This window comes from Fusobacterium sp. FSA-380-WT-3A (genome assembly GCF_012843705.1).
Lineage (GTDB): Bacteria > Fusobacteriota > Fusobacteriia > Fusobacteriales > Fusobacteriaceae > Fusobacterium_B.
On record NZ_JABAFQ010000001.1, the window covers coordinates 115,343 to 173,013 of the forward strand.

The following is a 57,671-nucleotide window of genomic DNA, read 5'->3' on the forward strand; positions in this document are numbered from 1 at the left end:
TAATTTAATTCATAGTTTTGAAGATATGCTTAGAATGTTTCCAACATTTCAAGAAAAATTTATGTATTATTTAGGAGAGGGATTTGATTTCTTAAGAGAAAGAGATTTACTTGTAATGGATGGAACTGATATACAAAAAGCCATAGAGGATTTTATTGTATCAAATATTCAAAATATAAAAAATCTTTTATTTTCAATAAGTATAAATGTTGTTTATTGGGTTGTAGAAATTTTTATATTTTTCTTAGGATTATTTTTAGCCATTTATTTTATATTATATAAGAATTATTTTATAAAATTTTTTAAGAATTTAGTATTTTTATTTTATGATAAAGAGAAGTCTGAAGAAGCTTTAAAGTTTTTAATAGAAGCAAAAGATATATTTTTAAATTATATGTTAGGAAGAATACTTATATCTACTATTGTAGGAATAGTAGCTTATGTTGTTATGCTTTTTGGAAAAGTTCCTTATGCACTTATTATTTCTGTAATGATAGGTGTAGGAAATATGATTCCTTATTTTGGTTCTATTGTAGCTGGAATTATAGCTTTTTTACTTGTAGTTTTGATAGAACCATTTAAAGTTTTATATATATTCTTGGCTATGGGAATTGCTCAAACAGTAGATGGATATGTTGTAGGACCTCTTATATTAAGTAAAAGTGTTGGACTTGGCTCGTTTTGGGTAATTGCTTCTGTAATTATCATGGGAAATATAATGGGAACAACAGGAATGTTTTTAGGAGTTCCTATATTTGCTGTTTTAAAATTAATATACACTAGATTATTACAGAAAAAAGAAAAAAATATAGAATTAAAAGCTATTGAAGAAAAAGAAAATAATAATTTTGAGGAGTTTTAATGGATAAATTAGAAAAAAAATATACTATAGTGGCTTCAACTACTATGGGATTAGAAAGTATTGTAAGAGATGAATGTGTTGAGCTTGGGTTTGAAAGTGTACAAGCTTTTAATGGAAAAGTTGAATTTTTAGGTACTTTAAGAGATATAGCTGTTGCTAATATTCATTTAAGATGTGCAGATAGAGTATTTATAAAAATGGGAGAGTTTAAAGCCTTTTCTTTTGAAGAACTTTTCCAAAATGTCAAAAAACTTAATTGGAGTGAGTTTGTAGAAAAAGATGGTAACTTTATTATAAGTTGGGTAAGTGCTGTTAAATGTAAACTTTTCTCAAAGTCTGATATCCAAAGTATATCAGAAAAAGCAATAATTGAAAATTTAAAAAAAATCTATAAAATTGAAAGATTTTCTAAAACTGGAGCAAAATTTGCTGTAAAAATTCAAGGGAATAAAGATATATTTAGCATTATGTTAGATACAAGTGGAATTGGACTTCATAAAAGAGGATATAGAAATTTAATAAATGAAGCACCATTAAAAGAAACTTTAGCAGCAGCTCTTGTAAAATTAACAAGATGGACTGGAGGAGAAAAACCTTTTATTGACCCAATGTGTGGTACAGGAACTATTCCTATTGAGGCAGCTATGATAGCCCGTAATATTGCTCCAGGAGTCAATAGAAACTTTGCTTCTGAAGATTGGAAAATATTTCCAAAAGATTTATGGATAGATGTAAGAGATGAGGCTTTCTCTCAAGAAGATTATGATAAAGAAGTTAGAGTTTATGGTTCAGATATAGATGGAGAAGCAATAAAAGTTGCCCTTGAAAACGCCACAAAAGCTGGAGTAGAAGAAGATATATTATTTGAAAATAAAAACTTTTTAGAGTTAGAAACTCCAGCAGAAAAAGGTTATTTAGTATCAAATCCACCTTATGGAGAAAGACTTTTAGATGATGAAAAAGTTGAAAGATTATATAGATTATTAGGAGATGTTTTGTTAAAAAGATTCCCCAAATGGTCTTATTATATAATAACTTCTTATAAAGATTTTGAAAAGGCATTTGGCAAAAAATCTACTAAGAATAGAAAATTATTTAATGGTGGAATTGAATGTCATTATTATCAATATTATGGAGAAAAATAGGAGTTGATATGAATAAAAAGAAATTTGTTGATTATTCTTTAGAAATTATACTACAAGTTTTAAAGAAATTAAATTTAGAATTACAAGATGCTCAAAATAAAAAAGATGATGAAAAAATAAACTTCTTAATAACTGAAGCTATTCCTAAATATGAAAAATTATATTTAGCTTTTAAAGATGAAGAAATTTCTAAGAGAACTCCAGAAGAATTAGAAGGAATATTAAAAATAGTAGAGGATATATTGGAAAAAAATAATTTTTCAAAAGAATTTATAGACGAGTGTCAAAGTAAAAGAGAAGAATATAAAGGTAATTCTGGAGCAGAAGTTGTAAAAAGATTATTTGAATACTCTATTAAAAATTTAAAAAAATCTAAAGATAAAATTTATGAGAAATTAAATCCTATTTTAAAAAATGAAGAAAAATTAGAAGCTGATTTAAAAGAAGCTATCCAATATGATGAAGAGATGAGAATTTCAGCAGAGATAGTTGATTTAAGAGAGAAAAAAAGAGAACTTGTTGGAAAGTTAGAAGTTTTAAATCAAAAAATATCTGAAATAGAAGATGATATTCAAAAAGAATGGAAGTACAAAATATATGGAACTGTTACCCAAAAAGAACTTGAACAATATATAAATTACAAAAATTAGGAGGAAAATATGTTAAATAAATTTTTTATACTATTAGGAGTACTTACATTAGCACTACTTGCTACTAGATTAGTAGGAAATATGAAAATAAAAAAATTAAAAAATACGGAGGTTAAATTAATGGAAGTTAAAGATTTAAGAGCAAAAATTATTACTAATAAAGGAAGTATCAATATTAAATTAATGCCAGAAGTTGCTCCTTTCACAGTTCTTAACTTTGTTCATTTATCAAGAATAGGATATTACAACAACTTAAAATTCCACAGAGTAATCGAAGAGTTTATGATTCAAGGTGGAGACCCAGAAGGAAATGGAACAGGTGGACCTGGATACCAATTCCATGATGAGTTCAAAAAAGAAGTGGTATTTGATAGACCAGGATTACTTGCAATGGCTAACGCTGGATCAAGTACAAATGGGTCTCAATTCTTTATTACACATGTTGAGACTCCATGGTTAAACTATAAACACACTATCTTTGGAGAAGTTGTTTCACCTAACGACCAAGATATAGTTAATAGAATTGCTCAAGAAGATGTAATAAAAACTATTGAAATTACAGGAGATGTAAAAGCTCTTTATGCTGATGAAAAATCAAGAGAAGTTGTTGCTCAAATAAATGAAATTTTAATGTCTCAATCTAAATTTAAAAATTTAAAATATGAAATAGAAATGTAATAAAAAATAATTTAATAAAAAGAGAGTGTTGTAATTTTTTCTTATAAAATACAACAATCTCTTTTTTATTTAAAAATTTATAAAATAATATTAATATTTTTTAGTTTTTTACATAGAAATTATTTTATTAAGGGTCTCTAAAGCTTTTATAGCAATTTTTGTATCTTCACTATTATGAGCTCCTCCAACTCCTATACCCCCTACAACAGTTCCATTTATTTTAATAGGGATACCACCTTCCATAACACTGAAATTATCATCTAAATATCTTATATCTTCAGGTATCTTTCCCTCTTTTATTCCATTTAGTATTTCAATAGTTGTTCTTTTTTGAGAGGCAGCTGTATAAGCCTTTTTATAACTTGCAGAAATTGTATGAACTCCAGCATCTTCACTTCTTAACATTCCTAATTTTTGTCCTGATTTATCAACAATGGTTATAGTCACATTAAAATTTTTAGACTTAGCCTCTTCAAAGGCACTTGTTAACATAGCAAGAACTTGCTCTCCAGTAAGAACTTCTTGAGTTTTTATTTTTTTATTTTCTTTGATGATATTTTTTTTCATAGTTCCTCCTAATAAAAATTATCTACTTGCATAAAAAATAAAAAGGCCATTACAGTAGAATTTGTAATAGCCACTTTTTTCATTCTATTTAAATTTTTTAGAGAAATATCTAGTATGTAATAACTCATGAGCTTTACGACTTAATGGATAATCTAAATAATCCTCATATAATTTTTTAACAGATTCATTTTCATGAGATCTTCTTATAGGAAGAGATTTATCTATATTATTTAATCCCTCGGCTCTTTTCTTTAATACTTCTAATTTCTTTAATGCTTTTGGCTGTCCTCCACCACCAACACATCCACCTTTACATGCCATTATTTCAATAGCGTGGAAGAACTCTTCACCAGCTCTTATTTTGTCAAGCATTTTTCCAGTTTCTTCAAGCCCATGAGAAATTCCAATTCTAAGTTCAATATGTCCTACTTTTATTTCGGCAATTCTGAATCCTTCCCAACCTCTTAACTCATGGAATTCAATATCGTCTAATCTTTCACCAGTAATAGATTCTACAGTAGTTCTTGTAGCAGCTTCAATAACTCCACCAGTTCTTCCAAAGATTATTCCAGCTCCAGAGTATTCTCCTAATGGATTATCAAATTCTTCATCTTCAAGAGATTTTAAATCTATATTTAATTGTTTAAATAGTTTTATAAGTTCTCTAGTAGTAATAACTAAATCTGTATCATAGTTATCTCCTCTTGAAAATTCTTCTCTAGAAGCTTCATATTTTTTAGCAAGACATGGCATAATGGCAACAACAGAAACATGTTCTCTAGTGACACCCATATTTTTTGCCCAAATATCTTTTGCAACAGTAGAGAATATTTCCATTGGTGATTTTACAGTTGAAGGAACATCTAACATATCTGGATAGTTTTGTTCAAAGAATTTAATCCATGCTGGACAACAAGAAGTCAATATAGGAAGTTTTACATTAGGGTCTCCCTCATAATATTTTTCTAATCTTTCTTGGAATTCTTTAGCTTCTTCCATTATAGTTAAGTCAGCAGCCCAACTTGTATCAAATACATAGTCAATTCCAATGGCTTTTAAAGCAGCTACTAATTTTTTCTCAACATTTTCTCCAGCTTCATACCCGAAAGCTTCTCCAATAGCTACTCTTACAGCTGGGGCTATTTGAGCTACTACTATTTTGTTAGGAGTTGCAATATCTCTTAATAATTGAGTTGTGTGGTCTCCTTCAAATATAGCTCCTACAGGACAAGCTATAACACATTGACCACAGTGAGTACATTTATCGTTATCTATAGTATGTTTTTGTTTTATACTTCCAGAAATACATCCTACAGGACATGCTCTAGCACAAGCAGTACATCCTATACATTTATCAGTAATTTTAAATTGTAATAGTTGAATACATTGACCAGCTGGGCAATTTTTATTTTCAACATGTTCTTCAAATTCATGATAAAATTTTTCTAATGATTCTATTACAAGATTTCTTTTTCTTCCTAAAGTGTCTTTAATAGTTCCACAAAGTTGTCTTAATAAGAATAAATCTCTTGTGTTTCCTTTTCCCTTAGAGATTCTATCTAAAGTTCTCCAAGAACGTTCCATTTCTTTTTCAACCTTTGAATATTCTAAGAATCCTCTTCTTTGTTTATTAGCTAAAAGATATTCTAAATAGAATTTTGAGAAAGAAACCATACAATCTTCTTCAGATAAAATTATAATATTTCTTGTAGAACCATCTTCAAATAAACCTAAATCAATAGGTTTATCTAAGTATTCTTCTAAAACTAAATTTCTAAATGGAAGTCCAAATTGAGCAGCTTTAAATTTTTTATGCCCAGTTATTCCTCCAGCCATTTCTATTAATTCAGAAAGTGTTGTTGTTTCTAAAATTTCATATACTCCTGGTTTTACTACCATTCCTGAAATAGCTACAACATTTTTACCTTGGCTTAAAGCATTCTTTAATTCTGGTCCTGCTATGTTAGAAAATATAGATCCTATTGATGAGAAGTTAATTAATTCTTTCCCATGACTTTGTTCAATCATCTGTCCTCCTAAAAATCTAAAAAATCATAATATTTAACTTACTATTTATTTTATATATATCCATTATAATATTTAGATATTTCTTTAGAAAAGAAATATAAGATTATGGATAATTTTTTATTATCGTTTTAATATTATACATAAAAAAATATATTTTTGCAACAAGAAAAAATAATTTTGTAAAGAGTAACTTAATTTTTTTTATAAATACTATTCATTTTTGAGCATTTTTTTTAATTATTAAAGCATATTACTTGTTATTTTTATTATAAAATTGTAAAATATAAGTATATCTTAAATAAGGAGAAATAAATGAAGAAAGAAATTTTTATTAATAAATTATGTGAAAGAGCAAAAATTAAAGGGATAGAGGAATATGAAGTATTTTTTCTTTCTAATCTTAGTTTAGGTGTAAAAGTTTATGAAGAAAAAATAGAAAATTTAACAAATAACCAAAATCAAGGAGTATCTTTTAGATGTAAAGTCAATGGAAAAATGGGTTATTCTTATTCAGAATCTTTAAATGAAGAGGATATAGACTTTCTTATTGATGAAGCAGTCTCTAATGGAAATTGCATAGAGAGTGATGATGAACAATTTATATATGGGGAAAAACATCAATATAAAAGTTTGAATACTTATTCAAAAAAACTAGACAATTTAGAAACAAAGGACATTGAGAAATTTTTAATTACAATGGAGCAATATGCTAAAAGTTTAGATTTAAGAATAGAAAAAGTTTCTTATTGCTATTTTGGACTTGGTAGTGGTGAGGTAATAATAAAAAATTCTAAAGGTCTAAATTTAAGTAATCAAGGAAATGTTGCTTATACTTTTATCTCTGTTATAGCGAAAGAAAATGATGTGATAAAAACTGATTCAGAATTTATGGTATCAAGAGATTTTTCAGAATTTGATTATAAAAAAATAGCAGAAGGAGCTGTAAAAAAAGTTTTAGCTAAATTGGATATAAAGAAAACTAATATTGTCACAGAAAAAGTTATTATAGAAAACTTAGCCTTTTCATCATTATTAGGTGCTATGTCTAATATTTTTTCAGCTGATGCTGTACAAAAAGGAATATCTTTATTAAAAGATAAATTAAACCAAAAAGTTGCTTCATCTAAGTTTACTTTAGTTGATGACCCACATTTAGAAAATGGTTTTGGTTCAGCTGCTTTTGATTCAGAGGGAGTTCCAACTGAATATACAGAAATTATAAAAGAGGGAGTTTTAAATACTTATCTTTATAATTTAAAAACTGCCAATAAAGATAAGGTAAAATCTACGGGACATGCTAGTAAAGGTGGTTATAAAGGAACTATTGGAATTTCTACATATAATTTATATGTAAAAAATGGTGAAAAAACTTTTGAAGAATTAGTAAAAGAGATTGAAGAGGGAATCTTAATAACAGATTTTGCTGGACTTCATTCAGGTCTTAATAGTATATCTGGAGATTTTTCTTTAGCAGGTGAAGGATTTTTAATTAAAAATGGAAAAATTCAAAATGCTCTTAATCAAATTACTGTAGCTGGAAACTTTTTCCAATTATTAAAAGATATAGAAGAGATTGGAAATGACTTAAGATTTTCTTTATCAGATATAGGTTCTCCGTCTATAATAGTAAAAGGTTTAAAAATTGCTATAGATTAAAGATGTAATTAAAAAATATAATTGCTTATAAAAATAATTTCATAAAGTTAATAATAAATAAAATTTTCGGAAATTAAAAATATTTTTGTAATTTATGAAATGAGCTGAACGCTAAAAAATGACACTGTTTGAGCGTAGCGAGTTTGTCATTTTTAGTGAAGCGAGTAAAATAAATAGAAAATATTTTTATAGAGATAAATTTTATTTTTATAACAACTATAAAGAATATACAAAAAAAGATGTTACAAATTAATTATGTAACATCTTTTTTTACTTGGTATTATTAATTATGAATTAAAAACAGCACTGTCATTAATTTTTCCTTTTACAGTTTGGAATTTTTCTAAAAGAGCTTTTGGAGTAAGTTTTTGTTTTTCTTCTCCACTTACATTTAATATTATTTCTCCTTCATGAAGCATTATTATTCTATCTCCATAAGTTATAGCATCTTCTAAGTTATGAGTTATCATTAAAGTTGTTATTTGATTTTTTCTAACTATTTCGTTAGTTTTATCTAGTATTATTTTAGAAGTTTTTGGGTCAAGGGCTGCTGTATGTTCATCTAATAAAAGTAATTTTGGCTTGTTTAAAGTTACCATTAGTAATGCTAGACATTGCCTTTGTCCTCCTGATAACATTCCAACTTCTGTATCCATTTGTTTTTCTATTCCTAAACCTAATTCACTTAAAAGTTGTTCATAGTAAGCTTTTCTTTTTTGATTTAATCCAAATGAGAAATTGAATTTTTTACCTTTGTTGTCTGCCATTGAAAGATTTTCAAATACTGTCATTGAAGGAGCAGTTCCCATTGAAGGGTCTTGGTAAACTTTAGAAATATATGTATTTTTAACATGTAATTCATCTCTTGTTATATCTTTGTCATCAAGAGAAACTGTACCAGCATCAGGTTCTATACTTCCCATTATTAAATTTAAAAGAGTAGATTTTCCAGCTCCATTACTTCCTATAACTGTTATAAATTCTCCTTTGTTTATATCAAGATTTAAACCTTTGAATACTTTTTTTTCTGTTCCTAATTCTGTTAAAAATGTTTTTTCTATTGACCTTAAACTAAGCATGTTTCTTCACTCCTTTTCTATCTTTCAATAATCCATTATTTTTTATTGCTAATATTCCTACAACTATTATTGCTGTAATAAGTTTCAAATCACTTGCATTAAATCCTATTTTTAAAGCTACTGTTATAATCATTCTGTATAATATTGTTCCTACGATAACTATTGTTGTCATTGAGAAAGTTCTTTTATTTCTTATAATACTTTCTCCAATTATTATTGAAGCAAGTCCTGTAACAATTGTTCCTGTTCCCATTCCTACATCTGCAAATCCTTGATATTGAGCATATAGCCCACCAGATAAAGATACAATTGCATTTGATAAGATAAGTCCATAAATTTTTAATTTATTTTTATCAACTCCTAAAGTAACTACTAAATTTTCATTATCTCCTAGAGCTCTTAATACAAATCCAAATTTCGTTTTTAATAAAAAATCTAAAAATATTTTACAAATTCCAACTGCTATAATGATTATTATTAAACTATTCATTTCACCAGAGAAAAGATGTTTAACAGTAAATAGTGATAAGTTTGACCTTCCCATTATTTTTATATTTATACTGTAAAGTCCTGTCATAACTATTATTCCAGCCAAAAGTCCAGCAATTTTAAATTTTACACTTATAAATCCTGTAATAAATCCAGCTATACAACCACCTAATATAGCTAAAAGTAAAGCGATTAATGGGTCAACACCTTTTACTAAACAACTAGCCACAATAGCGGCACCCATAGGAAAACTTCCATCAACAGTCATATCTGGAAAATCTAGTATCCTAAATGTTATGTAAACTCCCATTACCATAATGGCAAATATTAGACTCTGTTCAATAGTTCCTATAAGCATCTCAATCCTCTCCGTTCTTTAAATCTAGTTTTATTTTATGTACTAATAATATCATTATTTTTTTTAATTTTCTAGATAACAATTAAATTTATTATTTGTTCCTTTTTAAAAAAAGATAAATTATCTAATTTTAATTTTTATCTAGATTAAGGGTAAATACTTCTTTTTGTAATTTGTTCGCTTCTCTCTTCAAAATTATAATAAAAAAATTTAGTAAAATAGGTTGTTACAAATTTTATTAAACTTTTACTTATATAAAAGATGTAACAACCTTATATTTTATTATAATCTATCTATTAATTCTTGTGGAATATTTACATTTAATTTTTTAGCAATCTCTTGATTAATCATTAATTTTGTTTCTTTTGGTCCTTGAATAGGCATATTTTCTATTTTTTCACCTTTTAATATTTCAATAGCCATAAGGCCTGTTTGATATCCTAATGATTTAAAATCAATAGATTCTGTAGCAAGTCCACCAGCATTAAATTGTACATCATCTGAAGTTATCATTGGTATATTTTTATTTTTTGCTTTTTCGGAGATTAAACTAATTGATGAAGTAACTGTATTATCACTTGGAGTATATAATAAATCTACATTTTCTAATAAAATATCTAATGCTTGCCCTACTTCATTTACATTTGTAACACCTTTTTCAACTATCTCTAATCCATTAGCATCAGTTATACTTCTAAATTTTTGTAAAAAAACTCTTGAGTTTTCTTCACTAGTATTGTATAAAAATCCTATTTTTTTAGCATTAGGTAATAATAATTTTATTAATTCAACTTGTTTTTCTAATGGAGGCATATCAGTTGTTCCTGATATATTTTTTCCTGTAAGTCCAACAGCTTTAGGGTCAGTAACTGCTGTTATTAAAATAGGAATATCCTTTGAAGAATTATACATTGCTTGAGCTGATGGGGTAGAAACAGCCAAGACTAAATCTTTTTTACTTTGTGTAAATGATTGAGCAATTGTTTGAGCTGTTCCAAAATCACCTTGAGCATTTTGAAATTCAAAATTTACTTTTGATTCATCAAAACCATTATCTTTTAGGGCTTCTACAAATCCAGTTACAGCTGAATCAAGAGCAGCATGTTCTACTATCTGTGTAATTCCAATTTCTATTTTTTCTTCTTTTTTTCCACAACCAAAACTCAACAATATCAAACTTCCTATAAATAAATTTCTAACTATTTTTTTTAAACACATATTCATTTCCTCCCCTTATTATTTATTTTATAACTTATAATATCACTATTGATAAAAAAAATAAAGTGAACAATTTATTTTATTTTATATTCGTATTTAAAAATATAAATATAATTATTAAGTTATTTTAAAAATATTAATATTAAAAAAATTGTTCGTATTATACATTCAAATATTATAGATTTGTAAAATTTATGTGATTTTTAATATTTAAACAATATTATTTCAACAAAAATTCAAACAATGATACAAAAAATAAAAAAGAGTTGTTGAAACTTTTTTGTTATAAAATAAAATTTATTTCTATAAAATATTTTTAACTGAGAAAATTTTATTTATTATAACAATTTTTAAAATTCAACAACTCTATTATAATTAAAATAATTTTATTTATTTTCTACTAATGCTCTAAGAGCTAATGTATAACTATTAAATCCAAAACCAGATATTTGACCTATACATCCTTCAGAAGTTACAGATTTTTTTCTAAACTCATCTCTTGCATGAATATTACTTATATGAACTTCTACAGTAGGAATGTCTACACTTTTTAAGGCATCAAGAATGGCTATACTATAGTGAGTATAGGCTGCTGGATTTATTATAATTCCATTATAAATTCCATAGGCTTTTTGGATAAATTCTACAATTTCTCCCTCGTAATTACTTTGTTTAAAGTCAACTTGACAATTAAGAAGAGAGGCTTCTTTTTCAATTTTCTTTATAAGGTCCTCATAAGTTTTATCTCCGTATATATTTTTTTCTCTAATACCCAACATATTTATATTAGGTCCATTTATTACAAGAATTTTCATATATCCTCCTTATTTAAAGTTTATTATTATTTTTTTAATTATATCTCTAGATATAACTGTGTTGTGCCATATTTCTTCAGAGGCTACCCCTTGAGCAACTAACATATACATACCATTTAAAGAGTTTTTATTATTTTCTCTAGCGAATTTTAAAAATTTTGTTTCCAATGGATTGTAAATTAAATCTACAGAGTTTTCAAAATTTTTAGAAGTATTTTTTGTAATAGGCGAAACATCTACATTAGGATACATTCCAACAGGAGTACAATTTACAATAATATATCCTTTGTAATTTCCTTTTTCTAAAGTATCAAAATCTATAAAATTTATATTTTTTCTATCTTTTATAAGAGAATTTAACTGAGTTTTAGCCTTTTGAATATTTCTGACAACTATTGTTATAGATTTTACATTTTTATCTAAGAAATATTTTATAACTGCTCTAGCTCCACCACCAGCACCTAAAATAAAAGTATCTTGTTCCTGTATAAAAATATTATTTTCTTCTAGCATTCTTTTAAATCCAAAATAATCTGTGTTATAACCAAATAATTTATTATCTTTTACAAATATTGTATTTATAGCTCCTATCTCTTGAGCTTCTTTTGAAACTTCTACAAATTTCATGGATTTTAATTTATATGGAATAGTTATATTTACACCTAAATAATTATATATATCTTTTTTTAAAAATTCTTCCAACTGATTTTCTTTTAATTCAATAAGAGAATAATCATATTGAAGATTTAAATTTTTTAAAATTTCTTTGTGAAGTTGAGGAGAAAGGCTATGTCCTAATTTTTCTCCAATCAATCCTAATTTTTTTTTCATAAAACTCCTTTATCAATTAGAAAGAATCATATCTAAAATTATCCAAGCAGTAATTCCTTCTATAACAGGAACCACTCTTGGAACTATACAAGGGTCGTGTCTGCCATGAATTTCTAAAATTTCATTTTCTTTTGTTGTTATATTTATTGTATTTTGTGGCAAAGATATAGAGGGAGTTGGCTTTATGGCAACTCTAAAAATTATAGGCATACCAGTTGTAAGTCCTCCTAATATTCCCCCATTATTATTTGTTTTAGTTTTAACTTTTTGATTTTTATCAAAATAAAATTCATCATTAGCTTCATTTCCATAAAGTTTTGAAATATTGAAACCCTCTCCAAATTCAATGGCCTTTATACTTGGAATTGAGAAAATTCCATGAGAAATTTTACTTTCTACTGAATCGAAAAAAGGAGAACCAAGACCAACAGGAATATTATTTACAATACATTCAACAATTCCACCAATAGAATTTTTTTCCTCTTTAGCTTTTAAAATTTCATCTTTCATAAGAGAAATTTTATTATCATCAATTACAGGGAAATCTTTTTCCAAAAGTTTTTCTAAAAACTCTCTATCTTCACCTAATGGATTAAACTTTTTATCTTCAATATCCTTTATACTTAAAATATGAGCTCCTATATATATTCCATAATTTTTTAGTATAAGTTTTGAAATTGCACCTACAAAAACTAATGGAGCTGTAATTCTTCCAGAAAAACTCCCTCCACCTCTATAATCATTAAATCCTTTATATTTTATATTTCCTGGATAATCTCCATGTGATGGACGCATTAGACTTTTTAAAATGCTATAATCTTTTGATTGAGTATCATTATTTTCTATTCTTACACAAAGGGGAGTACCAGTAGTTCTGTCATTAAAATAACCACTTTCTATAATAAAATTATCTTTTTCTTTCCTTTGAGTGGAAAATTTATTTTTTCCAGGGGCTCTTCTTTCTAATTCTTTATTTATAAAATTAAAATCTAATTGAATACCAGCAGGAAGCCCATCTATAATACAACCTATAGATTTTCCATGAGATTCTCCATAAATTGTAACTTTAATTTTTTCTCCAAAACAATTGCTCATACTTTCTCCTAATTATAAGTTTAAATTGTATAAAAATCTTAAGAATATTTTTTACTATTCTAAATTGTAATTATCTTAAATATAGTATTATTATACAGTATAAAATCAAAAAATAGAATTATTTTTTAATTGCTAGATAAGAGTGAAATTTTATATAATAACAAAAAGATAAAAGAATTTTAAAAGTAAAAAACTTTTAAACTGATAATTAGTCTAAAAGATATAAATTTAATATTATAATTAATGATTTTAATAAATATATAATAAAATATTTAGGGGAGGAAAAATGATATTAGGAGCAATAGAAGCTGGTGGAACAAAATTTGTTTGTGGAATTGGAAATGAAAATGGGGAAATTTTAGAAAGAGCAAGTTTTCCTACTGAAACACCTGAAATTACTTTAGGAAAGGTAGTGGAATTTTTTAAAGGAAAAAATATAGAAAGATTAGGTATAGGTTCTTTTGGACCAATTGATGTTAATCCAAATTCTAAAACTTATGGATACATTACTAAAACTCCAAAATTAGCTTGGACTGATTGTGATGTATTGGGATATTTAAAAAAATATTTAGATGTGCCAATGTATTTTGATACAGATGTAAATGGTGCAGCCTTGGGAGAGGCAACTTGGGGGGCAGCTCAAGGTTTAGAAAATTGTCTTTATTTAACTATTGGAACAGGAATTGGTGGAGGAGCTTTAGTTTCTGGAAAATTAGTTCACGGAATGTTGCATCCAGAGATGGGACATATAATGGTTAAAAGACATGAAAAAGATAATTATCAAGGAAAATGTCCTTTCCATAAAGATTGTTTAGAGGGAATGGCAGCTGGACCAGCTATAGAAGAGAGATGGGGGAAAAAAGCTTACGATTTACCTGTTGACCACGAAGCTTGGGATATGGAAGCCTATTATATTGCCCAAGGTGTTGTAAATTTCATATTAATATTATCACCAGAAAAAATAATTTTAGGTGGTGGAGTAATGAAACAACAACAATTATTCCCAAAAATTAGAGAAAAAGTAGTAGAAATGTTAAAAGGTTATGTACAAACTAAAGAGATATTGGAAAATATTGACGACTATATAGTTTATCCAAAACTTGGAGATAATGCTGGACTTTTAGGAGCTATGGCCTTAACATTACAAAAATAAATTTGTGATAAAATTAAAAAAATATAAAATTCTTTATAAAAAAGGGTATTGAAATTTTCAATACCCTCTTTAATATTATAAAATAAATTTTTATACAAACATATACCATTTTTCTTTATCGATTATTCTATCAATACTTCCACAAGCAGAAATAGGAGTATATAATCCTGTTACTCCACCAGTAGAAAAACTACTTATTTCTAGAGTAAATTCAATTCCCTCTCCCTCAATATGAATTCTATGAGAGTTAGTTGAAACTTCTGGGTCAGATATTATTTTAGAATAAGTTTTATCAAAACCAATTCCAGCTAAAGCAACAGTAGCGTGGACATTTACATTTCTAGGGTAAAGTTTACAAGCTTCTCTAGTAGTTCCCTCATAAACAATAGTTCTTTCTACATCAGTTCTATTTAAACTTTTAGGATTTTTAATAGTTTCAATAGTAACTTTATTTACTATTGAGTGAGCATCAAAAAGTCCGTCCATTCCTAAAATAGCTCCATGTGGGAAATATACATGTCTATTATATTTTTTACATAATTCTTTTACTTTTTCTGTAAATTCTTCATCAGAGAAAGCAGTTACAGATAAAGTTAATAAATCAGAATATTTTAAAATATTTTCTATATTTTCTTTTAGTACATCAGCAGTAGCAGCTTCTACTATTAAATCAGTTTCTTTGTATAAATCTTCATTATATTCTTTTATAAGAATTTCTTTATACTCTTCATTAGGAGTAAAGAAAGGGTCTTGTATGAAACTTAATTTATGATTTTCTTTTCTATTTATATGTTTTCCTATAGTTTGTCCGATTTTTCCAAAACCTATAATACCTATTTTAGACATTTTCATCACCTTTTTGAATAATAATATTTTTTTAAAAAAATTTAAGAATATTTTTATTTAATTTTATTATATCAATTTTTGGAAAAATGTCAATAGGATTAAAACATTTTACTTTTAGAAATATATTCTTCTAATTTTTCCAATCTTTTTTTACCTTTTTCTCCAGCAAGTTTATTTATTAAACTAATAAGAATTTCCATAGTTAGACTAATACCTACAACAGAATTTGCAAAACTTAATGAATTGATATTATGAGTTAAAACATAGTTTGCTCCTTCTGTAACAGGTGAAATTAATTGATTGGTAATAACAACTATTGGGCATTTACATTCTTTTGCTATTTTAGTTATTTGTAAAGCATTTTGAGAATATCTTGGTAGAGAAAAAAGTACCAATAAATCCTTTTCGTTCATATCAATGGCTAAATCTTCAAAGCCGATATTGTTAAATTGAATTACTCCAGGAATTATATGAGATAAAATAGTTGAAAAATAATTTGCGAAACCATAAGTGTTACGGAAACCAGCCACATAAACTTTATTGGAATTGACTATTTTTTTTGCTACTTCAATATAATTATTTGGAGTATTTCTGTTATAATCATTTAAAAGATTGTACTGTATATTTTGATAAACCAATTCAGGAATTTTTTCTAATTCAATAGAATCTGTAACTTTTATTTTTTCAAAAGGAAGATTAGGATTTATTTTTGTAGAAGTTTTTTCTAACATTTCTACTGTTAATCTTTTTTTAAATTCTCCATATCCTAAAAATCCTAAAGATTTTGCCATTCTTATAACAGAAGTATCTCCTAAATTTAATTCTTTTGCAATTTCGCTAGATGTCATATAACAAGCTCTGTCTATATTTTGAAGTATAAACTCTAAAACTTTTTTTTCATTTTTAGTAAGTTTAGCTCCTTTTATTCTTTCTTCAATTGTCATAAATTTACTCCTTTGTATTTATATTATATTTATTATAGCATAAATATATTTTTTCTAAAACTGTTGACAAAAGAATAAAATGAAGTATAATTATACTAAGAATATTTTTATTTATTTTATTTTATTTTTTGAATTATTTTATTTGAAAAAGGAGAAAAATATATGGTAAACTTAGAAGAAATAAAAAAGGCTAAAGAAAGAATTGAGAAATATACTATAAAAACTCCAGTTATAAGAATGGAAAATTTAGATGAAATAGTAGGATGTAAAGTATATATAAAGGCTGAGTGTATGCAAAAAACTAACTCTTTTAAAATAAGAGGAGCTTTAAACAAAATGCTTACTATGTCTGAAGAAGAATTAAAATGTGGAGTTGTAGCTGCTTCTTCTGGAAATCATGGAAAAGGAGTGGCTTTTGTAGCTCAATTATTGGGAATAAAGGCAACTATAGTAGTGCCAGATAATGCTCCATCAATAAAAGTTAATGGAATAAAATCTTATGGAGCTGAAGTTGTTCAATGTCCTTATGATGAAAGACATAATGTTGCAAATAAATTAAGCAAGGAACAAGGATATTCGATAGTTCATCCTTATGACGATTATAATATTATAGCAGGACAAGGAACAATTGGATTAGAGATTTTAGAACAACTTCCAGATGTAGATTATGTAGTGGTTCCAATTGGTGGTGGAGGACTTATTGGAGGAATAGCTACTGCTATAAAAGAAAGTAATCCAAATGTTAAAGTTATAGGTATTGAGCCTGAATGTATGTGTAGATATACAAAAAGTTTTGCTAAGGGAGAACCAGTTTTATTACCATCAACTCACTCTATAGCTGATGCTATATTAACTCTTACACCAGGTAAGAAAAATTATCCAATTGTCAAAAAATATGTTGATAATATAGTAACAGTAGAGGAAGATAAAATTGCTCAAGGAACTATTCAATTACTTACTAAGGGAAAAGTTTTGGCAGAATTTTCATCAGCCATTGGAATAGCTGCAGGTTTACTAGGAAAACTTCCTGTTAATAAAGATTCTAAAGTTTGTTTTGTAATTTCTGGCGGAAATATAGATATAGATACTGTTTTAAATCAAATGTAAAAATATTATGACTATAGAAAATATTATAGCTAAGGAGGGAAAATATGACTAGTGCAATGTTAACAGATTTTTTAAAGAGTTTAGGACTTCTTGGAGCTTTTTTACTTTTAGGTGTATTTATAAGAGCTAATGTAAAAATTTTCCAAAAAACATTTATACCTGCAGGGGTAATAGGTGGATTTTTACTTTTAATATTAGGACCTCAATGTATAAATATTTTACCTGTTCCAGGTGAATGGTTTAAAATTTATTCTTTACTTCCAGGAGTATTAATAGTACCAGTAGTTGCTGCAGTTCCTTTAGGATTAAATATAGGAAGTGGAAAAAGTACAGATTCTGATGTTTTAAAAAATGTAATTCCATTAATAGGAATAGGTGTTGGAGTTTCTATGCTTCAATTTGCTGTAGGATATGGAACTCATGTATTATTTTCTGGTCAAGATTTATATGATGTATTTGGAATAGAATTAGCAATAGGATTTGTTGGAGGACATGGAGCAGCAGGAACATTAGGTAATATTCTTTCTGAATTAAATTTACCATATTGGCAAACTTCACAAGGTGTGGGAATAACAACAGCTACATTTGGAATTGTTGGAGGAATATTAATAGGAATAGGATTAATAAACTGGGCAGCTCGTCATGGACATACAGCTTTATTAAAGAAACCAGCTGATATTCCAGAGCCTCTTCGTATTGGATATCAAAAAGATATGGCAAAACAAAATTCAATAGGACGTGAAACAACATTATCATCTTCAATAGATACCGTGGCTTTTCATGCTGCTATAATATTTTTAGATTGTGGGTTAGCATATATGGTTTTATCATTTATGAAAAAAACTAAAATACCAGTATTAAGTAGTATTTCAGTATGGGCTTACGCGATGATATTAATGTTTATTATTTGGGGAATAATAAGAAAATTAAATTTAAATTATTTAATAGATGATAAAGTAAAAAGTAAAATTTCAGGTTCTTTTACAGAGTATGCTGTAATAGCTGCAATAGCAAGTTTACCTATAAAAGCAGTAGCTGCTTATATAGTTCCAATTCTTGTTATGGTAATTGTTGGTTATATAGTAACAACAGGTATTTTATTTATATTCTGTAAAAAATATTTAAAAGGATATTGGTTTGAACAAATGATTGGTACTTTTGGAATGAGTACAGGAGTATTTTTAACAGGAGTATTATTACTTCGTGTATGTGACCCTAACTTAGAAAGTCCAGCACTAGCTAACTATTCATTATCTTATACAGTAACAAGTATAATTTATTTTGCTATGCTAAACTTATTTATTATGTTACCAATGTCTTCTGGAGCAGGAGTAACAGCATTAGTTGCTACAGGTATAGGAGTTGTAATTCTTTTACTTACTGTTGTAAGTAGTAAAATTCTATTTGGAAAAGAATTTAAAGGAAATTAAGAGAGGAGAAAAAAATGACAATTATAGACTCAGCAAAAGAAATTCAAGAATACTTACAAAATGTAAGAAGAAAATTACATGAGAATCCAGACATATCTAATGAAGAAGAAAGAACAGCAGCTATTATAATAGAAGAATTAAAAAAACTAAAAAATTTTAAAATTCACCAGAATATTGGTGGATATGGAATAATAGCAGATTTAGAAGGGGAAAATCCAGGTAAAACGATAGCTCTTAGGGCTGATATGGATGCTTTGCAAATAGAAGAAGAAACAGGACTTTCTTTTGAATCTAAAAATAAAGGAATTATGCATGCTTGTGGTCATGATAATCACATGACAATGGTTTTAGGAGCGGCTTATCTTTTATCTAAAAGAAGAGAGGAACTTTCTGGTAAAGTAAGATTTATATTTCAACCTGCAGAAGAGTTACCTCCAAATGGTGGGGCAAAAAGGATGATAAAAGAAGGAGTTTTGGAAGGAGTAGATGCAATATTTGGAATGCATGTATGGCCTGACCTACCTTTAGGAAAAATTGGAATAAAAGAGGGACCGTTAATGGCTGCGTCAGACCGTTTTTGGATTAAAATAAAAGGAAAATCAAGTCATGCAGCGAAACCTAATGAGGGAATAGATGCTCTGGTAGCAGGGGCTCAGTTTGTAACAGCTGTTCAAACTATTGTAAGTAGAAATGCTGACCCTATGAAATCAATTGTAATAACTCTTGGAAAAATGCAATCTGGAACAAGATATAATATAGTTCCTGGAGAATGTACTTTAGAAGGGACTTGTAGGACATTTTCTTCTGAATTAAGTGAATTAACTAAAAAAAGAATGAATGAAATTCTTAATGGAATATGTCTACTTTCAGGATGTACAGGAGAAATAAGATATGAAAAAGGAAATATGGCTGTTATAAACAAAAAGGAAATGACAGAATATATGTCAGATAAAATAAAAGAACTTTATGGGGAAGAAGCTCTAGTAGAAGTAGAACCAGCTATGACAGCTGAAGATTTTTCTTTTTATTTAAATGAAATTCCAGGAGCTTTTGTTTGGATAGGAACAACAGGAGAGGGTGAAAAAGTATGGCCTTTACATAATAGTCATTACAGTCCAAACGAAGGAGTGTTATGGAGAGGAGCAGCTTTATTTGCAAAATTAGCTTTGGATTTTAATAGAAGATAATAAAAGAAAGAGAGTTATTATTTTTGATAACTCTCTTTTTAATTGGATGAAATATTATTTAAAATTAAAACTACACCTTCGAATAAGAGGGTGTAGTTTATTTTTAATATTTTGTGTTATTAAAGTTATGCAATTTTTTTAATTCTTCCAAGTCCTATACTTTTTCTTTTTCCAAGACTTATACTATCAGGAAGATTTACATTAGTTACAAATTCTCCGTAAAAACAATTTATTTGAGTATCTTTTTGGATAAGAGGTTCAGAATTAAATTCCCCCTCTACAATTATTTGTTTATCAGCCCAAATACCACACATTTTGAAAAATTCAATTATATTATTCGCAAGTTGTCTTTCTAAGGAAAGTTCTCCATTTAAAAATCTCATATAATTTTCACTATTAAGAGCAAACCATAAAGAATCAAATTTATATCTATATATTGGTCTATCAGCAATTTCTAAATTACTGAAAGAAACTTTTGTTTCTGGAATTACAGAAATTTTTTCCCCACCAATTTCCAATTCGTTAATATTTTGACAATGTTCTAACAATAAATCTGCTCCTTTTTCTACTCCTAAAATAGATAATTCTCCATTAATAACTCTATATTGAATGATAGATGATTTGTAATTAAAAGATAATTCATCTTTATGGTTATGAAATTCAATAATATCACTAAAATGATGAGCCATAAATCCTCTTAATTTCTCTGCATCTCTTCCTTTAAATTTTTTGTTAGATTTAAAAAAAATTTCTACTATTTTCATTTATTTTGTTTCTCCTTATTACTATATTTTCCCTTTAAATAAATATATCTCAAAAAATGATTTTTGTCAATAGAATTCGTTTAAAAAAAATACAAAAAATATCAATAAAAAACATAATAAAATAAAAATAAACAATGAAAATAAACAAAAAACTTAAAATAAAATAACAGTAAAAATAATTTTACAAAAATTAAAAAAAAATTAAATTTTGTAAAAAATGTCAAATAGAGTATAATAAAAGAAAAAGGGAGAGGTGGGAAAAATGAGAAAAATATTAATAGCATCACTTGGGGTAGGAAATGAAAAAAGAGAATACAGGGAAGCTTCTTATGGAATAAATGGAAATATTTATACAGAAAAATATATTGCTTTAGCATTAGATAAAGAGTTTAAAATGGATAAAATTTTTTATATAGGAACTTTAGGTTCTATGTGGGAAAATGTTTATGAAGATTATTGTAAAGAAAATTCTTTAGGAATTAATTTAGAGTATAAAGAAGAAATTGAAACTAAAATGCTTGAATTTTTGGATATGCCTTTGAATAAGAAAAGAATATTTTCAAATTTAATCTAAAGAAATATTTTATTTTTTAATAAATTATAATAGCTTCTTTATAACATCAGGAGATAATTATAATTTGTAGTTTTGTTGTAAACTTTAAGCCTTTAGAATTTGGAAATAAAATAAAAAAATATTGTATGGATAAAGATATAGAATATTTTTTATTAAATAATGGAATAGATAAAAGATAATTAAAATATATAACTATATCAAATTTTATTACTAAAGACAAAGAGATAGAAGAAGAGAAAAATTATTCAATAAGATTTTCTTCTATTGACTCTAAAACTACTTTAGAGATTTTAAAAATATTTTTCTATAAAAGATTGACTAATGAAACATTAAAAATATCAAATACAACATTTTTAGTGTCTAATATATATCATAATAATAGGTATTCAAAGCAATTAAATTTAGAAAGTTTTTTAGAAGCTCCTTTAAAAGATGAGATAACTATAAAATTTTTAACTCCTACATTTTATAAAGTAGGAAGCATTTTTATAGGAACAGATGATGCACGATATTTTTTTAAAAATATTTTAACTAAATTTAAAAGAAGTTCTATAGGAAATCAATTTAAAATAGAGAATTTAGATTTTTCTAAAATAATAATAAAAGAAAAGAATATAAAAAAAATATATATAAATACTTTCAAAGTAGAAGCAATACAAGGGGAGATTACATATAAATTTTTAGATGAGGAAAATATAAATTTAAAAGAAATATTTAATTTCTTAGGATATTTTTCAGAATTTTCAGGAGCTGGGTATGGTTGTAACAAGGGATATGGGCAAGTAATAACAAATATTTAAAAAATTATATATCTATAAATATTCAATAATTAATTTTTTAATAAAAATATTATAAAAAATTTTAGAGGTAACAATTCGTTACCTCTATTTTTTTAATTATTATTTTTTACCACCATTTTTTCTTTTTAAAGAATAAAATACTTCCAGCAAAAATAATAAATATAATAATAAGAATTATAAAATAACCATATTTCCAAGTAAGTTCAGGCATAAATTGAAAATTCATTCCATAAACTCCTGCTAAAAAACTAAGAGGAATAAAGATTGTAGAAATCATTGCAAGAACTTTCATAACTTCATTCATATTGTTACTCAAAGTAGAATGATAAAGTTGAATTAAATCATTTTCTCTATTAAATAGAAAATCAATACTTTCATTTATAATGATAATATGGTCTTGTAAGTCAATAAGGTATATACTTATATCATTTTGAATAAAATCTCTTACTTTGACATCAGAAAATTTTGAAACGAGCTCTCTTAAAGGAAATATAGATTTTTTAACTTTTAATAACTCTTTTTTCTGTATTAAAATATCTTCAAAAGCTTCTTTAGTAGGATTAGTACTAATTTGTATTTCTAAATTTTGTATTTTTTCTTCCAAATCCTCTATTATTAAAAAATAATTATCAACAATTCTATCAATAAGAGCATATAGAAGATAATCCTCGTCTTTACTAGAAAGAACGCCAATATTATTTTCTATTCTTAATTTTATATTATCAAAAATATTGTTAGGTTTTTCTTGAAACGAAAGTAGCAAATTTTTAAATAAAATAAAGGAAACTTGTTCATATTCGTATTTATTAAGTGCTTTATTATGAGTTATCATTTTTAAAGTTATAAAAATAAAATTTTCTCTAACTTCTAATTTTGGTCTTTGGGAATTATTTAATAAATCTTCTAGTATTAAAGAATCTATTTTAAACTTTTCCCCAATCTTTTTTATTAAATCAATATTATGGATGCCATCTATATCTATCCAAGTTTTAAAATTTTCCTTTAAATTTGCAGAAAAATTATCTTTATATAAAAAATGAGTTTTATTAAAAGATTTATTATTATAAGAGTATTGTGTGATTGGTATTTCAGTATTTTTATCTATAGAACCAGTATAAATTAAACTACCAGGTTGAAGACCGACTTTTTTATTCATATAACCCTCCAAAAAATTAATTGTATATATAATTATATCATAAATTTCGTTGAAGTAAATATAGATAATAGTTTTTTGTCCTTATATTTTATATAAATTAATAACTATAAAAAATAATAATTAATTAAATAATTTTTTATAAAAAAAGGCCTATAAAATTATAAAAATATTATATTTTTGTTTAAATAAGATTATAAAAAAAAGTTTATTTTTCAAAAAAATCAATGTATAATAATATTAAATAAATAAGTTTGAGGAGTATAAATTATGAATAAAAAAGAGACACTTAATTTTTTAAAAAAATTAGCAGAAGGAATATCAGTTACTTTTGGTCCTGATTGTGAAACTGTTATTCATGATTTGAGATCCAAAGATGAAGTAATAGTTGCTATTTATAATGGACATGTAACAGGAAGAAATGTGGGAGATAAATTAAATCTTTTAGGAGTATATGAACTAGAAGAAATGGAAAATGGAAAAGATTTTTATAACTGTCTTTGCAAAACAAATGATGGAAGACTTATAAAATCAACAACTGTTCATTTTAAATCAAATGAATTTCATTATGCTTTTGGAATAAATTTTGATTACACTAAATTTTTTGATGTAAGTAAAGTATTATCTGCTTTTATGAAAACAGGAGTAGATGTGACAAAAGTTGTAAATGAAAATCCAAATGAAAAAATGTTTGAGGAAATTTATAAAGAAGCAATAAAATATTTTTCAAAAGACCCAAAAACTATGAATAAAAAAGAAAAATTAGATTTTATCATTTATATAAAAGACCATGGAGGTTTCTCTTTAAAGAAAAGTGTTGTAAACTTAGCTAAAAATATGGAAGTTACAAGATTTACAATATATAATTATCTGAAAGAATTAGGAATAAATCCAAAAGATTGTAAATAGAATGAAATTTTAAATCATAATTAATAATTATTTTGAAAAAATAATGCAAATATGATATAATATAAGTATAAAATAATAAGGAGGATAAAGATGGAAAGTTTAGTATTAAAAAATGGTAAAATTCTTTTGGAAGATAGAGTTATTGATGGAAGTCTTTTAGTAGTTGATGGAATAATAAAAAAAATAGTAGAAGATAAATATAAGGAAGAATTAATAGGAGATAAAGTAGTTGATTTAGATAAAAAATTAGTTATTCCAGGATTTGTAGATGTACATATTCATGGATGTGATGGAGCAGATACAATGGATTTATCTGTAGAATCTCTTAAAAAAATGTCTAAATTTGTTGCAACAAAAGGAGTTACAAATTTTTTACCTACAACACTTACAAGTCCTAAAGACGAATTGAAAGAAGCTTTAAGATGTATAGGAGAACTACAAAATAAAGATATTGATGGAGCAAATATTTTTGGGGCACATATGGAAGGACCTTATTTTGATGTTGCCTTCAAAGGAGCTCAAGATGATAGATTTATGTTAAAGGCTACCATTGAAGAATTACAAGAATATTTAGATGTTAAAGAAGGGGTTTTAAAATTAATGTCACTTTCAGCAAGTGATGATTCATATTTAGAACCAATTAAATTTTTAAGAAAAAATGGTGTAATTTCTTCTATAGGACATTCAAATGGAGATTATGATAATGTAGTAAAAGCTGTAAAAGCTGGTCTTTCTCATTCAACTCATACATTTAATGGTATGAAGGGATTTACTCATAGAGAGTTAGGAATAGCTGGTGGAGTATTAGTAACTGATGAAATAAACGCAGAAGTTATATTTGATGGAATACATGTTCATCCAAAAGCTGTAGATTTACTTATAAGAGCAAAAGGAACAGATAAAGTTGTATTAATAACTGATGCTATGTCAGCTACAGGACTTAAAGATGGAGATTACAAACTTGGAAAATTAGATGTATATGTAAAAGATAGTCAAGCAAGATTAAAAAGTAATAATGCTTTAGCAGGAAGTGTTCTTACAATGGATAAAGCATTTAAAAATGTATTATCTTTAGGATATACAATATTTGATGCTGTAAAAATGTCAAGTACAAATGCTTGTAAAGAATTTGGAATAAATGCTGGAAAAATCGAAATCGGAAAAAGAGGAGATTTTGCAATATTAGATTCTGATAAAAATGTAGTTATGACAATTGTTGGTGGAAAAATAAAATTTCAAATTTAAAATAGAAATGTAGAGATAAAAGTTATGTTATATTCAATAAAAAATATGACATAGCTTTTATTTTATATAAAAAAGTTAAAAAAACTCTTAAAAAATAAATAGAAATATGTTAAAATCTAGATATAAAGTGGAATAAAATAAAATTGGGGGAAGAATTGAAAAATTTAAGTATAAAAGTCAAAGAAAATGATGAATTAATGAAATTTTTGATAGAAAATTTACCTGGAAAAAATAGAAATAATATAAAATCTTTATTGAAAAATGGACAAATTTTAGTAAATGGAGTGAGAACTTCTCAGTTTAACCACTTATTGAAAGATGGAGATGAAGTCATAATATCGGCTTCAAGAATGACTGAGAATCATTTACAAGGAATAAAAATAATTTTTGAAGATGAAGATATCATAGTTATAGAAAAGCCTGAAGGAATGTTATCTATTGCTACAGATAAAGAAAGAGAAAGAACAGCTTATAATATAGTTAAAGAATATATAAAATCAAAAAATCCACAAGAAAAATTATTTATTGTTCATAGATTAGATAAAGGAACTTCAGGGGTAATGATATTTGCAAAAACTGAAGGGATGCAACAAGTACTTCAAACTAACTGGCAAAATTTTGTAAAAGAAAGAAAATATGTGGCAGTTGTAGAGGGAAAAGTTGAAAAAGATAGAGATACAATAATATCTTATTTAAAAGAAAATAATGCAATGGTAACTTTCTCGAGTCCTGTGGAAATAGAAGGTTCTAAAAAAGCAATAACACATTATGAAGTTTTAAAAAGAAGTAGAGCTTATTCATTAGTAGAAGCTAATATAGAAACTGGTAGAAAAAATCAAATTAGAGTGCATATGCAGGGATTAGGACATAGTATTATAGGGGATAAGAAGTATGGAGCTAAAACAAATCCTCTTAGAAGATTAGGATTACATGCTAGAACTATCGTATTTAAACATCCTAGAACAAATAAAATACTTTCTTTTGAAACAAAAATACCAGTAAGATTTTCAGCAATGTTCAAAATAAAATAAGGAGTAGAAAATGATAGGGATTAGTAGTTGCCTTTGTGGAATAAATTGTAAATATAGTGGAAAAAATAACTTAAATCCAATATTTTTAGAAATATTAAATAAAGGGGAAGCTATTCCAATATGTCCAGAGCAATTAGGAGGACTTCCAACTCCAAGAATTCCAGCTGAGATTCAAAAAGATAAAAAAGGAAAAATTAAAGTAATTACGAAAAATAACACAGATGTAACTAAAGAATATTTTTTAGGAGCAGAGAGAGCTTTAAAGATTTTAAAAGCTTTAGAAATAGATACAGTAATTTTAAAAAGTAAAAGCCCTTCATGTGGATATGGAAAAATCTATGATGGGACTTTTTCTAAAAATTTAATAGAGGGAAATGGGATTACTGTTGATTTACTTTTAAAAAATAATATAAAAGTTATAAATGATGAGGATTACATAAAAAATAAGTAGGAAATAGAGGTGGGCTATGATATCAAAGGAGATTAAAGAATTTGGCGAAGAAATGAGACTATTTCATTCAGCAATAAATCACAGGCTTTATTATAGCTTAGGTTGTCACTTAAAAACAGAAAATGGGAAAAAAGGGGTAGAGTTTAAAGTATGGGCTCCAAATGCAAAAGATGTAAAGGTTGTAGGAACTTTTAATAAATGGGATGGTTCTAAACATAGAATGTTTTATAATGGTTATCATGGAGTATGGAGTATATTTATTCCTGAGATAAAAGAGGGGGATATATATAAATATGAGATTACTTCAAAAGATGGAAAAACATTTTTAAAATCAGACCCTTTTGCTTTTTATTCAGAACTTAGGCCTGGCACAGCTTCTATAGTAAAAGATATTTTTAAACCATTTAATTGGGAAGATAAAGAATGGTTAGATAAAAGAGAAAAATGGAATCCATTTGAAGGACCTATGAATATATATGAAGTCCATTTAGGTTCATGGAAAAGAAAACTAGAATCAGAAATAGTAAAAATTGATAAACCAGATTTAGAAAAAAGTCAGGAAGAATTAAAGGCTGAAAGTGGATTTTTAGATTACAAAGAAATTTGTGATAAACTTTTACCATATGTACTAGAAATGGGATATACTCATGTGGAAATTATGCCACTATCAGAACATCCTTTAGATGCTTCATGGGGCTATCAAGCAATAGGTTATTATTCATTAACAAGTAGATATGGAGACCCTGAAGGATTTAAATATTTTGTAAATGAATTTCATAAGGCTGGAATTGGTGTTATTCTTGACTGGGTTCCAGGGCATTTTTGTAAAGATTCACATGGACTATATAAATTTGACGGAACTCCTCTTTATGAATATCCAGATGAATATAGGGCAGAAAATAAAGGTTGGGGAACAGCCAATTTTAATTTAGGAAGTCCAGAAGTAAGAAGTTTTTTAATATCAAATGCAGTATTTTTATTTGATATTTATCATATAGATGGAATTAGAGCCGATGCAGTATCTAATATTATATATTTAGAATATGGTCATCCTGAAGTTAGAGGATTAAAAAATAAATATGGTGGTACAGAAGATTTAGAATCCATTGAATTTTTAAGACTATTAAATGGTACTATATTTACAGAATTTAAAAATCCTCTTATGATAGCAGAAGAAGCTACAGCTTGGCCATTAGTAACAAGGCCACCTTATGTAGGAGGACTTGGATTTAATTATAAATGGAATATGGGTTGGATGAATGATATGCTGAAATATATGGAGATGGACCCTATATATAGACAATATCATCATAATTTAGTTACATTTTCTCTGATGTATTGTTTCTCAGAAAATTATATACTTTCTATCTCTCATGATGAAGTTGTACATGGAAAAAAATCTGTTCTTGATAAGATGTTTGGAAAATATGAAGATAAATTTGCAAGTCTTAGAATGTTTTTAGGATATATGTATGGACATCCTGGAAAAAAATTAAATTTTATGGGAACAGAGATTGGGCAATTTATGGAATGGAGATTTTATGAAGAGTTAGAGTGGAAGATGTTAAAATATCCAATGCATGATAGTATAAAAACTTATGTAAAAGACTTAAATCATCTTTATAAGAGAGAAAAAGCTTTATGGGAACAAGATACAACTTATGATGGATTTAAGTGGATAGACCATAGTAACTATCAAGAAAGTATAATATCTTTTGTAAGAAAAAGTAAAGATGAAAAGGATTTTTTACTATTTGTATGTAATTTTACTCCAGTTCCACATTTTGATTATTTAGTTGGAAGTGAAGTATTAGTTGACTATGAGGAAATATTTAATAGTGATAGAGACATTTATGCAGGAACAAATATTTTAAATGGTAATGATATAAAGGTAATGGAAAAAAATATAAATGGTATCCCTTATGCAATAAAATTAAATATTCCACCATTATCAACAATTATATTAAAACCAAAATTTAGAGAGAAAGAACTATTAAAAAAAATAGATAAAGAAAAATTAAGAAAAAAAGATATAAATTTAAACAAATAAAATAGGAGGGTGTGGAAAATTATGAAAAAAGAAATGATAGCTATGATATTAGCAGGAGGTCAAGGTAGTAGACTAAAACTTCTTACTAAAAATATTGCAAAGCCTGCAGTTCCATTTGGAGGAAAATATAGAATCATAGATTTCCCTTTAAGTAACTGTACAAACTCAGGGATTGATACTGTTGGGATTCTGGTTCAATATAAACCAAAAGCTTTAAATAATTATATTGGTATTGGGGCATCATGGGATTTAAACAGAAACTTTGGTGGAGTTAGTATATTACCACCATATATGCAAGAAGATGGTGGATGGTGGTATAAAGGTACTGCTAACTCAATTTATCAAAATATTGATTTTATAGACGATTATGACCCTGAATATGTTTTAATCCTTTCAGGAGATCATATTTATAAAATGGATTATAACAAAATGTTAGAGTATCACAAATCAAGAAATGCAGATGCTACAATAGCAGTTTTAAATGTTACTCTAGAAGAAGCAAGTAGATTTGGAATTATGAACGTTAAAAATGAAGATGAGATTTATGAATTTGAAGAAAAACCAGCTCATCCAAAAAGTACATTAGCTTCTATGGGAATTTATATTTTCAATTGGAAAGTATTGAAAAAAGCTTTAATAGAAGACGAAGCAAATGAGAACTCATCTAATGACTTTGGAAAAGACATTATACCAAAATTATTAGGAGAAAATAAAAAACTTATAGCTTATCCATTTGAAGGATACTGGAAAGATGTTGGAACAGTAGAAAGCTTATGGGAAGCAAATATGGACTTATTAGGAGAAGAACCTAAATTTGATATCTTTGATAAAAATTGGAGAATTTTCTCAAAATCTACAAATAAACCAAGTCAAGTTATAGGACATAATGCAGTTATTGCTAACTCACTTGTTACAGAAGGTTGTGTAATTAAAGGAACAGTAGAAAATTCTATATTATTCCAAGGAGTAGTAGTAGAAGAAGGAGCATTAGTAAAAGATTCTGTTATTATGTGTGACTCTGTAATTAAAAAAGATTCAGTAGTTGAAAGAGCTATTTGTGGAAGACATGTAGTAGTAGAAGATTGTAAAAAAGTTATTGGTGGAAAAGAAATTGCTTTAATTGAAGAAGATAGAATAGTATCAGAAGATGTAAAATAATTTAGGGGAGTGTGAAGAGGAATGTTAAATAATTGTTTTGGAATATTAAGTGCTACAGAAAGTAGAGATAACTTAAGAAGATTAACAGCTCATAGAGCAGTAGCTTCTATACCTATTGGTGGAAAATATAGAATAGTAGATTTTGGTTTATCTAATATGGTTAATGCTGGGATAAAATTAGTAGGAATTTTAACTCAAACAGATAGTAGATCACTAAGAGACCATATTGGAAGTGGAGGAGCTTGGGATTTAAATAGAAGAAGTAAAGGGCTTTATATGTTTCATGATAAAAGAAGTCAAGCTGTAAGCTATGATTTACAAATTCTAAGAGATAATAAAGAATTTTTGAATAAAGTAAAAGAGGAATATGTTGTATTTGCATCTACTTATTTAATTGCCAATGTAGATATAGAAGATGCTGTTAGAAAACATCAAGAGTCTGGAGCAGTTGTAACAGTAGTCTATAAACATGTTGAAGATGCTGATAAAAAATATTTAGATTGTGGATTATTACAAATAAGTCCTACAGGAGAAGTTTTTGGTGTAGAAAAAAATAATGGAAAAGAACAAATAGCTAATGTATCTATGGAAATATTCATTATGAAAAAAGAATATTTAGAATCATTAATAGATAAAGTAGCTTATGCTGACTATGCTAGAACATTAAAATCAGTTATTTATGAAAATTTAGGAAAAATTTCTGTAAGAGGATATGAACATAAAGGATATTTAGGATGCGTAAACTCTCTTCTTACTTATTATAAAACAAATATGGATATGTTAGATAAAGAGATAACTAAAGATTTATTCTTTAAAGAAGAAAGAGCAATTTATTCTAAATCTAAAGATTCTGTTCCTACAAAATATTATAAAGAATCAAAAGTTAGTAATTCATTAATTTCTAATGGTTGTGTAATAAAAGGAAGTATAAAAGATAGTGTTATTGCTAGGTCAGTTACTATTGAAGAGGGAGCAGAAGTTGAAAACTGTATAATTCTTCAAAATTGTACGATAAAAAGTGGATGTAAAATTAAAAATGTTATAATGGATAAAAATGTTGTATTAGCTGAAGGAACTGAACTTAGAGGAAGTACAATTTATCCATTAATAATAGAAAAAGAAGCTTCTAAATAACTCTACTATACGGAGGTGTAAAATGAAAGTTTTATTCGCTGCTTCTGAGGCTGCTCCTTTTCTAAAAACAGGAGGATTGGCAGATGTTGCTTATGCTTTACCAAAAGCATTAAAAAAATTAAATATTGATGTGAGAGTTATTATTCCAAAATATGGAAAAATAGCTGAAGAATTTAAAGAAAAAATGGAAAAAATAGCAGAGTTTAAAGTTCCAGTAGGATGGAGAAATCAATATTGTGGACTTGAAACTTTAGAGTATGATGGAGTTACTTTTTATTTTTTAGATAATGAATATTATTTTAAAAGACCAGAACCATATGGACATTATGATGATGGAGAAATATTTACATTCTTTTCTAGAGCAATATTAGAAACTCTAAAATATTTAAATGATTTTAAACCTGATGTTATTCATTGTAATGACTGGCATACAGGAGTACTTCCATTATTTTTAAAAACACATTATAGTTATGATATTAGATATCAAGGAATAAAAACAATATATACAATTCATAATTTAAAATATCAAGGAGTATTTTCAAAAACAGTTTTAGGAGAATTATTAGGTTTAGATGATTCATTCTTTAGAGAAAATGCAATAAAATTCTATGATGGCATCTCATTTATGAAAGCTGGAATAATGTATTCTGATATAGTTAACACAGTAAGTAAATCTTATGCTGAAGAAATAAGAACTCCATATTTTGGAGAAAACTTAGATGGATTATTAAATGGAATAAGTTATAAATTATATGGAATTGTAAATGGTATTGACTATGATGAGCATAACCCTTTAACAGATAAAAATATATATAAGCAATATGATAAAGAAAATCTAGATTTGAAAGTTGTGAATAAATTGGAATTACAAAAAGATTTAGGTTTACCTGTTAAAGAAGATGTTCCTATGATAGGTTTAGTATCAAGATTAGTGTCTCAAAAAGGGCTTGATTTAATAAAAAGAGTAATGGATGAAATTTTAAGTCTTGATGTCCAATTTGTAGTTATTGGTACTGGTGATAAAGCATATGAAGACATGTTTAGATACTATACTTATAAATATAAAAATAAAATGGTAGGATTTATAGGATTTGATAATAGACTAGCTAAAAGAGTCTATGCAGGAGCTGATTTATTCTTAATGCCTTCACAATTTGAACCTTGTGGAATAGGACAATTAATAGCATTAAGATATGGAACTTTACCAATAGTAAGAGAAACAGGTGGATTAAAAGATACAGTTACACCATATAATCAGTATGATGGAACAGGTAATGGATTCTCATTTACAAATTATAATGCTCATGATATGCTTCATGTGATAGAAGGAGCTGTAGAACTTTATAAAGATAAAAAAGTATGGAGAAAATTACAAGTAAATGCTATGAGTTCTGATATTAGTTGGAAAGAATCAGCTGAAGAATATAAAAAATTATATGAAAAATTGATGTAATTTTGGACATTTTTTATAAAAAATAAGATTAAAAAAATTTTTTATTGAAATTTTTTTGCCAAATGTATATAATTTACATAGGCAGGAAATTAATAACTAAATAAAATAAAAACCCCTGTCAAAGGATGGGGGTTTTTTTTATGAAAAAATAAATATAACATAATATAAATAGGAGGGTAGAATGATACTTAATAAAACAAAAGAAGATATCAAAAGAGATTATCTTAAGAGACTTACTTTTACCTTTGCAGAAGATATAGAAACAGCTTCGTTAAGACATAAATATTATGCGTTAGGTAAACTAATAAAAGACTATTTAACAGAAAAATGGGCTGAAACAAACAAAGTTTATAGAGAAAATAAAGTTAAACAAACTTATTATTTTTCAATGGAATTTTTAATAGGGAGATTATTAGAAACAAATTTAATTAACTTAGGAATAAGAGATGTTTGTGAAGAAGCATTAAAAGAATTAGGAATTGATTTCAATGAAATAGTTTCTTTTGAAGAAGATGCTGGATTAGGAAATGGAGGATTAGGAAGATTAGCAGCTTGTTTTATAGATTCAATGGCTTCTTTATCATTACCAGCTCATGGAAATGGAATTCGTTTTAAACATGGATTGTTTAAACAAAAAATTGAAAATGGATATCAAGTTGAACAATTAGATGAATGGTTAAAGAAAGATTTCGTTTGGGAAATCAAAAGAGCAGATAAAGGTGTAGATGTATATTTTGGTGGAAATGTATATCTAAAAGAAGAAAATGGAAGAATGGTTCCTGTATATGAAAATCCAGAAATTATTCGTGCTACTCCATATGATGTACCAGTTCCAGGATATCAAACAGTTAATGTAAATACTTTAAGATTATGGAATGCTGAATTACCAGATAAACCAATAAACTTATCAACTTTACAAAGAGGTGAATATTTAAGATATTTAGAACAAAGATACTCTGCTGAAGAAATATCACAAGTATTATATCCTGATGACAGAAGTTTAGAAGGAAAAAGATTAAGACTTAAACAAGAATATTTCTTTACAAGTGCTGGTATTCAAAGTATTTTAAGAACTTTCTTAAAATTAGGAGAACCAATAACAGAATTACATAATTATGTAGCAATTCACATTAATGATACTCATCCAGCTGTAGCAGTAGCTGAACTTATGAGATTATTAATAGATGACCATGGATTAGATTGGGATGTAGCTTGGAGAATTACTGTAAAAACTTTAGCTTATACAAACCATACAATAATGGCAGAAGCTTTAGAAAAATGGGATGTAAATGTATTTAAAAAATTACTTCCAAGAATTTATATGATTATAGAAGAAATAAATAGAAGATTCTGTAATGAGGTAGCAAATAGATTCTACAATGATTGGAGTAAAGTAAATGCTATGTCAATTATTCAAAATAATAATATAAAAATGGCAAATCTTGCTATTGTAGGTTCTCACTCTATAAATGGAGTTGCTTGGTTACATACAGAAATTTTAAAAAATAGAGAATTAAAAGATTTTTATGAAATGTATCCAGAGAGATTTAATAATAAAACAAATGGAATTACTCATAGAAGATGGCTTGTAAAAGCTAACCGTCCATTAACAGACTTATTTATTGAGCTATATGGTGGTTCAGAAGCTTGGATAAAAGATACAAGTTCTATGAAAAAATTGTTAGAATACAAAGATGATAAGAAAATTTTACAAAGACTTGCTGATATAAAAGCAAATAGAAAATTAGAACTTGCTAAGTTTGTAGAAAAGGAATATGGAATTAAAATAAATCCAAAATCTATATATGATGTTCAAGTAAAAAGATTACATGCTTATAAAAGACAACTTTTAAATTTATTCCACATTATGTATTTATATAATGAATTAAAAGAAAATCCTAATTTAGATATAGTTCCAAGAACATTCTTCTTTGGAGCTAAAGCAGCACCTGGATATTCATTGGCTAAACAAATTATAAAACTTATAAATACAGTAGCTAATAAAATTAATAATGATCCAGAAATTAAGGATAAAATAAAGGTTGTATTCTTAGAAAACTATGGAGTAAGTTTGGCTGAAAAAGTAATACCAGCTGGAGATGTTAGTGAACAAATTTCTACAGCTTCTAAAGAGGCTTCAGGAACAGGAAATATGAAATTTATGATGAATGGGGCTATCACTATAGCTACACTTGATGGAGCTAATGTTGAAATTGACCAAGCTGTAGGAAGAGATAATATAGTTGTGTTTGGATTAACTTCTCAAGAAGTAATGTATTATAATGCTCATGGTGGTTATAATATGAGAGATATATTTGACCATGACCCTAGATTACAAAAAATTGTTCGTCAAATAGCTGATGGATATTATGGAGTACCAGCAACAGAATTTTCAATGATAGCTGATGATTTATTCAATAAAAATGATGAATTCTTTGTTTTTAAAGATTTTGATGCTTATGTAAAAGCTCAAGAAAAAATAGATAAATTATATAGAGACCAAGAAAGATGGCAAAAAATGAGTTTAGTAAATATAGCTCATTCAGGAATTTTTTCTTCAGATAATACAATAAAAAAATATGCAGATGAAATCTGGAATATAAAACCTTGTGTAGTTGAAAAAGAAGATTAAATTATAAAAAATATTTTATAAATTTTTAATATATAAAGGATTAGTTTTCAATTTTAAAAACTAATCCTTTTTTAATAAATTTATTTTTAATAAAATATTTTATGAAGCTATAATTCTTTTATAAAAGAAAATACTAGCTAAAAAAGTCATAAAGTCAGCAGCAGGAAGAGAAAGCCAAATTCCAGTTTCTCCTAAAAATTTAGGAAGAATAATAATAGCAATAACAATAAATACAATACTTCTTAAGATAGATAAAATATTAGCAATTTTTTTATCACCTTTAGATTGTAAATAAGCTATATTTATAAAATTTGCTGCTAAAAACATAATAGCTACAGAATATAATATAAGACCTTTGCTAGCAACCTCAATTAGTTCTTTATCATCATTGAATAATCTTACAATAGAACTTCCATATTTAACTATTATAGCCAACATTACACAAGCAGTGATAAATGAATAAAGATGAGCTATTTTAAAAACTTTTTTTACTCTATCATGAAGTTTTATTCCATAGTTAAAACTTGCTATAGGTTGTAAAGCTTGACCAAATCCAGAAAATACCATTCTGAATATATAACAAATATAAGCCACTACTGAAAAGGCAGCAACTCCTAATCCACCAAGATATTCCATAAAAGTTTTATTAAGTAGAGTATTTGTAACAGCAGCAGCAAACTCAATAGTAAATGATGGGAAACCGATATAGACTATATTGATTAAAAAAACTAATTTTATTTTTTCAAATTTATATTTAATTGTTGTTTTAGAATGGACGAAGTACCAAACTAAAATTAAAAATGAAAGAAGCTGACCTATTCCAGTAGCTAAAGCTCCTCCAAATAATCCCCAACCAAATTTCATAATAAAAACCCAGTCTAAGATAATATTTGTAATAGCTCCAACTATCATAGAAATAAAAGCATAAAGAGGGGCTTTATCATTTCTAACAACAGCATTAAGACTATTTGATAACATTAAAAATATCATGGCTATGACACAGGTGTAAAGATATTCTTTAACCATAGGTAATAATCTCTCATTAGAACCCATAAGTAACATTAAATTGTCATTGAAAATAAAAGTAATTGCCACTAAGACTAAATAGGAAATAATATTCAGTGTTACTAAGTGGGAAAAGCAGGTATTTCTAAATTTAATATTTTTAGGATGTAGAGACATAAGAGTAGCTCCACCCATTCCAAAAAGAAAACTTAAGGCAACACCTAAGTTAATAATAGGATATGCCAAGGTAATGGCAGCCAATCCATCTGCTCCAACTCCTCTTCCTATAAATATTCCATCAACAATAGCATAGAGAGCAGATATAACCATTCCTGTAACAGAAGGAACAGAAAAATTAACAAATAATTTTGATACAGAATCTTCACTAAGATTGATTTTTGAAAACATAATTCTCCTTATAAAATAATAAATTATTAATGTCCGTAAAGAGAAGTATAACACGTTTTTCTTTAAATATCAATGGAAAAATAAAAAAAATTATAAAATAAAATATTGACAAAATATGAATTTAAAATTACAATATTGTATTAAGAAAATTAAAAAAAGGAAGTGATTTATGAAAAAACTAATTATTTTATTAGGAATTATTTTATGCTTGATAGGATGTAGTAATACTAATACAAACGATGATAAACAACAAGAAGTCTCTAAGAATAAAACTGTAGCTGAAAAAACAGGATTTATATTAAATGTTCTTATAGCTTCTGGATTATATAACACTTATGGAATAGAATTTAATGAAGCTATAATAAATACAAAATCTACTACAGATACAAAAGTTAACTCTGAAACTAAAATAAATAATAATGGTGAAATTGTAAATCATACTGTGACAACTTCTAAAACTAAATCAAAAAGTAGAGGAGTAGGAATTGGAGTAGGATTATAAGATAACTGAAAATATTTTTAGAAAAAAATATTAAAATTAAGTCTAAATGGTGATATGTTATTTCTTAAGGAGGTAAATTTATGAAAAAATTAATATTTGGATTATTTTTAATAACTGCAGTATCTTTTGGAGCAAATAATGAATTTTCAGATACAGTTTCTAGTATAGTTTCAACAGCAGTAGAAGGAAGTAAAGAAGTTGCAACAGGAATAAAACAGGGAATAGATCAAGGAATTGAAAAAGGTAAAAAAATGATTGTTACAATAGATAATCCAAAAACTTTTAAAGAGTATGTGGATATAGAAGTAACAGCCATAAAAAATACTAAAAATTCTACTGTAATAACAATTAATTATAAAAATAAAAGTAATAAAATTTTGAGAATAGTAAATTTAGATAAATCAGAAAATCTTTTTGCTGTTGCTAAAAATAAAGATAAAGTATTTTCCAGTAAAAGGATTAGTGATGTGAATTTATTAAAAAATAGTGAAATAGAAGTAGATTATACTTTTGACAATACTAATTTGAAAAAAATAAAAATTTATAATAAAGAATTAAATATAAGATTATAAAATAAAAGAGCTGTTACAGATTTATTATTAATAAATGTAACAGCTCAAATTTTATTAAAAAATTGTGATTTTATTAGATTCTTTAATAATAGTAATTAACTACAGAAGCCATAGTTCCAAAATAAAATATTAAAGAAAGAAATAAAGTAAATAGTAAGATTATTTGAAAAAGAATTCCTAAATTTCTTGCAGTTTTATTAACTCCTCCTAAATCTCTAGCCATTTCAATTCTTAAATTAGGATTATCCTCTGCTTCTTGAATTTGTTTTACAATTCTTTTATATCTTTTAAAAACAAACATAGGAGCTATTCCTGCTAAAATTATTGAAAGAATAAATCCCACACCTCCTACAAATAAATTTGTAAAAAGTTGGAGACTCCAAAGAATAATTCCCTCTATATAACATTTCCTATAAAGCAGATAAATAGGAGTAGAGAAAAAAGCGTACCAAGACCAGTTCCAAGCTATTTTTTCTATACCATTAACATCATATTTATCAAAAGCTTTTTCATACCATTGAAATTTATCAGGAGTACCAATATAAGCTTCTAAGATATCTAAATTTCTATATAATTTTTCTTCCATAAAAATCTCTCCTTTATCCATAAAATCACCCTTATAAAATAATTATATGTTAAATTTGACTGTAAAAAATTATATTTTTTCTAAAAATAAAAAAAATTATGAAAAATCTTGACAAATGATATTAAATATGATATTTTTAATATTAGAGAATTAGCAACCTATATAAACGAGTGCTAATATTATTTAGGAGGAAAAAATGAGAAAACAAACAGAAAATTTCCAAGCAGAAACAAAAGAATTATTAAATCTTATGATACATTCAATATATACAAATAAAGAAATCTTTTTAAGAGAATTAATATCAAATGCAAGTGATGCTATAGATAAATTAAAATTTAAATCTTTAACAGATACAGAACTTTTAAAAGATTCTAAAGATTTTAAAATAGAGATAAAAATTGATAAAGAAAAAAACCAATTAATTATAGAGGATACTGGTATAGGAATGACTTTTGAAGAAGTCAATGAAAATATCGGTACAATAGCAAAATCAGGTTCAAAAGCTTTTATAGAAAAATTTAAGGAAGCAAAAGAAAATGAACAGTTAGATATAATTGGACAATTTGGAGTTGGATTCTATTCAGCATTTATGGTGTCTAGTGATATAACATTATATACAAAATCTCCTTATAGTGATGTAACTATTAAATGGGCATCTAAAGGTGATGGAACTTATGAAATAGAAGAGATAGAAAACTTAGAAGATTTAAAAAGAGGAACTAGAATTATTTTAACTATTAATGAAGAATCAAAAGAATTTTTAGAAGATTATAAAATAAGAACAATAGTTAAAAAACATTCAAATTCTATAAAATATCCAATATATTTTGGTGAAGATAAACTAAATGATGAAACACCTCTATGGAAAAAAGATAAAAAAGATATTACAGAAGAACAATATAATGAATTTTATAAAAATACTTTCTATGACCATGAAGACCCATTATTACATTTACATTTAAAAGTACAAGGGTCATTAGAATATACAGCACTTATTTATATTCCAAAAAGAACTCCTATGGATTTCTATACAAGAGATTATAAAAGAGGGTTACAATTATATACAAAAAATGTATTTATAATGGAAAATGCTGAAAGCCTAATTCCAGAATATTTTAGTTTTATGAAAGGAATAGTTGATACAGATAATCTTTCTTTAAATATTTCAAGAGAGATATTACAACAAGATAATGAACTTATAAAAATTTCTAAAAATATAGAGAAAAAAATAGAAACTGAATTGAAAAAATTAATAAAAGATGATAGAGAAAAATATATAACTTTATGGGAAGCTTTTGGACGCACAATAAAATTTGGTGTACAAGATATGTTTGGAATAAATAAAGAAAAATTACAAGATTTATTAATTTTTAAATCATCTTTTGAAAATAAATATATAACATTAAAAGAATATGTTGAAAGAATGAAAGAAGACCAAAAAGAAATCTATTATGTAACAGGAGAAAATGAAGAGTTCTTAAAAGTTTTACCAAAAGTAAAAGTGTTTAAAGATAAAGGATTTGAAGTATTATACTTAATAGATAGAATAGATGAGTTCACTTTAAAAACTCTTATGAATTATGATGGAAAACAATTTAAATCTATAAACGATTCTGATTTATCTAATTTAGAAGATGAAAAAGAAAAAGAAACAAGAGAAAATTTAGAAAAAGAAAATAAGCCTTTATTAGAAAAAATTAAAAATTTATTAGGTGAAAAAATAGAAGAGGTAAGACTTAATAATAATTTAGGAAGTGGAGCTGTTGGACTTGCTTCAAAAGGTGAAATTTCTCTTGAGATGGAAAAAACATTATCAGAAATTCCAGGAAACGAAAATATAAAGGCTCAAAAAATATTAGAATTTAATCCAGCACATCCATTGTTTGAAAAAATAAAAAATACTACTGATGAAAATCAATTAAAAGATTTATTATATGTATTATATAACCAATCTTTATTAGTAGAAGGATTACAAATAGAAAATCCAGTAGAATTTGCTGAAAAATTAAATAATTTAATAGCTAGATAAAATAATTAGAGGTATTACATTTTGTAATACTTCTTTTTTATAAAAAAATAGATATTGTATTATTTTGGAAAAAAATACCACTATATATAGTTATTTTATAAAAAATATAGAAATATTTAAATTAGCGTATAAGTAAAGAGAAAAGTCGTCAAATATATTTTTTGATTAGATTTCTATATAAAAAAAGAATGATTATTAAAACCGTTGAAAATAAAGGAATAATTGATAAAAAATCACAATATCTAGTGAAAAGACGTTGATAAAAAACACAATATATGCTATTATATTAGAGCAAAAAAGATAAAATAAATTACTATAAAAATTGAACTAAAATAGGATATGGGGGTCAATATGAAAGTTATTAAACGTAATGGAGATGTAGTAGCATTTAATAAAGATAAAATATTTATAGTTTTACAGAAAGTTCATAAGGAGATGCCTTTTAAAAATGAAGCTGTTCTTGTAGAAATGTTAGACCATATATTAAATAAAATTAAACTTATGAATAAAGAAAAAATAGATATTGAAGAAATACAAGATATTGTATTTAAAACATTGTGTGACTTTGGATATTTTTGTCAAGCACAAAAATTTGAAAGATACAGAACAAAAAGAAGTGAAGCGAGACTAAAAGAAACTGATAGTTTATTCCAAAGAATAGAAGGAATATTAGAAAATGGTGATAGAGAAAATTCAAATAAAAATTCTACTTTACCATCAGTTGCTAGAGATTTAATATCAGGAGAGTACTTTAGATTTAATGTAGAGAAATCTATTGGAAAAGAATTGTACGAAGCTCATAGAAAGAAAACTATTCACTGGCATGATTCAGATGTAGAAAAAGAGTTAACAAACTGTTGTTTAATTAATGTAGAAGATATGTTAGACCATGGAACTAGAATAACTAATACTGATGTAGAAACTCCTAAATCAGTTGGAACAGCTATGAATATTGCAATGCAAATAATGGCTAGTGTTAGTTCACAACAATATGGAGGAAACTCTATACCTAACTTTAACGAAGTTTTTGCTAAATATGCAAAGAAAAACTTTGTTAAAAACTTCAATGATTATTTTGAATTCCTATTTGAAAAAGAATATGATGATGTATTAGAATTAGATTCAGCTAATGAAGAATTAAAAGCAAAATATCCTAAAGTATTTGAAAAAGTTATTAAGAAAACTGCAAAAGAAATTTATGATGCTTGTCAATTATTTGAGTATCAAACAAATAGTATTTTAGGTTCAGCTTCTCAAACTCCATTTTCAACAATAACTTTTAATGTTCCTACTTCTTGGGAATCAGAGCAAATAATACTTGCTTATTTAAAAGTTAGACAAACAGGATTGGGAGCTTTAAAAATACCAGCAATCTTCCCTAAATTATCTTATATAGTTGTAGATGGGTACAACTTAAAAGAGGGAGACCCATATTATTATATAACTAAAGAAGTATCTAAATGTATAGCACATACATATTATCCAGATTTATTATTCTACTCTAAAGAAGATTATGATGCAGGAAAATATTATGCTAGAATGGGTTGTCGTTCAAGAGTAAATCATGAATTTAAAGAAAATGAAAAATATCAACAATATGGAAGATTTAATTTTGGTGTTATAACATTAAATTTACCTCAAATATCTCTAGAAGCTTTAAGACATAAGGAAACTGATGTAGTAGAAACATTTATGAAATTACTAGAAGAGAAAAAATCTCTTATGAAATTAGGAATTTTAAAAAGATATGAAAATGTTAGAAAGTTAAAAGCTAAACAAGCACCTATATTATTCCAATATGGAGCTATTGCTAGATTACAACCAGATGAAACAGTAGAAAAATTATTAAAATCTGATAGAGCTTCTGTGTCATATGGATTTTTAGGAATAGATGATTGTGTAAGAATACTTACTGATGATAAACAAAACATATCAAAGCCAGCTGGAAAAGAATTAGGTCTTAGAATAATGAAAGAAATAAGAAGACAAGCTGATGAAATAAAAGAGGAAACTGGATTACCTGTATCAGTTTATGGAACTCCAGCAGAAGCTAGTATAGCAACATTCTTTAATGCAGATAAGAAAAATTATAGTGATGTAATGCCTGAATGGTTATTAAAAAGAGAATATTATACAAATTCTTTCCATTTCTCATCAGAGTTACCAATAGATGCTTTTGATAAAATAGATACAGAAGCTCCATTTATTAAATATTGTAATGGAGGAAACATAATGTATGTTGAAAATGGAGGAAAAACTTATAACTCTGATGCAATATTAGAACTTATGAAATATGCTCATGATAAAGGAATAGAATATTTTGCAGTAAATACAGTATCAGATGTGTGTTTTGAATGTGGATATACAGGAGAAATCTCTTATGACGAACATACAGCAAAATATAAATGTCCTCAATGTGGTAATGAAGAGGGAATGAAAATGAAAATTCAAAGAAGATGTTGTGGATATATTTCAAATTATAATATTACTCACGCCTTAGAAGGAAGAATGAAAGAGATAAAAAATAGAGCTATTCATGTAAAATAATAAATAGATTATATAAAAAATATTTATAATTTATATTATACAAATTAATAAAATTTAGATATACTTTTATGTAAAAGAATTTAAAAAGATAGAGGAGCAAATGATAAGAGTAAAATTATTTTAGTTTGACAAACGGAGAATAATTTGAAAGGAGATTTTGCCGAAATAAAAATGAAAGTCAAAACATTTTTATTGGTAAATTAGATAATATCTATTTTACTGTCATTGAAATTTCAATGGAGGGCTATCAAGTAAGTTATCTAAAATATAAGTAATTATTTTTAATAGGTTACTAAAGACAGTCTGAAATTGAAAAGACTGTCTTTTTTTATGAAAATTTTGGAGGAAGTTTTATGAGATATTTTGGAACAATGAAAAATAATAATGGAATTCTTGAGATAGGTGGAGTATCAGTAGAAAAACTTGCAAAGGAGTATAAAACTCCATTATATGTTATGGACCAAGAATTGATAGAAAGTAATATAAAAAAATATATAGAAAATTTTAAATCGGAAAAATTTGAAACAGAAGTAGTCTATGCTTCAAAAGCTTTTTTATCGAAAGCTATGTGCCAAATAGTTGAGAAGTATGGATTAAGTATAGATGCAGTTTCTGGTGGAGAATTATATTCTATAAAAGTTTCAAAATTTCCTATGAATAGAGTCCATATGCATGGAAATAATAAAAGTATAGAAGAGCTTGAAATGTGTCTTGATTGGGGAATTGGAATAGTAATATTAGATAATATAAGTGAAATAGATAAATTAGGAACTTTAGCTAAAGAAAAAAATAAAAAAATAAGAGTCATGTTAAGAATAAATATAGGAATAGATGCTCATACCCATGAATATATAAGAACATCAAAACATAGTTCTAAGTTTGGAGAATCTATATTTGATGAAAATATTTATAGTATAGTAGAGAAAATTCTTTCTTATGAAAGTTTAGAATTTTTAGGATTTCATTGTCACATAGGTTCACAAATATTTGATACTAAAGCTTTTCATGAGGGGATTGAAACAATGATAATGTTTACTAAAAAAATATCAGAAAGATTTAATATGGAAATTCCTGAAATGAATTTAGGTGGAGGTTTTGGAGTTTATTATGTTGATGGAGATGTAGAAGTAGATATTGAAAAATTTATGAAATCTATGATAGAACATATTGAAAAAACTTTAGAAAAAGAAAATATGACTTTAAAGAAAGTTTCTATAGAACCTGGAAGAAGTATTGTGGGAAATGCTGGGGGAACTTTATATACAGTTGGTGGCATAAAAAATACATATGGTGGAGTTAAATATGTGTTTATTGATGGAGGAATGACAGATAATATAAGACCAGCTTTATATCAAGCTAAATATGAAGCTATTGTTGCTAATAAACTTAATCAAGAAGAAAATGATATAGTTACTATTGCAGGAAAATGTTGTGAGTCTGGAGATTTAATAGGAAAAGATATGAAAATAGCCAAAGCTTCAGAAGGAGATTATATATTTGTCCCTACAACTGGAGCTTATGGATATTCAATGTCAAGTAATTACAATAAAGCTACAAGACCAGCAGTTGTGTTTGTAAAAGATGGGAAATCTTATTTATCAATTAAAAGAGAATCTTTTGAAGATTTGGTAGCCAATGATGTATTTATAGAAATAGAATAAGTAAAAAAAACAATATGCGGAAATTATTAAAATATGATATAATTATTTTATAATACAACTTAGATATACAAATAAATAAAGAAGGGAGGAAAGTTACAAGATAAAAATGTAACTTAAAATTAGGATATGAGAACAGTAATAAATCACGGATTAGTTATAGACCCAAAAAATAGTGTGTATGAACCACTAAATATTGCAATAGAAAATGGAAAAATAGTAGAATTATCTCATGAAGTGTTAATAGGAGATAATGAAATAGATGCTATGGGAATGTGTGTTTGCCCAGGATTTATAGATATTGATATGCATGAAGTTTTAACTGATGGAACAACACCAGATAGAGAAATATTTAAAAGAATGTTATCAATGGGAGTTACTACAGGAATAGGTGGAAACTCAGGAATAGGAGTTTCTAATCCAAAGGAGTTTTTAGATGGAGTAGATGAAGGACATCCTATTAACTTTGGAATGTTATTACCTCATGGGATACTAAGACAAAAAATTGGTGTTGACAGATATGTAAGTCTTGAAAATGACCAAGTGGAAGAAATGTATGAGATAGGTAAAAAAATGATGAAAGATACAGGATTACTGGGAATTAGTTTTGGACTTAGATATGTTCCTGGAATAGATTTCAATGAGATGACAACTCTTGGAAGATTAGGACAACATAAAGTTATATCAGCACATTTAAGAGAAGATGCTAAAAATATATTTAATGCAATAGAAGAGTTTTTAGATTTAGGTAACTATGTAAAAGCTAATTATGTAGTATCACATATTGGAAGTATGGCTGGATTTGGTCAAATGGATAAAGCTTTAGAAATGTTAGATAAAAAAAGAGAAGAGGGAATAAATGTATATTGTGATTGTTACCCTTATACAGCTTTCAGTGCTAAAATAGGTTCTATTACATTTGATGAAGGATTCTTAGAAAGATATAATATCACATATGATAAATTAGAGGTTATGGAAGGAAAATATAGAGGAAAAAGATGTACTGAAGAATTTTTCAACACTTTAAGGGAAGAAGCACCTGATACAATGATAATAGCTTATACTATCAATGAAAAAGATATGGAAAAAGCATTATCTTATCCTTACACAGTTATAGGAAGCGACGGAATACTTAATGCTAAAAATATTGGACATCCTAGAGCAACAGGAACTTTCCCTAAAGTTTTAGGAAAATATTCAAGAGATGCTAAAGTTCTTGATTTATATGAAGCAATTGAAAAAATGACTTCAAAACCTGCAGAAATTTTAGGAATTAATAAAGGAAATTTATCTATTGGTTCTGATGCAGACATTACTATTTTTTCTTTAGAAGATATTCGTGATTATGCAACTTTTGAAAATACAGAATTATTACCAGATGGTATAGTATATGTATTGATTAATGGAGAGATTGCTCTAGAAAATGGAAAAATTATGAATTCTAATTTAGGAAAATCTATAAGAAAGTTCTAGTGAGGAAAAATGAAAATAATATCAGTAGTAGAAAATGACCCAATTAATAGTATGACAGGGTTTACTTTAACATTTTACTTTGCAGGATGTGACCATTATTGTAAAGGATGTTTTTCACAAAATACTTGGGATTATGAAAGTGGACAGGAGTATGAGATGGAGGATATAAAAGAACTTATTCTTAATTCTCGTTGGAAAAATGTAACTTTTTTAGGTGGAGACCCTTTATATTTTAAAAATAGAGAAGAGGTCATAGAGTTAATCCATTTTATAAAAGAAAAAACTAATAAAAATATTTATTTATGGACAGGATATACAATAGAAGAAATAAAAGAATGGATAGACCCAAGTATTATTGATTACCTTATAGAAGGAAGATTTGAAATTGATAAAAAGGATTTAAGATTAAAGCTTCGTGGAAGTTCAAATCAAAGAGTATTTCATAAGGGAATAGAGATGAAGGATATAGATAAAATAAACTAAGAAAAAGCTCGAGAAAACTTTCTCGAGCTTTTTTAACATTTAATAAACTTTTTTATAAAGAGCCTCTATATCAGACAAAACTACATCTTTTGGATTTCCACCAGTACATACATCAGCTAAAGCATCTTTAGATAATTTTGGTAATCCCTCTTCAGGAATATTTATTTCTCTTAAAGTTTGAGGAATTCCAACATCAATAGCCAGTTTTCTTACAGCATTAACAGCACTTTGAGCAATTTCTTCTTTAGTCATTCCTGTAGTATCAACACCCATAGCTTTTGCAATATCTCCATATTTATCTATACAAGCACTCATATTAAATTCCATAACTGTTGGTAATAATAATGCATTGGCTACTCCGTGAGGAATATCATAAACGGCACCTAATGGATGAGCCATTGAGTGAACGATTCCTAATCCTACATTAGAGAATCCCATACCAGCTACATATTGAGCTATACTCATTCCTTCCATATCAACTAAATTTTTATCAACAACAGCTCCTCTTAAATGTTTAGCTATTAATTCTATAGCTTTTAACTCAAACATATCAGATATTACATGAGCTCCTTTAGTAATATATCCCTCTATAGCATGAGTTAGAGCATCCATTCCTGTAGCTGCTATTGTCTTATTAGGCATTGTTAACATAAGTTCAGCATCAACAATGGCAACTAACGGAATATCTTTTGGGTCTACACAAACTATTTTTCTGTTTTCATCTTCTAAAGTAATTACATAGTTAATTGTTACTTCAGCAGCAGTTCCACAAGTAGTAGGTAAAGCAATAATAGGTACAGATTTAGTATGAGTAGGAGCCACTCCTTCTAATGATTTTATATCAGCAAATTCTGGATTATTTTTAACAATTCCAATAGCCTTAGCTGTATCTATAACAGAACCACCACCTACAGCCACTAAAAAATCAGCTCCTGATTTATTAAAAGCTTCTAATCCATCTTTACAATTTTTTACTGTTGGATTTTGTTTAATTTCTGTAAATATTTCATAAGGAATATTAGCTCCCTCTAAAACAGATTTTACCTTATCAACAACCCCACAACTTTCAAGAATTTTGTCACTTACAAGTAGAGCTTTTTTATATCCTCTAGCTTGAATTTCTAGAGCTAAATTTTCTCTACTTCCTAAACCAAAATAACTAGTTTCGTTTAAAATATATCTTGCCATCTTTTTCCTCCCTATAATTTTTGTCACGATACATATATACAACTTTTTTTATAATTTGTCAATAAAAATATAAAAAAAATCTTTTACGAACAATTTTCGTAAAAGATTTTTATAGGATAGATAGAATTTATTTTATTTATTTTCTTTACAACAATCAAAATGAAGTTTATGCCCCATTTTTTCAAATTTAGTTCTTAAGTATTTTTCATTAACATTATTAGGAGCTATTTCTATTTCAGCTCTCTTTTCAACTTTAACTCCATAGCTTTCAAGTCCTGAGATTTTAGCAGGGTTATTTGTCATAAGAGTTACAGATTTTACACCTAAAGCTTTTAACATTTGAGCTGCTACTGCATAATCTCTTTCATCTTCTCCAAATCCAAGAGCAAGATTAGCTTCAACAGTATCATAACCATTATCTTGTAATTTATAAGCTTTTATTTTATTAATAAGTCCAATTCCTCTTCCCTCTTGTCTAAGGTATAAAATTATTCCTTCACCTTTAGCATCAATTTCTCTCATAGCTCTTTTTAATTGAGAACCACAATCACATCTATAAGAACCTAAAATATCTCCTGTGAAACATTCAGAGTGAATTCTTACTAGTACATTTTCTTTTCCAGAAACGTCACCTTTAACTAAAGCAATATGTTCTTTCCCATCTAATTGATTATCAAATCCAACTAATTCAAAAGTACCAGAATCAGTAGGAAGTTTTGCTGAACATTCTACTTTTACTAACTCATCATGAACTTTTCTATAATGAATTAAGTCTTCTATAGAAATTATTTTTAAATTATGAATTCTAGCAAATTCTAATAAATCATCTAATCTAGACATCATTCCATCTTCTTTCATAATTTCACAACAAAGTCCAACTTCTTTTAGTCCAGCAAGTCTCATTAAATCAACAGTAGCTTCTGTATGTCCATCTCTTTCAAGTACACCTTTTGGAAGAGCTCTTAATGGAAACATATGTCCAGGTCTTCTGAAATCACTTGGTTTTGAATTTTCATCAACAACTTTCATAGCTGTAACAGAACGCTCATAAGCAGAAATTCCTGTTGTAGTATCTATATGGTCTATAGATACAGTAAAAGCTGTACAGTGATTATCTGTATTATTAGTTACCATTTGAGGTAAATCTAATTTTTTTATGTAATAATCAGACATAGGCATACAAATAAGTCCTTTTGCATGAGTAGCCATAAAATTTACATTTTCTAATGTGGCAAACTCAGCAGCACAGATAACATCTCCTTCATTTTCTCTATTTTCATCATCAACAACAATAATTATTTTTCCATCTCTTAAATCTTGAAGAGCTTCTTCTATTGTATTAAGCATTTGTTCCTCCTTAAAATTTTAGAAAAATCCATGTTTAGCTAAAAAATTCAAATCTAGTTTTGATTTTTCCTCTTTTTCTTCTTTAAAATTTAGAAGTCTTTCAATATGTTTTCCTATTAAATCAGTTTCTATATTTACATAATCTCCAACTTTCTTTTTTCCTAATGTAATCATCTCTTGAGTATGTGGGATTAAAGAAACTGATAAAGTATTATCTTTATGACCAACTATAGAAAGACTAGCTCCATCTATACTAACTCTACCTTTTTCTACAACATATTTCATAAATCTATGTTCAATTTCAAAAGTATAAATTTTTGCAATACCATCTTGTTCGATAGATATGATTATTCCCTCACAATCTACATCACCTGTAACTAAATGTCCACCAAGTGGAGTAGAAAGAGTTATAGATTTTTCAAGATTTACCATATTTCCTGGTTTTAATCTTTTTAGATTAGTTCTTTTTATAGTTTCATGCATACAATCAGCTACAAAATAATCTTTTCCTATTTCAATAGCAGTAAGACAAGTACCATTAGTAGCAATACTATCTCCTAATTTTGCCCCCTCTAATACTTTATTACATTTAATTTTTAATTGAACAGATTTATCTCCATTTGTTATAGATAAAACTTGTCCCATTTCTTCAATTAATCCAGTAAAAATATTAATCACCTACCTTAAGGCTATTATTTATATTTTTATGAAATTCAATAGATACATTATCATCTATAATATTATATTTTGTATTTTCTAAATGAAAACAATCTTTTATTTCTCTAAAACTAAATCCATCTATAAAAGAAAGTCCACCACCTAAAATTTTAGGTGCAATAAATATCTCGCCACCATCTATTCTATCCTCTTTAAAAGCTCTAGAAATTAGATGAGAACCACCTTCTAATAAAACAGAATCTATTTTCATCTCTCCAAGTTTATCTAATACCTCATCTACAGAAAAATCATATCCATCTAATAAAATAAATTTTATTCCTCTATCTAAAAGTCTTTGATAACTTAAAACATTTTTATTATTACTTTTTGTATTTTCAATAGATGTAACTATTATACTTTTTGAATCTTCATATTCTATAAAATGACAATCATCTAAAGGTGTTCTTAAATGTGGGTCAATAACTATTCTATATGGATTTCTTCCATTTTCAATTCTAGAATTTAATCTAGGATTATCTTTTATAAGAGTATTAACTCCAACCATTATTCCAGTATATTCATTTCTTAAATATTGCACTTTTTCTCTTGATTTTTCATTTGTAATCCATTTAGAATCTCCAAAAGATGTAGCAATTTTTCCATCTAAAGTTATGGCACATTTTAAGAAAAGATAAGGTTTACCTGTTTGAATATATTTGAAAAAAACTTTATTTATTTCTAATGCTTTTTCTTGTAAGACACCGACAACAACTTCTATTCCAGCTTCTTCAAGAATTCTTTTTCCTCTACCTGCTACTAGAGGGTTTGGGTCAAGAACAGCAATTACACATCTTTTTATTTTCATTTTTTTTATTTTATCAACACAAGGTGGAGTTTTACCATGATGAGAACAAGGTTCTAAAGTTACATATAAAGTAGCTCCATTAGCCTTTTCCCCAGCTTCATCTAGGGCATAAACTTCAGCATGAGGACCACCATAATATTTATGATATCCCTTACCTACTATTTCTCCATCTTTTACAACTACTGCTCCTACTAATGGATTTGGATTAACTTGACCTTTTCCTTTTACAGCAAGTTCAAGAGCTAATTCCATATATTTAGTATCCATTATTACATCCCCTTTAATAAGTTGCACATTTCTATAGCACCATTTGCTACATCAAATCCTTTATTTCCAGCTTTAGTTCCAGCTCTTTCAATAGCTTCTTCAATACTGTTAGTAGTAAGAACTCCAAACATAATAGGTATATTTGTCTTTAAAGATATAGTAGCACATCCTTTAGAAACTTCAGCACACACATAATCAAAGTGAGGTGTAGCTCCTTTTATTACAGCTCCTAAAGCAAGAATAGCATCATATTTTCCTGATTCAGCCATTTTTTGAACTACTACAGGAATTTCAAAAGCTCCTGGAACCCAAGCAAGAGTAATATCATCATCATTAACTCCATGTCTTTTTAAAGCATCATTAGCTCCACTAACTAATTTTGAAGTGATAAACTCATTAAATCTTCCAGCAACTATTCCTATTTTTAATCCTTTTCCATCAAAATTTCCTTCTAAAACTCTCATTATTTCCTCCTGTTTTTTTGAAACTTACAGGGAAAAAGAAAAACCCGAAATCAACTTTCGGGCATTTATAACAAAGTATACAAATAAATAAAGAATATAATAAATATAAAATTTATTTAATGATTTATAAATTATGTACTTTGTAATCTTCTTCCATCCAGACTATACTGTCGGTCTTGGAATTTCACCAAGTCAGTGATAACACTCGCGGACTTTACCGCCGATCGGGAATTTCACCCTGCCCTGAAGTTTTACAATTTTAATTTAGTTTTATATCTAACTAAATTATATAGCACTTTAATTTTTTTGTCAAGTTAAATAAATTTAATTTTTATTTTCTAAAAATTTTTCAATTTTATTCTTTAATACCAAAGATTTTTTTGGGTCTCCATTGGCAGAAATTCCAATCTTATAATTTTGATTTTCAATTACACTACAAAATCTTACAGTCATATTATCATTAGAAGAAACATTGTTTATTAAAATATTGTTATCTCTACAATAATTTGTAATTTGTTCATTTAATTTTTTATCATCAGTAGCAGCTATGACCATAAAAGCATCTTTTGTAATAAATTCTTTAAAATTTTCTTCTTTTATCTCTTTCATAATTAATTGAATATTTTTTTTATCAAATAAAAAAGATGTTATAGATTTATCTTTTATTTGTTTTGTGTAGATTAGAATATGAGCTCCCAAAGAGAGAAGTGTTGTGATTTTTCGAGCAGCCACTTTTCCAGCTCCTATTACTAAAATATTTTTTCCTGTTAAATCAATGAAAAATGGGAAAAAATTATTTTTAGTCATTATTATATCAGCTCCTTTAAATAAAATGATATTTTTATTTTATCATACAAAATATTAATTGTAAATAAAAATAAAATAACACTTTTTTTTAGTCCGGTAAAATTTATCATATATTATTTTTAAATTAACATAAAAAATAAAAAATTAATTTATAATTTTCTTATTATATAAAAAAGATTGCTATAAATTATTTATCATTAATAATTTATAACAATCTTTCTAAATATTAAAAAAAATTTTTTTAATTTTAAACAAAAACATTTACTTCTTTTCCATTTATTAAAGTTATAACAAACCAATTAAGATTAGGATACATAGGAGCATTTCCATTATCTTGAACATTATCAACTAAATCACAATTTTTAAGTTCTTCTAGTTGTTCTTCTGTAATTGGTTTAGCATTAAATTCCATTAATTCTTCTAAAGTCATAATTTTCCTCCATAAATAAAATATTTTATATAGATATTTTATCACTTTAAATTTATATTACAAGTTAAATTTTAAAAGAAAGTTGTCTTGAAGAAAATTCTATAAGATTTTTAAAAGAAACTCCCAAAAGTCTTATATCAGTTTTTTCTTCTAAAGTATTAAATAAATCATCAACAATGATTTTTAATTGCTCTTTATCATTAGTTACTAAAGAAAGGGTTTTAGATTTACTGATTACTTTCATATTACTATATTTTATTTTTATAGTTACAGTTTTTGTTAAAAAATTTTTTTCTTTTAATCTCTCATAAGATGTTTCAAATACTTCATCTATTTTCATACTAAATTCTTCCTCTGTATTTAAAGGATAAGAATAGGTATTTTCAGTTCCAACAGAGTGAGTTGGTCTATCATATTCTACTTCACTATAGTCTAATCCTCTACTAGAAAGATATAATAGCTCTCCTCTTGATTTTCCATATTTAGTTGTCAATTCTTTTAAAGAGAGATGAAAAATGTCTTTTACATAAAAATATCCATCTTTATTTAAAATTTTTTCAAATTTTTCTCCTATTCCTTGTAATCTCCTAATTTTTTTATCTTTTATATATTCTATAAATTCTGATTGAGAATTAAAAATAAATTGTCCATTTGGTTTATTAATATCACTAGCTGTTTTAGCTGAAAGTTTATTATAGCCAATTCCAATAGAACAAGTTAGTTTTGTATGTTTAAAAATCCTTTCTCTAAATAATTTTGCAAATTTTTCTTTGGAAGTATATTTATCTATAATTTCAGTTATATCTATATACCCTTCATCAAGAGCTATAAATTCTATTTTGTGTGTGAGCTTTAATACTAAATTGTGAATTTTTTCAGATTCTTTTATATATTTATCTTTATCAGGAGGGACTACGATTAGATGAGAACAAAGTTTTTTTGCTTCAAATAAACTCATTGCTGAATGAATACCAAATTTTCTAGCTTCATAACTAGCTGTTGTAACTACTCCACCAGCAACAACAAGAGGTTTTCCACGATATTTTTTATTGTCTCTAATCTCAACTGAAGCATAGAAAGCGTCAAGGTCGTAGTGAAGAATAACCCTATCCAATTTAACCTCCTTTCATAAAAATAAAATTATAGATAAAAATATATATGTATATAGATATTATAATATACCTATATTAAAAAGTCAAAATTAAATATTTAAAAGATATTTTTCTTATTGAAAAACTTAATATAATTATTATAAATAAAAAAATAATATTTAGTGAAAAATATGGTATAATGTTAATGGAGTGTTATATTTATTTTCTTTTATTGTTACTTACTTAATAAAATGAGGTGATGCTTATGAGAAATTATTTTTTAGAAATTAAAAGATAATTTTGTCATGAGCATTTTTTTATTAAAATTTTTGAGAAAAGAGAGGGATATTTATGTTAAAAATAGTAGGAATAATACTTATAATTGTAGGAACTTTTAACCTTTTTCAATATAAAAAAGCTACAGATAGAAATTTTTATGTAAATGGAACTCTTATTGATTATAGTTATTCTCCATCTGTAAATAGATATTTTCCTGTATTTAGATATATAGTGGATGGAGTAATTTATGAGGAAGAATATAGGGGAGTTTACAAAAGTGAAGAAAAAATAGAAAAATTAAAAAATATGAATATTGATGAAATGCCAAAAGTAGCTAAAAAATTTATGAAAAAATTAAAAGAAGTTAATTATATAGAATATGAAATTGGAAAAGAATATAAATTATTAGTGAATAAAAATAACCCTAAAGAATATTGGATAGCAGAAGATGGGGTTAATAAAGGAAGAGAATATATTTGGATAGGGATAGGAATTATGTTTTTAATGGTATCTTTTATTTTAAAACTTATTAAATTAAAATTTTAGAAAGATAGAAAAAGGGTTAATATATTTTGATAAAGATATATCAATTATATACAATAGATAATTTAAGAATAATAATAGAAATACAAAAGATGGATTTATAATGATACAGTAACAAAATATAATGAAAATATTAAAATGTTTCCAGGAAATATAATAGCTAACTTTTTTAATTTTAGTGAAGAAAAGTTTTTTAAAGCTGATGAAAAAGCAAGTAATAATATAAATATTGATTTTTATGGAGGTAAATAATGAAAATAAAAATAGTTTTAAGTGTAATAACTATATTAGGAATAGCAGTTGGAACATATATTTATCAAAATAAATATTCTTTTTATAGATATTTACCTGCTGAAGATGAGTCTAAACTTCAGAGTATCAATTTTAAATGGTGTGATGAAGAGGGTAAAGTATTTAGTGGCAGAATTAAAAGTGGAAGTGATTCTTACTTAAATATCTACTCTTATAAAGATGGAGAATTAGATGGATTAAATGTAATATATTATAAAAATAAAATAAAAGAGATAGGTCATTGGAAAGAAGGAAAACAAAATGGACTTTTTCAAATGTATACAAAAGATGGAATCTTAGTTGATAATGCTAATTTTAAAAATGGAGAAAGAGATGGTCTTACAGAACAATATTATAGTGCTACAGGAAAATTAAGGATAGTAGCAAACTTTAAAAATGGAGTACTTGATGGAAAATATAAGGCTTATTATCCTAGTGGAGCTTTACAAGGAGAAGTATTTTATACAAATGGAGAGATGAATGGAGAAATTAAAGAGTATTATGAAAATGGAAATTTAAGGCTTGTTGGAAATTATAAAAAAAGTTTAGAAAATGGAGAGTGGAAATTTTATTTGGAAAAAGGTAATTTACAATCAATAGTAAATTATAAAGATGGAGAAATGAATGGATTAAAAGAAGATTATTATGATAATGGAAAAGTCTGGACAAGAAGTGAATTTAAAAATAATATTCAAGAAGGAATTTATGAAGTTTATTATAAAGATGGAACTCCTCAATTAAAAGCTAAAATAAAAGGTGGGAAAATTATAGAGGAACAAAGATTTAATAGAGATGGAACAATTTATAATGAGAATGATGATAAGGTATTTGTAAGTGAAACTGTTGTTGATGCTTTTGAGGGAAGTAATATCACAGAGAATGAGGAAGAAATAACTATAAAGGAAGTTGATGATAAGGGAAATATAATATCAGAATCTCAAAATGATAAACAAGAAGCAGAAAATTAGAAGAGGGAAATGATGAGGTAGAACTTTTAGGAGAAACAATAGGGAATGCTTTTAATTCTATGGTTGAAACTTTAATAATTTCTAATCTTGTCTATATAGACCTTATGAGTTTTGAAAAAATAGAAATATCTGAAGAAAAATTAAAAATAAATGATAAGGATGAAATTCCTTATAAAAGAAATTATAAAAATGGAGTATATGGAGTTAATATTCCTATTGAAAATAATAATTACTTGTGGGTTCAGTTAAGAGAAAATAAAAGTGGGGAACATAAATTATTTTTTGAAGAATATAAAAAATTTAGAGAAAATAATGAAAAGGAAATTAGAAAGTATCTTGAAGAATTAGTTTATCCTATAATAGATGATTTTTATAAAGGAGAAGGAAAGGAGGCTAAATTTTTTGATATAACTATTTCTATAAAAAACTACTCTTAAAATAATTTTGGAGGGGATATTGATGAAAAAAGTCTTAATATTTGTAGGCTATTTATTACTAATTATTTCTTTGAATTTATATGGGAAAGATATGGAGGGAGAAAATAAAATGGAAAAAGATATTGATTTTGGATTAACTATTAATAACAAATATTTTCCTGTTCCAATTACTTTAGAGAAACTTATTAAAGATGGTTGGAAAATAAGTGATAAAACACCATATTTTTTAAATCCATTAGTTGGGGAAGATTATTATGAAGTAAGAAAAGATTGGTCATTATCAGAAGATAAAAAAAGTATTATTAAAGGTGGAAAAATCATTAGACTTTTAGAAAAAGATGGAATATTTTTAGAAGTAACTATAACAAATCAGAATATTTCTGAAGATGATGAGAAATATCAAAAAATTGAAGAAGGAGTAGTTAATTCTATTTTAGTTTTTTATAATAAAGTGATTAATAGTATAAAATTGAATAATAGAGAATTAAGAGATTTAACACCAGATATTTTAATAAAAGATTATTCTTTAAATGATGGTTGGGAACATATTCCAACAAATTATAGAAATCACCCAGAATTTGGAATTTCAACAGAATATACTATAGATAATAATAAAAGAAGTATTAGTATATATTTTGATTTAGAAAATAAACCATTTAAAGTAGAAATATTAAATGAAACACTTCTAAAAAATATAGAAAACTAAATAATTAAAAAATAAGAAAATATAGGTAGAAGATTTTTCTACCTAATTTTTTATTTAATAATTTTATATGTTAGAGATGAAAAATAACATAGAATAAAACTTATTAAAAAGTCTATAATAGATTTTAATTTAAAATTCATTTTTTATTTATAAAAAAAATTTAAAAAACATATTGACTAATAAAAAACAATATGATAAAATGCTCACATAATTTTAAACAACTAAATAAAAATTCCATTTGAAACACTAGACGCAGGACGGGAAACCTGATTTGCATATGCCGTATGGTGTTTTTTTATTTTTAATATTATTTTTAAATAAAAATGGAGGAAAAATGAAACAAGTAACAGTAGAAAGTTTAAAAGAATTAGTAAGAGCTGGTAGAGGATTAATCCCAGCAACAATGGTAATTAAAAATGGAACTCTTGTAAATGTTATGTCAAGTGAGATTTATAAAGCTGATGTGGCTGTTTACAAAGATACAATAGTTGCCATAGGAAATGTAGAAGATTATATTGGAAAAGATACTGAAATAGTAGACGCTACAGGAAAATATATAACTCCTGGACTTATTGA

At 26.3% G+C, this 57,671-nt stretch carries 55 protein-coding genes and 2 riboswitches (2 of these 57 running past the window's edge); of the genes, 33 read left to right on the forward strand and 22 right to left on the reverse strand.

The annotated features are described in order from the left end of the window. From HF862_RS00520 to HF862_RS00535, 4 genes are all read left to right on the forward strand, one after another. Positions 1-862 carry the 3' portion of an AI-2E family transporter gene (locus HF862_RS00520; RefSeq protein WP_170185971.1) on the forward strand. The gene continues 287 nt to the left of window position 1, outside the view, so only the last 862 of its 1,149 coding nucleotides appear in the window; its start codon lies beyond the left edge, outside the window; it ends in the stop codon at positions 860-862. Next, positions 862-2,007 carry a class I SAM-dependent RNA methyltransferase gene (locus HF862_RS00525; RefSeq protein WP_170185972.1) on the forward strand — a complete coding sequence of 382 codons (1,146 nt, stop codon included), beginning with the start codon at positions 862-864 and terminating at the stop codon, positions 2,005-2,007. The genes HF862_RS00520 and HF862_RS00525 overlap by 1 nt, the downstream gene beginning before the upstream one ends. After that, on the forward strand, positions 1,974-2,657 hold the full coding sequence (locus tag HF862_RS00530; RefSeq protein WP_170185973.1) for a hypothetical protein: 684 nt from the start codon (positions 1,974-1,976) through the stop codon (positions 2,655-2,657). Before HF862_RS00525 ends, HF862_RS00530 begins: the two co-directional genes overlap by 34 nt. 120 nt (positions 2,658-2,777) lie before the next feature. After that, positions 2,778-3,335: a peptidylprolyl isomerase gene (locus HF862_RS00535; RefSeq protein ID WP_170186219.1), complete on the forward strand. Its 558-nt coding sequence runs from the start codon at positions 2,778-2,780 to the stop codon at positions 3,333-3,335. Between the two features lie 108 nt (positions 3,336-3,443). Here the strand turns inward: HF862_RS00535 and HF862_RS00540 are convergent, their stop codons facing one another. Further along, positions 3,444-3,902, reverse strand: a complete 459-nt coding sequence (locus HF862_RS00540) for a heme-binding protein (protein ID WP_170185974.1) — start codon at positions 3,900-3,902, stop codon at positions 3,444-3,446. Between the two features lie 84 nt (positions 3,903-3,986). Next, positions 3,987-5,930 carry a [FeFe] hydrogenase, group A gene (locus HF862_RS00545; RefSeq protein WP_170185975.1) on the reverse strand — a complete coding sequence of 648 codons (1,944 nt, stop codon included), beginning with the start codon at positions 5,928-5,930 and terminating at the stop codon, positions 3,987-3,989. Between the two features lie 312 nt (positions 5,931-6,242). On the opposite strand from HF862_RS00545, the gene HF862_RS00550 reads away from it, so the two are divergent. Next, a complete protein-coding gene (locus tag HF862_RS00550) occupies positions 6,243-7,586 on the forward strand; it encodes a TldD/PmbA family protein (RefSeq protein ID WP_170185976.1) in 1,344 nt (447 codons plus the stop codon). 287 nt (positions 7,587-7,873) lie between these two features. On the opposite strand, the gene HF862_RS00555 is transcribed toward HF862_RS00550, so the two are convergent. From HF862_RS00555 to aroC, 6 genes are all read right to left on the reverse strand, one after another. Beyond that, positions 7,874-8,665, reverse strand: a complete 792-nt coding sequence (locus HF862_RS00555) for an ABC transporter ATP-binding protein (RefSeq protein ID WP_170185977.1) — start codon at positions 8,663-8,665, stop codon at positions 7,874-7,876. Beyond that, complete coding sequence (locus HF862_RS00560) at positions 8,658-9,512, reverse strand: ABC transporter permease (protein WP_170185978.1); 855 nt, start codon at positions 9,510-9,512, stop codon at positions 8,658-8,660. The genes HF862_RS00555 and HF862_RS00560 overlap by 8 nt, the downstream gene beginning before the upstream one ends. Positions 9,513-9,794: 282 nt before the next feature. Then, positions 9,795-10,730 (reverse strand): ABC transporter substrate-binding protein, encoded by a 936-nt coding sequence (locus HF862_RS00565; protein ID WP_170185979.1) that lies wholly within the window; start codon positions 10,728-10,730, stop codon positions 9,795-9,797. A 386-nt stretch (positions 10,731-11,116) separates the two neighbouring features. Then, on the reverse strand, positions 11,117-11,545 hold the full coding sequence (gene aroQ, locus HF862_RS00570) for a type II 3-dehydroquinate dehydratase (protein WP_170185980.1): 429 nt from the start codon (positions 11,543-11,545) through the stop codon (positions 11,117-11,119). A gap of 9 nt (positions 11,546-11,554) precedes the next feature. Next, positions 11,555-12,376, reverse strand: coding sequence for a shikimate dehydrogenase (gene aroE / locus HF862_RS00575; protein ID WP_170185981.1), 822 nt, complete (start codon positions 12,374-12,376; stop codon positions 11,555-11,557). A gap of 12 nt (positions 12,377-12,388) precedes the next feature. After that, positions 12,389-13,471, reverse strand: a complete 1,083-nt coding sequence (gene aroC / locus HF862_RS00580) for a chorismate synthase (protein ID WP_170185982.1) — start codon at positions 13,469-13,471, stop codon at positions 12,389-12,391. Between the two features lie 286 nt (positions 13,472-13,757). Between aroC and HF862_RS00585 the strand changes: the two genes are divergently transcribed. Further along, positions 13,758-14,624, forward strand: coding sequence for an ROK family protein (locus tag HF862_RS00585; protein WP_170185983.1), 867 nt, complete (start codon positions 13,758-13,760; stop codon positions 14,622-14,624). Between the two features lie 90 nt (positions 14,625-14,714). On the opposite strand, the gene HF862_RS00590 is transcribed toward HF862_RS00585, so the two are convergent. Together HF862_RS00590 and HF862_RS00595 are read right to left on the reverse strand one after the other, a co-directional pair. After that, a complete protein-coding gene (locus HF862_RS00590; RefSeq protein ID WP_170185984.1) occupies positions 14,715-15,470 on the reverse strand; it encodes an aspartate dehydrogenase domain-containing protein in 756 nt (251 codons plus the stop codon). 98 nt (positions 15,471-15,568) lie between these two features. After that, positions 15,569-16,414: a MurR/RpiR family transcriptional regulator gene (locus tag HF862_RS00595; RefSeq protein WP_170185985.1), complete on the reverse strand. Its 846-nt coding sequence runs from the start codon at positions 16,412-16,414 to the stop codon at positions 15,569-15,571. A 162-nt stretch (positions 16,415-16,576) separates the two neighbouring features. On the opposite strand from HF862_RS00595, the gene HF862_RS00600 reads away from it, so the two are divergent. Genes HF862_RS00600 through HF862_RS00610 form a run of 3 tightly spaced genes read left to right on the forward strand, consistent with a single transcriptional unit; the run spans position 16,577 to position 20,138 of the window. Continuing rightward, positions 16,577-17,521, forward strand: coding sequence for a threonine/serine dehydratase (locus HF862_RS00600; RefSeq protein WP_170185986.1), 945 nt, complete (start codon positions 16,577-16,579; stop codon positions 17,519-17,521). Between the two features lie 44 nt (positions 17,522-17,565). Beyond that, positions 17,566-18,951, forward strand: coding sequence for a sodium/glutamate symporter (locus HF862_RS00605; protein ID WP_170185987.1), 1,386 nt, complete (start codon positions 17,566-17,568; stop codon positions 18,949-18,951). A 14-nt stretch (positions 18,952-18,965) separates the two neighbouring features. Next, the gene (locus tag HF862_RS00610) at positions 18,966-20,138 is read left to right on the forward strand and encodes a M20 family metallopeptidase (RefSeq protein ID WP_170185988.1); all 1,173 of its coding nucleotides are present in this window, start codon (positions 18,966-18,968) and stop codon (positions 20,136-20,138) included. A 125-nt stretch (positions 20,139-20,263) separates the two neighbouring features. Here HF862_RS00610 and HF862_RS00615 read toward each other — a convergent pair whose 3' ends face one another. After that, the gene (locus HF862_RS00615; protein ID WP_170185989.1) at positions 20,264-20,902 is read right to left on the reverse strand and encodes a CRISPR-associated endonuclease Cas6; all 639 of its coding nucleotides are present in this window, start codon (positions 20,900-20,902) and stop codon (positions 20,264-20,266) included. Between the two features lie 262 nt (positions 20,903-21,164). On the opposite strand from HF862_RS00615, the gene HF862_RS00620 reads away from it, so the two are divergent. Both HF862_RS00620 and cas6 read left to right on the forward strand, forming a co-directional pair. After that, entirely contained in the window at positions 21,165-21,476 is a 312-nt protein-coding gene (locus HF862_RS00620) for a hypothetical protein (RefSeq protein WP_170185990.1), read from the forward strand. A gap of 356 nt (positions 21,477-21,832) precedes the next feature. Then, positions 21,833-22,276, forward strand: a complete 444-nt coding sequence (cas6, locus tag HF862_RS00625; RefSeq protein WP_170185991.1) for a CRISPR system precrRNA processing endoribonuclease RAMP protein Cas6 — start codon at positions 21,833-21,835, stop codon at positions 22,274-22,276. A gap of 106 nt (positions 22,277-22,382) precedes the next feature. On the opposite strand, the gene corA is transcribed toward cas6, so the two are convergent. Continuing rightward, positions 22,383-23,432 carry a magnesium/cobalt transporter CorA gene (gene corA, locus HF862_RS00630; protein ID WP_170185992.1) on the reverse strand — a complete coding sequence of 350 codons (1,050 nt, stop codon included), beginning with the start codon at positions 23,430-23,432 and terminating at the stop codon, positions 22,383-22,385. A 267-nt stretch (positions 23,433-23,699) separates the two neighbouring features. Here corA and HF862_RS00635 point away from each other — a divergent pair, with 267 nt between their 5' ends. From HF862_RS00635 to HF862_RS00675, 9 genes are all read left to right on the forward strand, one after another. Further along, positions 23,700-24,338 (forward strand): transcriptional regulator, encoded by a 639-nt coding sequence (locus HF862_RS00635; protein ID WP_170185993.1) that lies wholly within the window; start codon positions 23,700-23,702, stop codon positions 24,336-24,338. Between the two features lie 90 nt (positions 24,339-24,428). Beyond that, positions 24,429-25,583, forward strand: a complete 1,155-nt coding sequence (gene nagA / locus HF862_RS00640) for an N-acetylglucosamine-6-phosphate deacetylase (protein WP_170185994.1) — start codon at positions 24,429-24,431, stop codon at positions 25,581-25,583. Positions 25,584-25,738: 155 nt separating this feature from the next. Beyond that, positions 25,739-26,614, forward strand: a complete 876-nt coding sequence (locus tag HF862_RS00645; RefSeq protein ID WP_240934729.1) for an RluA family pseudouridine synthase — start codon at positions 25,739-25,741, stop codon at positions 26,612-26,614. Positions 26,615-26,624: 10 nt separating this feature from the next. Beyond that, positions 26,625-27,065, forward strand: a complete 441-nt coding sequence (locus HF862_RS00650) for a DUF523 domain-containing protein (protein ID WP_170185995.1) — start codon at positions 26,625-26,627, stop codon at positions 27,063-27,065. Positions 27,066-27,081: 16 nt separating this feature from the next. Further along, positions 27,082-29,115: a 1,4-alpha-glucan branching protein GlgB gene (glgB, locus tag HF862_RS00655; protein WP_170185996.1), complete on the forward strand. Its 2,034-nt coding sequence runs from the start codon at positions 27,082-27,084 to the stop codon at positions 29,113-29,115. Positions 29,116-29,133: 18 nt separating this feature from the next. Further along, complete coding sequence (locus tag HF862_RS00660) at positions 29,134-30,273, forward strand: glucose-1-phosphate adenylyltransferase (RefSeq protein ID WP_170186221.1); 1,140 nt, start codon at positions 29,134-29,136, stop codon at positions 30,271-30,273. Positions 30,274-30,294: 21 nt separating this feature from the next. Next, a complete protein-coding gene (gene glgD / locus HF862_RS00665; protein WP_170185997.1) occupies positions 30,295-31,407 on the forward strand; it encodes a glucose-1-phosphate adenylyltransferase subunit GlgD in 1,113 nt (370 codons plus the stop codon). A 22-nt stretch (positions 31,408-31,429) separates the two neighbouring features. Beyond that, positions 31,430-32,860, forward strand: coding sequence for a glycogen synthase GlgA (glgA, locus tag HF862_RS00670; protein ID WP_170185998.1), 1,431 nt, complete (start codon positions 31,430-31,432; stop codon positions 32,858-32,860). 181 nt (positions 32,861-33,041) lie between these two features. Then, positions 33,042-35,492 (forward strand): glycogen/starch/alpha-glucan phosphorylase, encoded by a 2,451-nt coding sequence (locus tag HF862_RS00675; protein WP_170185999.1) that lies wholly within the window; start codon positions 33,042-33,044, stop codon positions 35,490-35,492. A 99-nt stretch (positions 35,493-35,591) separates the two neighbouring features. Here HF862_RS00675 and HF862_RS00680 read toward each other — a convergent pair whose 3' ends face one another. Then, positions 35,592-36,905, reverse strand: a complete 1,314-nt coding sequence (locus HF862_RS00680) for an MATE family efflux transporter (RefSeq protein ID WP_170186000.1) — start codon at positions 36,903-36,905, stop codon at positions 35,592-35,594. Positions 36,906-37,074: 169 nt separating this feature from the next. Between HF862_RS00680 and HF862_RS00685 the strand changes: the two genes are divergently transcribed. Beyond that, positions 37,075-37,407, forward strand: a complete 333-nt coding sequence (locus HF862_RS00685; protein WP_170186001.1) for a hypothetical protein — start codon at positions 37,075-37,077, stop codon at positions 37,405-37,407. Between the two features lie 80 nt (positions 37,408-37,487). Beyond that, positions 37,488-37,979 (forward strand): hypothetical protein, encoded by a 492-nt coding sequence (locus HF862_RS00690; protein WP_170186002.1) that lies wholly within the window; start codon positions 37,488-37,490, stop codon positions 37,977-37,979. 82 nt (positions 37,980-38,061) lie between these two features. Here the strand turns inward: HF862_RS00690 and HF862_RS00695 are convergent, their stop codons facing one another. After that, positions 38,062-38,565 (reverse strand): DUF2628 domain-containing protein, encoded by a 504-nt coding sequence (locus tag HF862_RS00695; protein ID WP_170186003.1) that lies wholly within the window; start codon positions 38,563-38,565, stop codon positions 38,062-38,064. Positions 38,566-38,761: 196 nt separating this feature from the next. Between HF862_RS00695 and htpG the strand changes: the two genes are divergently transcribed. The 5 genes from htpG (at position 38,762) to nrdG (ending at position 46,755) form a co-directional block, all read left to right on the forward strand. Next, positions 38,762-40,594, forward strand: a complete 1,833-nt coding sequence (htpG, locus tag HF862_RS00700) for a molecular chaperone HtpG (RefSeq protein WP_170186004.1) — start codon at positions 38,762-38,764, stop codon at positions 40,592-40,594. A gap of 351 nt (positions 40,595-40,945) precedes the next feature. Continuing rightward, on the forward strand, positions 40,946-43,141 hold the full coding sequence (gene nrdD / locus HF862_RS00705) for an anaerobic ribonucleoside-triphosphate reductase (protein WP_170186005.1): 2,196 nt from the start codon (positions 40,946-40,948) through the stop codon (positions 43,139-43,141). An 81-nt stretch (positions 43,142-43,222) separates the two neighbouring features. Continuing rightward, a riboswitch (Lysine riboswitch) is annotated at positions 43,223-43,396 on the forward strand. A 98-nt stretch (positions 43,397-43,494) separates the two neighbouring features. Continuing rightward, entirely contained in the window at positions 43,495-44,802 is a 1,308-nt protein-coding gene (lysA, locus tag HF862_RS00710; protein ID WP_170186006.1) for a diaminopimelate decarboxylase, read from the forward strand. Positions 44,803-44,928: 126 nt separating this feature from the next. Further along, positions 44,929-46,272, forward strand: a complete 1,344-nt coding sequence (locus tag HF862_RS00715; protein WP_170186007.1) for an amidohydrolase family protein — start codon at positions 44,929-44,931, stop codon at positions 46,270-46,272. Positions 46,273-46,281: 9 nt separating this feature from the next. Then, positions 46,282-46,755, forward strand: a complete 474-nt coding sequence (gene nrdG / locus HF862_RS00720) for an anaerobic ribonucleoside-triphosphate reductase activating protein (RefSeq protein ID WP_170186008.1) — start codon at positions 46,282-46,284, stop codon at positions 46,753-46,755. Between the two features lie 39 nt (positions 46,756-46,794). Here the strand turns inward: nrdG and fucO are convergent, their stop codons facing one another. The 8 genes from fucO to dinB all read right to left on the reverse strand — a co-directional run bounded on the left by fucO (position 46,795) and on the right by dinB (position 53,894). Beyond that, entirely contained in the window at positions 46,795-47,943 is a 1,149-nt protein-coding gene (fucO, locus tag HF862_RS00725) for a lactaldehyde reductase (RefSeq protein WP_170186009.1), read from the reverse strand. Positions 47,944-48,075: 132 nt separating this feature from the next. Next, positions 48,076-49,290 carry a bifunctional 3,4-dihydroxy-2-butanone-4-phosphate synthase/GTP cyclohydrolase II gene (locus HF862_RS00730; protein ID WP_170186010.1) on the reverse strand — a complete coding sequence of 405 codons (1,215 nt, stop codon included), beginning with the start codon at positions 49,288-49,290 and terminating at the stop codon, positions 48,076-48,078. A gap of 18 nt (positions 49,291-49,308) precedes the next feature. Further along, positions 49,309-49,959, reverse strand: coding sequence for a riboflavin synthase (gene ribE / locus HF862_RS00735; RefSeq protein WP_170186222.1), 651 nt, complete (start codon positions 49,957-49,959; stop codon positions 49,309-49,311). 1 nt (position 49,960) lies between these two features. Continuing rightward, positions 49,961-51,079 carry a bifunctional diaminohydroxyphosphoribosylaminopyrimidine deaminase/5-amino-6-(5-phosphoribosylamino)uracil reductase RibD gene (ribD, locus tag HF862_RS00740; RefSeq protein ID WP_240934730.1) on the reverse strand — a complete coding sequence of 373 codons (1,119 nt, stop codon included), beginning with the start codon at positions 51,077-51,079 and terminating at the stop codon, positions 49,961-49,963. Between the two features lie 2 nt (positions 51,080-51,081). Further along, positions 51,082-51,543, reverse strand: coding sequence for a 6,7-dimethyl-8-ribityllumazine synthase (ribE, locus tag HF862_RS00745; protein WP_170186011.1), 462 nt, complete (start codon positions 51,541-51,543; stop codon positions 51,082-51,084). A 141-nt stretch (positions 51,544-51,684) separates the two neighbouring features. Continuing rightward, a riboswitch (FMN riboswitch) is annotated at positions 51,685-51,798 on the reverse strand. 69 nt (positions 51,799-51,867) lie between these two features. Then, positions 51,868-52,350, reverse strand: a complete 483-nt coding sequence (locus tag HF862_RS00750; protein ID WP_170186012.1) for a bifunctional precorrin-2 dehydrogenase/sirohydrochlorin ferrochelatase — start codon at positions 52,348-52,350, stop codon at positions 51,868-51,870. Between the two features lie 247 nt (positions 52,351-52,597). Then, on the reverse strand, positions 52,598-52,780 hold the full coding sequence (locus tag HF862_RS00755) for a hypothetical protein (RefSeq protein ID WP_170186013.1): 183 nt from the start codon (positions 52,778-52,780) through the stop codon (positions 52,598-52,600). A gap of 64 nt (positions 52,781-52,844) precedes the next feature. Continuing rightward, complete coding sequence (dinB, locus tag HF862_RS00760) at positions 52,845-53,894, reverse strand: DNA polymerase IV (RefSeq protein WP_170186014.1); 1,050 nt, start codon at positions 53,892-53,894, stop codon at positions 52,845-52,847. Positions 53,895-54,222: 328 nt separating this feature from the next. On the opposite strand from dinB, the gene HF862_RS00765 reads away from it, so the two are divergent. The 6 genes from HF862_RS00765 to HF862_RS00790 form a co-directional block, all read left to right on the forward strand. Then, positions 54,223-54,696, forward strand: coding sequence for a hypothetical protein (locus HF862_RS00765; RefSeq protein ID WP_170186015.1), 474 nt, complete (start codon positions 54,223-54,225; stop codon positions 54,694-54,696). Between the two features lie 93 nt (positions 54,697-54,789). Continuing rightward, positions 54,790-54,945, forward strand: a complete 156-nt coding sequence (locus tag HF862_RS00770) for a LemA family protein (RefSeq protein WP_170186224.1) — start codon at positions 54,790-54,792, stop codon at positions 54,943-54,945. Then, entirely contained in the window at positions 54,945-55,952 is a 1,008-nt protein-coding gene (locus HF862_RS00775; RefSeq protein ID WP_170186016.1) for a toxin-antitoxin system YwqK family antitoxin, read from the forward strand. Before HF862_RS00770 ends, HF862_RS00775 begins: the two co-directional genes overlap by 1 nt. Before the next feature lie 59 nt (positions 55,953-56,011). After that, positions 56,012-56,389 (forward strand): hypothetical protein, encoded by a 378-nt coding sequence (locus tag HF862_RS00780; protein ID WP_170186017.1) that lies wholly within the window; start codon positions 56,012-56,014, stop codon positions 56,387-56,389. A 22-nt stretch (positions 56,390-56,411) separates the two neighbouring features. After that, positions 56,412-57,095 carry a hypothetical protein gene (locus HF862_RS00785; protein ID WP_240934732.1) on the forward strand — a complete coding sequence of 228 codons (684 nt, stop codon included), beginning with the start codon at positions 56,412-56,414 and terminating at the stop codon, positions 57,093-57,095. Between the two features lie 334 nt (positions 57,096-57,429). Then, positions 57,430-57,671 carry the 5' end (the start) of an adenine deaminase gene (locus HF862_RS00790; RefSeq protein WP_170186019.1) on the forward strand. The gene runs 1,540 nt beyond the window's last position, so the window shows 242 of its 1,782 coding nt (coding positions 1-242); it begins with the start codon at positions 57,430-57,432; the stop codon falls past the right edge of the window.

Coding starts and splice junctions, on each gene's coding strand:
- HF862_RS00755 (WP_170186013.1), bottom strand. CDS start 52,780: ATGACTTTAGAAGAATTAATGGAATTTAATGCTAAACCAATTACAGAA.
- aroE (WP_170185981.1), bottom strand. CDS start 12,376: ATGAAAAAAAAATTAGGATTGATTGGAGAAAAATTAGGACATAGCCTT.
- HF862_RS00775 (WP_170186016.1), top strand. CDS start 54,945: ATGAAAATAAAAATAGTTTTAAGTGTAATAACTATATTAGGAATAGCA.
- HF862_RS00650 (WP_170185995.1), top strand. CDS start 26,625: ATGATAGGGATTAGTAGTTGCCTTTGTGGAATAAATTGTAAATATAGT.
- HF862_RS00545 (WP_170185975.1), bottom strand. CDS start 5,930: ATGATTGAACAAAGTCATGGGAAAGAATTAATTAACTTCTCATCAATA.
- HF862_RS00730 (WP_170186010.1), bottom strand. CDS start 49,290: ATGCTTAATACAATAGAAGAAGCTCTTCAAGATTTAAGAGATGGAAAA.
- HF862_RS00610 (WP_170185988.1), top strand. CDS start 18,966: ATGACAATTATAGACTCAGCAAAAGAAATTCAAGAATACTTACAAAAT.
- nrdG (WP_170186008.1), top strand. CDS start 46,282: ATGAAAATAATATCAGTAGTAGAAAATGACCCAATTAATAGTATGACA.
- HF862_RS00685 (WP_170186001.1), top strand. CDS start 37,075: ATGAAAAAACTAATTATTTTATTAGGAATTATTTTATGCTTGATAGGA.
- HF862_RS00565 (WP_170185979.1), bottom strand. CDS start 10,730: ATGTGTTTAAAAAAAATAGTTAGAAATTTATTTATAGGAAGTTTGATA.
- nrdD (WP_170186005.1), top strand. CDS start 40,946: ATGAAAGTTATTAAACGTAATGGAGATGTAGTAGCATTTAATAAAGAT.
- HF862_RS00535 (WP_170186219.1), top strand. CDS start 2,778: ATGGAAGTTAAAGATTTAAGAGCAAAAATTATTACTAATAAAGGAAGT.
- corA (WP_170185992.1), bottom strand. CDS start 23,432: ATGAATAAAAAAGTCGGTCTTCAACCTGGTAGTTTAATTTATACTGGT.
- lysA (WP_170186006.1), top strand. CDS start 43,495: ATGAGATATTTTGGAACAATGAAAAATAATAATGGAATTCTTGAGATA.
- HF862_RS00585 (WP_170185983.1), top strand. CDS start 13,758: ATGATATTAGGAGCAATAGAAGCTGGTGGAACAAAATTTGTTTGTGGA.
- HF862_RS00620 (WP_170185990.1), top strand. CDS start 21,165: ATGAGAAAAATATTAATAGCATCACTTGGGGTAGGAAATGAAAAAAGA.
- HF862_RS00560 (WP_170185978.1), bottom strand. CDS start 9,512: ATGCTTATAGGAACTATTGAACAGAGTCTAATATTTGCCATTATGGTA.
- HF862_RS00765 (WP_170186015.1), top strand. CDS start 54,223: ATGTTAAAAATAGTAGGAATAATACTTATAATTGTAGGAACTTTTAAC.
- HF862_RS00785 (WP_240934732.1), top strand. CDS start 56,412: ATGAAAAAAGTCTTAATATTTGTAGGCTATTTATTACTAATTATTTCT.
- HF862_RS00615 (WP_170185989.1), bottom strand. CDS start 20,902: ATGAAAATAGTAGAAATTTTTTTTAAATCTAACAAAAAATTTAAAGGA.
- HF862_RS00715 (WP_170186007.1), top strand. CDS start 44,929: ATGAGAACAGTAATAAATCACGGATTAGTTATAGACCCAAAAAATAGT.
- HF862_RS00750 (WP_170186012.1), bottom strand. CDS start 52,350: ATGACTAAAAATAATTTTTTCCCATTTTTCATTGATTTAACAGGAAAA.
- glgD (WP_170185997.1), top strand. CDS start 30,295: ATGTTAAATAATTGTTTTGGAATATTAAGTGCTACAGAAAGTAGAGAT.
- HF862_RS00635 (WP_170185993.1), top strand. CDS start 23,700: ATGAATAAAAAAGAGACACTTAATTTTTTAAAAAAATTAGCAGAAGGA.
- glgB (WP_170185996.1), top strand. CDS start 27,082: ATGATATCAAAGGAGATTAAAGAATTTGGCGAAGAAATGAGACTATTT.
- HF862_RS00555 (WP_170185977.1), bottom strand. CDS start 8,665: ATGCTTAGTTTAAGGTCAATAGAAAAAACATTTTTAACAGAATTAGGA.
- htpG (WP_170186004.1), top strand. CDS start 38,762: ATGAGAAAACAAACAGAAAATTTCCAAGCAGAAACAAAAGAATTATTA.
- HF862_RS00780 (WP_170186017.1), top strand. CDS start 56,012: ATGGTTGAAACTTTAATAATTTCTAATCTTGTCTATATAGACCTTATG.
- HF862_RS00690 (WP_170186002.1), top strand. CDS start 37,488: ATGAAAAAATTAATATTTGGATTATTTTTAATAACTGCAGTATCTTTT.
- nagA (WP_170185994.1), top strand. CDS start 24,429: ATGGAAAGTTTAGTATTAAAAAATGGTAAAATTCTTTTGGAAGATAGA.
- HF862_RS00550 (WP_170185976.1), top strand. CDS start 6,243: ATGAAGAAAGAAATTTTTATTAATAAATTATGTGAAAGAGCAAAAATT.
- aroC (WP_170185982.1), bottom strand. CDS start 13,471: ATGAGCAATTGTTTTGGAGAAAAAATTAAAGTTACAATTTATGGAGAA.
- HF862_RS00675 (WP_170185999.1), top strand. CDS start 33,042: ATGATACTTAATAAAACAAAAGAAGATATCAAAAGAGATTATCTTAAG.
- aroQ (WP_170185980.1), bottom strand. CDS start 11,545: ATGAAAATTCTTGTAATAAATGGACCTAATATAAATATGTTGGGTATT.
- ribD (WP_240934730.1), bottom strand. CDS start 51,079: ATGGATACTAAATATATGGAATTAGCTCTTGAACTTGCTGTAAAAGGA.
- HF862_RS00680 (WP_170186000.1), bottom strand. CDS start 36,905: ATGTTTTCAAAAATCAATCTTAGTGAAGATTCTGTATCAAAATTATTT.
- HF862_RS00595 (WP_170185985.1), bottom strand. CDS start 16,414: ATGACAATTGAAGAAAGAATAAAAGGAGCTAAACTTACTAAAAATGAA.
- HF862_RS00540 (WP_170185974.1), bottom strand. CDS start 3,902: ATGAAAAAAAATATCATCAAAGAAAATAAAAAAATAAAAACTCAAGAA.
- HF862_RS00525 (WP_170185972.1), top strand. CDS start 862: ATGGATAAATTAGAAAAAAAATATACTATAGTGGCTTCAACTACTATG.
- ribE (WP_170186011.1), bottom strand. CDS start 51,543: ATGAGAGTTTTAGAAGGAAATTTTGATGGAAAAGGATTAAAAATAGGA.
- HF862_RS00590 (WP_170185984.1), bottom strand. CDS start 15,470: ATGTCTAAAATAGGTATTATAGGTTTTGGAAAAATCGGACAAACTATA.
- HF862_RS00695 (WP_170186003.1), bottom strand. CDS start 38,565: ATGGAAGAAAAATTATATAGAAATTTAGATATCTTAGAAGCTTATATT.
- HF862_RS00605 (WP_170185987.1), top strand. CDS start 17,566: ATGACTAGTGCAATGTTAACAGATTTTTTAAAGAGTTTAGGACTTCTT.
- glgA (WP_170185998.1), top strand. CDS start 31,430: ATGAAAGTTTTATTCGCTGCTTCTGAGGCTGCTCCTTTTCTAAAAACA.
- fucO (WP_170186009.1), bottom strand. CDS start 47,943: ATGGCAAGATATATTTTAAACGAAACTAGTTATTTTGGTTTAGGAAGT.
- HF862_RS00600 (WP_170185986.1), top strand. CDS start 16,577: ATGGTAAACTTAGAAGAAATAAAAAAGGCTAAAGAAAGAATTGAGAAA.
- HF862_RS00530 (WP_170185973.1), top strand. CDS start 1,974: ATGTCATTATTATCAATATTATGGAGAAAAATAGGAGTTGATATGAAT.